Below are 52,130 nucleotides of genomic sequence, written 5' to 3' on the forward strand. Positions count from 1 at the left end.
CATGATGGCCGACGAGGCCCATTCCGTGGAATGGGCCTGCCGGGTGCTGCACGTGGCAGAGTCGGGCTACTACGCCTGGACAGAGCGGCTGCCGTCGGCCCGTACGGTGCGGCACGCCTGGCTGACCGAGGCCATCCTCGGCATTCATGTCACCTTCCGCGGCACCTACAGCTGCCGCTGTGTGCGCGCCGAACTCACCCCGGGAGTAAGCATTCACGTGCATCACGGCGCCGCGCTGATGCTGATTCGGCGGGCCGGACTACTCGGTCTGCCTGGAACCGCACCCGCCGGCCTCGGCCCCAAACCCCCTCGGCGGCCGACCTTATCAACCGCAACTTCACACGCAAGGCGCGGGATCTGCTGAGGGGCACCGGCATCACCGAACACCCCGCGCTGGAGGGCAAGGGGTATTGCGCGGTCGTCCTGGACACGTTCTCCCGTCGGGTGGTCGGCTGCAGGTCCATCGACGCCTTACATCTCCGGGGTGCGGGCTGCTTAGCAGGCTGAGGCTTGGGAGCCTGTCGTCTCCTGAAGTTGGCCCCCTCAGGAACCAGCCTCCGGCGTAGCAGGCGAGTGGCCCGAAGTTCCTTACGCTGACGCGGCGGTGGCCGCGGCCTGCGCCCGCTGATCTCCCATGAGATCGCATTAGGAGCACGTTTCACGCGCACCCCTGCAGGCGTGCTGCGGACCCTGCAGGGGTGCCCTGTACCGGCCCTGCGCGTCACCTTCATGTGAGCTGGCGGTTCTGCAGGCCCCCGTCTTCAGGTTCCCGCCGACTCAATGGAGTTGAGTCAGCTGACCTGCTCGTTTTCCAGTGATGCGCATCGGGCAGCCGTCGACAGAGGCTGACCAGGTTGCACTCGTTTGTGTGCTCCTGACTCTCTTGGGCAGACGGGGCGAACGCGGTCCCCCTAATGTGTCGCCATGAGCCTGATCGATGGCATCACTGCGTCCGCGGACTGGGTTGCCAAGGACATGGAGGCGATGCTCCGGGAGTGCGATGCTGTCATCGCGTCGAAGGATGAGCACTTGGCCCGTCTGGCGGCGGGTATCGAGGCACTCCGGGCCGAGATGGATCAGATCAGCGCCGAACGGGCTCTGACCGTTGCTGACCGCGACAAGGCAGAGCAAGTCCTCGCAGCGTTCCGGGCGGCTGTGAAAAAGGGGACAGGCCTGCGCCAGTCGCGTGGGCACGCCCGGACCTGGCTACGCGTCGTCCCTGACGCCCCCGACCCTGATGACGACGTAGCAGCTGAGGACGTAGTGGCCCGCTCCGCGTCCGCAGCGGCCGAGCGGCGAGAGGCCCTGGCTGACTCACCTGCCACCACCGTGGAACCCGAAGTGGCGGCCATCCGGGTCAGCGGCGAACGGTCGGTCGCAGTGATGGAGATCGTCACAGCCGAACCAGACCGGGGCTGGACACCAAAGGACATCGCGGTGCGGCTTGAGGGCCACGACGCCGGCCAGGAGCAGGCCGCTTATGCTCGCGCGCGGGCCCTACTGGATTCACTGGTCAAGCGGAAGGTGCTGCACAAGCAGCGCGAAGGCGGCAACCAGCGGTGTGTGTTCCGGCTGGCCGCCGCTTGGGAGGCCGCCTAGACGGGCGCATCCCACATGAGCGACCGCCGCCCCATGCCCGGCCAAGGTGTAGAGGCCAGCGCCTAGGCACGAGGCGGCGGTCTCCAGCGCGGCTTGGCCGCCACACCCTGACGCTAGCGGGTTTCTGCTCGCGCGAAGAGGGGTGTCCGGCCAATTTCCCCCTATCGGGAGGTCGGGCAGGCATGCCCTTTTCGCACACTTATCTGAAGCAGTCAGCGTGGGGTAGGTCCACGTTATCCGTCGTCGCTGCACGTCTGAGGTGGAAGCGGCTGGCGACGGACCCCGTTCTCGTCCATTGGCCAGTCCACATGGCGGGGCCAAAGCATCTCGCCCAGCGCCTCCTCAAGGCTGGCCACGGTGAGCAGGTCAGGCCATGCCGAGCCGGTGAGGACGTTCGTGATGACCTGTCGGTTGACGCCCGAGGCGGCAGCCAGCGCGTTGGCGCTCAGCCCCTTGCGTTCCATTGCTTCCGCGAGCGCCCGTGCGACGGCCTGGCCGACCTGCGCGGGGCGATAGCCGTCCATCATCGCGTATGGCCAGTCGCCGGCCATGGCGTACTCCCACGGCTTCTTCCCACGTCTCGTTCCTCCAGGCACGCGACCAGTGTGACGGACGGTGCACCGACATGCGCACCCCGCCCATAGATGCTATTCAAGCAGCAGGAAGGTGGTGTCGTCAGGTCTATGTCCGCGACTAGAACGGTTCGGCATGTGATTACTCAACGAAGTGGAGGTGAGAGGCCGTGACGACGGGGCGTTCCCTGCTGGCGGCCGACGAGAAGCTGATGCCCACGCGCAAGATGCGCGCCGATCAGCAAGTGGCCGTGATCAAGGCTGCGTGCATGTCGACGGTGCCCCTGGGTGCTGTCCAGTTGGCAGAGACCACCGGGTTTCCCGCGAAGAACTGCGGGCTTGTCCCCATGTTCGCGGTCGATACAGGGTTGCTCGTCAAGGCGCACCGGTCGACGATGTATCTCCCGAGCCGTAAGGGCCGTGCAGTGGCCCGCGCCTTCGCCAGGAGCGAGGAAGCGGGACTGGAGGCCTTGCGTAGCGTGTGGCGAGGGCAGTGGTTCGGGCGTGCCATGCGGGAGCGACTGGGTCACGGCCCCGTCACACGCGAGGGTCTGGTCGCCAAACTGCTTCTGACCGCCCGAGCCAACGAGAACCGGATCCGACAGGCACACGTCCTTCTGGATCTTCTGGTGGTCGTGGGCATGGTGGTCCCCTGCGAGAACGGACTTCTGTACTGGTACGACGGCGCCGCTTACGCCCTCGAGGAGCGATCAGCTCCCCAGGCTCTCGACGTAGCCTCCGCCGAGGCGTCGCCAGAAGCGTCTGGGCCCCAAGACACGCCCGTCGGCGATGCCCCAGGCGACGACACCCCCCTGCCCAGCACGTCTCCGCAGAGCGAGCCGGAGCATGCTTCGACAGGGGGTGCCGGACTCGGCATGACCGAGGAGCACGGCTCGGACGGGCGCAGGGCCGCCAAGGTCCCGGACCCGCGACGCGCGTCCACGACCGGCCCGCATCCCGGACCCGCGGTCGCAGACGACGATCTGCTCGCGTTGCTACTCCCGCCCGTACTGCTGGCCGATCTGACCCGTCTGACAGAGCAGGAGGTGATCGCTCTGCACGGCCACTTGCGTGCGGTGGCCTCACTCACCGCGAAACTCCGGGGGCGTCCCGTCTCATAAGACCCCCTAAAGGAACGGTCCGGCAGCGCCCACTATCCCTTGGCCGGGTTGGTGCTGCCGGACCCCCACCGTCACCACGACCGGCGCGGCGAGGCCGCGCAGGAAGGGGCTTCGGCATGCCCTCACACAAGGCGAGGAACAGCGTCCACCGTAGCGCGCCCGCGCCCCACAGCGCGTGTGATTCACCCGCCCGGACCCCGCTTACCCCGGCAGCCCACCGTGACTAGGGCAACGATCAAAGAGGCGCTGCTGGAAGTCAGCCGACTCTGGCTACACAAGGCCGCCGCAGGCGAGATGAGCATCGAGACCGTCGACCTCTACATCCAGGTCACCGAACGCTTCCACCGCTACGCCGACGCCCATCACATCAGCCGTATGGACGACGTCACCCGAGACCTGACGGAATCGTTCATCACCGCCCCCGGACGCGACCGCCGCAACAACATCACCTTGATCCCCGGGAACAGCACCCGCCGTCAGCGCCGCTCCGCGATCGCCTCCCTCTTCGCGCACGCCCGGGCTCTGGGCATGACCAGGGCCGCACCGCTCCTCGACTCCCCGCCGATCAAGCGCGACCCTCGCAGCCCCGGCACCGGACTCACCGGGCGGGACATCGAGAACTTGCAGTTCCACGCTGAGCGCGGCATGCCCGCAACCCGGCACGCCGCCCTCCTCGCACTTCTCCTTGCGGGGCTGAACAGTGCCGAGACCGCAGCCGCCACCACCACCGACCTCGACCTGCCTGCAGCCGAAGTCAGCACCGCTGGCGGCACCCGCACCCACCCCCGCACCTGCTCACTCAACGAGTGGGGCGCCTACGTGCTGGGCTTGCGCGCCGCCCGCCTCGAGCGCGCCGGGCACGGCCCGCACCGGCTTGTCACCAGCACGAAATCCTCACGGTACGGCGCCCAGGCCAGCGTCGGCGCTGGCTTCAACGACATCGCCCGTAACGCCGGACTCGCCACCCGCAAGCGCAAGGTCGAACCCCGCGACATCACCCGCTACGTCGCCCGCCAGGTCCTGCACGAGACCGGCCAGTTGTCCGAGGTCGCCCGCCGCCTGGGCCTGTCCTCCCTCGATGCCGCGGCCGGCCTGGCCGGCCTCGCCTGGCAGAACGGGGAGGCCTCCCCATGAGTCGACGCAAAACCACGCCGCCCAAAAGCCCCATCACAGCCGAGGCAAAACGGAAGAAGGACCAGCCCACTTACATCTACGGTGCCATCCCCGACGATGCCTTCGGCGCCAAGACCGACCGGCCGCCGCCCAAAGGCCCCGAAGCCCCTCCGCTCACCCAGGACGAACGGTTCGAGTACCTGGTGAACAACCCGGACCTCTACACCGCCGCCACCGCACTGCCCGGCCCGAACAAGGTCGGGCGCCCCGCCCACTACCCGCCCGTCGTCTACTTGATCTTCCTCTGCTCAATCTCACTGTTCGGCTCCGCCCGCTCCACCGCCAGCCACCTCCAGCGCCCCCTGTGGTGGGAAGCCGTACGCCGAGCAGTCCGAGCCCACCAAGGGGACGAAGCAGCCGACGCCCTCAGGGCCACCGGCCCCTCCCGTAGTAACTGGAACCACTACTTTCACAAGCGCCTCAAATCCGCCCATGGAGCGGTCCGCGACGCCAGCCGCGACCTGTGGATCCAGCAGGCCCTCGACCACGGAATGATGAAGGAGTCTGACAAGCGCACCAGTCGCATCTACCCCGAGCGCCACCAGGTCCTACATGGCGACGCCACCGTCGCCGCCCCTCCCTCCTCCCACACCGAGCACGAGACCGTAGACCAAGCCACAGGAGAGATCCGAACCCACCGAGTAGACGAAGACGCCGGCGTCACAACCGAAGGTGGCGGCAGGCAGGTCTATGGCAACAAATTCCTCTCCGTGGGCGTCCGCCTTGCCAACAGGGCCCACAGTCGCGTGATCCTGGCGCTGGAATCCATCCGCCACAGATCTCAAGAAGAAGACCCGGAACGGGAAGCCGAAGGCGCCGCCTTCATCGAGCTGGTCAAGCACATCCTCACCCGCGCGCCCGGCCTACGAGCCGCCACCTACGACGCGGCCCTCCGCGGCGTCCACCGCGCCCCCTTGATCGCCGAAGGCCTGCTCGTTTTCACCCCCCAACACACAGGACTCCCACCGCAGTCCCTGGAGCGCTACCAGGATGGTCCCTGCAAACACGATCTCTACGTCGCCGAGGCGCGGGTCTGCGAACGCCACATCACCGTCGACGGGCAGACCCACTACACACCGCTCCCCGTCGAGGAACTCGAATGCCGCCCAGGAAGGCAGACCCGCTACTACCACCGCCTCACGATCCCGTGCCGCTTCAAAGACCACACGCTTCGCATCCGGGTCGATGAAACCGAAGACGACCGCCAGATCGATCCCACCGCAGGCAAGAAACGCTTCAACCGCACCGAACACCTCCGGCAGGTCCCACCCGACACACCCGCAGGCCGCCGTCTCAAAGGGTTCCGTCAGGACAGCGAATCTACACATTCACGATTCGACCAGAGTTACCCACATAAAAGGGTCCCCGCCTACGGAGCCAAAGGAGCCCTCCTCATCTACATCGGCTACGCCTGGCTGAACAACTCCGTCACGCGGGCCATGCACCACCAGGCGGCCCTCGTCACCTGACACTGCCCCTCGCCCGGACCCGCCCGCTCAGCACACACTCAGGTCCCCCAGCCGGTACGACCCAGGCGCCAGTGATCAAACACCGACGCCGATCTCACCCGACCCGCTACACTGTCGGCGGTGGCCCAGACCTCACCGGTCTGCCCACCACAACCCTGTCGGCAGCAGGCCTGAAGCCCACCGCCATTCGTGCCGGGTTTTGGACACGTTTTCCGACAGATCCCCGCCTTCGTAGCTCAGGGGATAGAGCACCGCTCTCCTAAAGCGGGTGTCGCAGGTTCGAATCCTGCCGGGGGCACAGTGTTGATCAGGGCAAAGGCCCCGGAACTCCCAGGTCAGGGAGGGTCCGGGGCCTTTCTCGTGAGCTCGCCGCACGCACTGACTACACCCTCCCTACGGTCTGAATACACCCTCACTCCCAGAGTTGACCTCCTAAAAACCTCCTAAACGATCAAGAGGAAGCTGCAGGTCACCCCAGACGCGAGCAACCCCCGCGCTCCACAGGGGGAACGCGGGGGCTGCCTGTGCCGGGGCGCCGCTGAGAGGGGGGCACCACCATCTCCGGACGCCCGGCACGCTTATGGGGCGCAACCGCTTACATAAGCACGCCCTATGTCTATCAGTGCAGGTCAGCATGCGGAATCACCCGTTCGTGTGAACACGCGTTCGATTCCGACACACTACCTTGAGCCCTGCGGCATATGCCATAGCGTCGCAGGGCTGGCACGGTCGGTAACGACCAGGGTGTGGGGTTTAAGGGCCGTATGCCCCGCCACCGCTTCGATCATGCGCCATAGATCAGATAAAGCCTGGTGACACCGGGCTGACTTATGATCAAGCAGGTCAGAGCGTTTGTCGAGTGCTCAGCGACTTGCCGGACGACGACCCGTGGCCCCAGGAACGTCAGCGGATCGGAACCCGTATCCGGGACGCGCGCATACACCACAACCTCACCCAAGAGGCCGTCGTCCTGGCGATCCCGATGAACCGGGGCTACTACCAGGACATCGAGGCTGGCAAAGCCAACCCAACACTCAACACGCTGCTGAGCATTGCCGACGCGATCGGTGTTCCGCTTGCAGACCTCGTCCGGTGAGGAGGCCCGCCGCCGGCGCACGGGGGGAACGCACGACGGCGGGCCCATGGCCGCCTGGCCCCTTTCCCCGGGAGCGTGGCGGCCGCGGCCTGGCCTGCGCGCAGGGGACGCGCGGCCGGGCCAGTCAGCGGGATATCGGGGCCGTGCGATGCGTGTGCCCACGCAGCCGCACGTTGCAGTCGGACACCCGGGAGAGGTCACCCTCGACACGCGCCTGCGTCCGCTGTCGGGCGAGGCTTGCGCAGATGACACAGCCCTGCTTCGGCTTGGGCTCGCGGGACGGCAGGGGCAGGTTGACGGGATCGCCCATGGTGGTCACCGGCGGGCCCCCGATCGCGCCCGGGTCCACGCTCGCCGAAGGGAGTCAGCCGCGTCGCACTGCTGCGGCGGATAGGCCCCGCAGTTCGGGCAGGTGCCCAGACAGTGGTCGAACAGTCGGCGGTACGCCTCGTCCGCCCGAGCGTGGGCGGTGTGCAGGCTTGCCCTCAACCGGCTCATGGAGATACCCCGTCCTCTACGGTCGCCCAGATCTGCGGGCCCTCGCCGGTGTCGCTACTCCCCCAGGCGTCCGCGCCCTGAAGGGCCTCGATCGCCTTGCGCCAGCGGTCCCAGTCATTCGAGGCCGGGGCGGGTGCGGAGATGCGGATGCCGCGCTGGGATGGGAAGGCGTCCACGGTGGTGCCGAGGGCGTCCTCCAGGGCAGCACGTATTTCTGCAGCTCTGCTGGTAGGCACGACGAAATACCCACTCTCGTGCGAGAGAATGACTCTCGTACGAGAGTAAGGGTCCGAGCACTACTCTGTCACGCAAGTCACATCGGGAGGAGGCGGACAGTGAGCACCGAGCCGCCGCTGTATCTGCGCGTTGCCGAAGAGCTCCAGGCCCGCATCGAGTCCGGCGAACTCGTGCCGGGGACCCGCCTCCCATCCGTCGCCGAGATCTCCCGGCAGTACGGCGGCGTCAGCAACTCCATCGCCAGCAAGGCCTACAAGGTGCTCGTCGACGAAGGACTCGTCGTGTCCCGCCATGGCGCCGGCCACTACGTCCGCAGCCCCGACACCCCCGAGCTGCTCGTCCGCCGTCATCGCCGTCGAAGCGAGGACAGCCCATTCGCCGAGGGCGCCGCCGAGCAGGGAGCCGCCGGAACCTGGCGGCATGAGTCCACCACTGCACAAGCCTCAGACGTCGTGGCCGCCCGCCTCGGCATCACCGCAGGCGCGGCGGTCATGCACACCTCTTACGTCTACCTTGCCGACGAACGGCCCGTGCAACTCGCCGAGTCGTGGGAACCCCTCGATCTCACCGGCCAGTCGCTGATCGCCCTGCCGGAGGTCGGCCCGTACGCCGGCGTCGGTGTCGCCGCACGGATGCGGGTGCTCGGCATCGACGTTGACGACCCAGTGGAGCGGGTCCGCGCCCGTACCGCCACGCGTGCGGAGGCCCAGACGCTCGGCATGACGCCGCCCGGCCCGGTGCTCGCGATCGAGCGGACGTACTACGACCAGGCCACCGGTCGCGCGGTGGAGACCGCGGACATCGTGATGCGGGGCGACCGCTGGGTGAGCGTCTACGGGCAGCGGCCCACCGGCTGAGCCCGGGCATGACGAAAGCGGCCCCGCCCTCCCGAAGGAGAGCGGGGCCGCTGCAGCGGTGCCTCAACTGGTGATGTCGTTCAGAAACGGCTGGACCTCGTCCGGTACCGGCTGAGGCGGTGGTGGAGGTTCCAAGCGCTGCTGTCGCATGTAGTTGACGAGGGCACGGCACCAGCCCGCCAGGTAGCGCAGCGCGAAGTCCTGCGCGCCGATCCGGGCGCGGTCCCGCTCGCTCTCCTGCTCCTGGTCCTCGATCCGCTGGTCCTGTTCCTCTATCCGCTTCTCGAGGCGCTCGATGTGCTGGCCGAGCCGGTCTGTCACAGCGGTGAAGTCGTCCCGCCGCTGGGTGCCACGAGGTTGCCGCCGGCCGACGACCGTGGTGGCCACGCTTCCCACTGCGGTGACGATGGCGACGGCCAGGGCGCTCAGCGCGGTCAGCATTTCAGGTCCCACGCGGTGGCTCCGTTCTGCGCGGGGGCTCGTCCCAGCCGATTGCCACGAGGCACACGGCACCGAACGCGCCGAAGATCAGTGAGCCCACCCATCCCCGGTCGTACTCGTGCAGCGGCCACCAGGACACGAGGTACGCCATGGCCCATGTGGCGGTGATCACCCACACGGCAAGGAAGCCAGGCCAGTCCCGGCGGGGTGGCAGCCACGCGCACACGAGCGCGGTCAAGCCAGCGGCGATCCAGAGACCAGCCCAGGCCTCGAGCGGCATCAACTTCAGCAGCAGGCAGAGGCCGCGGCGGTCGCGGAGCGGTTCGACGAGCTGCCCGTAGCCGTACAGGGTGCTGATGATTCCCTTCATGGTGAGGAGGGCGCCGCGGCGGCCCAGCCGCTCGCTGAGCCGCCGGGCCGCCCGGCGCGGCATCAGACCTCCGTCTTGGGCCGGTTGGGGACGGCGTAGGTGATGCCCCAGGCGCCGAGGACGGCGAGCACGATGGTCACGCCCTCTCCTGTGGAGAGGGTGCCGTCCTGGACGGCGGTGACCGCGGCGGTGGCGCCGGCGGCCAGTCCGGCGACGATGGACTTCGCGATGCTGGAGATCTTCATGGTGGGTCGTTCCTCTCAGACGTGGGGGACCCTCAGGGCCGCCCAGGACTTCGCACCGGGCCAGCCGTCGGCGGCCACACCGGTGTAGCCGAGCTTCCGCTGCCACTTCGCGTAGCTCTTGCGGTCGGCCTCGGTCCACTGCGGGCCCGGGCCGTCCTCGTAGGCGGAGCAGCCGACCGCGACCAGCCGCTTCCCCATCGCGGTGACGATCGCCGACCGCGGGCTCTTCTTGAACCACTCGGCGCCGGGGAACGGCTGATAGACCGGCTTGGTGGCCTCGGGCACCGGGACGGCGAACAGGTTCGGCATGGGGCCCGGGTCGACGTGTGAGTTCCCGGGCACCTGGTTGTGGCCGTAGTGGCCGCCTTCGCTGAGCCACGTGCTGAGCGAGACGGTGTCGCGCGTGAACGACGTCGGCGCGCCGCCCGGCCACGCGTCGGCGATGCCGAGGGAGCGCAGCCAGGCCATGATCTTGTCCAGGCCCTTGCACGGGGTGTCTCGCACTGTCGCGTACCGCTTCCCGCCGACGGTCTCCCCAGCGGTGAACACCGTCTCGATCTGAATGCAGTACCGGCCGGTTCTGTTCGTCTTCACCGCGCCCGCGTTGACCAGGGACAGGGAACGGGAGTCCGCGGGGAAGTACTGGGCAACCTCGCCCGTGAACGGCTCCCACAGCAGGTGCGGGGCGACGCTGGCACCGCCGCCGGTGAACCAGCCGTGCTCGTTCTTGAACGTCCAGTCCTTGGCGTTGGACGTGATGTGCCAGACGGCCCGCGCGGGGCCGCCGTTCATCGCGCCCTCGTTGCCCAGGGCATGCCGGGTCGCGCCAGGCATCCACAGATCGGCCATCACACACGCTCCGGCCAGTGCCAGGTGCCGCGCTTGAGCGACGCCTCGATCCAGCCGCACGCGCAGAAGCGGAACGGCTTGCCATGCTGCTCGGCGCTGGGGCAGTCCGGGGCGCCGGGCGTCTCGCCACCCTCGTCATACGAGCAGCCGCCGGCAGCGAGCGGGTGGAAGAACTGGCCGGTCGGGTTGAGGACGACGAGACCAATCCGGCCGGGGTCTGCGGGATCCACCTCGGAGACGATCGCCGCACGGCAGGCGGGCGGAAACGCCTGGCTACCGTCCTGGCGGACGGGGGTGCCGTGGCTGACGTAATGGACGATCCGCCCCACGGACGGGGTCTGTTGAGGCATGGGCCCTCCTCGGGGCATGAAGAAAGCCCCGGCCATCAGGCTCGGGGCGGCGGGTTCGCCTGAGATCAGGCGGCGGGGTCGGTCCAGCGGTGGGCGCGCAGCTGCGCGTAGCCGGGCTCGACGGTCAGGGTGTCGCCCGCCTTCCAGGCTGTGCTGTGGGCGTCGACGACCAGGGCGAGGACCATGCGCCCGGCGGTCCAGTCCGCCGGCACCCGCCACGAGAAGGAGACGTCCATGGCCAGGTGGTGCACGTCGGGGGTGACGTTCTCGCCGGTGAGCATGTCGTCGATCCGCACCCGGTTGGCCCAGCCGTTCGGATCCGCGTACGCGTAGTACCAGATGTGCGCTCCAACACCGATGTTGTAGCCGCAGTCGTTCGTCACGCCGAACTTGAAAGAGATGTCGAGGACGTCGCCCGCCAGGGTGGCCGGGAGAACGACCCGGATCAGTCGCTTGCCCGTGGTGGTGGGCAGGTCGACCGGGATCTCTTCGGTGTCCAGCTCGTTGCACCAGACGGGCGGCTGGCAGATCTTGCCCGGGGCGGTCTGCGTGATGGCCAAGTGGGCTCTCCTCGCGGGATCAGGCTGATGGGCCGTCGAGCGCGGGCGACGGCTCGACGGGTACGGGCGTGGGGGCTGGCGTCTCCTCGGCCGGCGGTACGGGCGCCGAGGGCACGGGTGCGGGCCGCAGGTCGGTGATGGGCTGCTGACAGCTTCCGCACTGGCCCATGTAGCAGGGCGGATCTGTGTCGCCGTAGGGGTAGTAGACGCCGAGGCACTCCAGTTCGGCGGCGGTGCATCCGTCGGTGTGGCACACGGCGACCAGCGACACAGGCGCCGGGAGGTCGGGGAAGGACTCGCTCACGGCTCTGCTCTCATATGTCGGTGCCGATGATGCCCCAGACGATCGTGACGGCTGTGGTGCTCTGGCGGGTCGCCCACACGGTCAGTCCGGAGCTGGTCAGGTTGGTGTAGCCCGAGCCCGTCACGCCGTTCGTGGCCCCGGTGAAGCCCGGCGCAGGGTTCGCGATGGTGGTGAAGGCGCGCAGCACCGTCCCGGGCACGTTGAGGCCGGACACCGTGACGCTGGTGGGCGTGTTCGCGGCGGACGGGGTGATGGCCACCGAGCCGGTGACGATGTTCGAGGCGGTCAGCGTGCCGAGGACGTCGACCCCGCACAGCGTGCCGTTCTCCCCCTGGAAGTAGGCGCGGGGCAGCCCGGCGGCGAAGACGGATTCCAGGATGAGCAACAGCCGGTGATCGGTGTCCGCGACCGAGCCCGAGGTCAAGGTCAGGTTGGCGTACTGGGCCGTGTCGGTGTCGTAGTACGCCGACGCAGGTACGGCGACCAGCCCATCGGCGACCGGCCGCCACACGATGGTTCCGGCGCCGAGCAGGGTGGCCATGTTGTACGGGTCCTGAAAGCCGCGGGTCCACAGGCCGCCCGCGCCGTCGGCCTGGGGACCGAGCTCGGCCAACACGGTGACGCCGTCCTCGGCGTACACGCGCACGGACTGACTGGACTGGGCGAGCTCCACCCGGCCGCCGTCGGCGGCGGTGCGCACGTTGCCGATCGTCGCCGAGGTCAGCCGGCGCGCGGCCCGCAGCTCACGCACCTCCCGCTCGAGGGCCCGCACCTTCCGGGCCATGGTGGTGGCGTCTGTGGGCAACTGGTCGATCTGGCGCGGCATCAGCCCTCCTCGACGAGAATCGGCTTGACCCGGTCGGCGGCCGGGTCCAGCTCCCACGCCCAGCAGCGGGCGACCGTCTCGACGCCGGACGGATGGCGAGGCGACCTGGTGACGCTGAGGCGGACGCTGTCGCCGAGGAGCCAGTCCCGGCCCAGCCTGGGCGCGCGGGAGGCAACGGCCTGGACGGTCCACACCTGGGCGCCTTCCGCCATCAGAGCGACCGCCTGGGTGGCGTGGGCGTTGAGCTGGTCGGGGTCGGTCACCCCGGAGGCCGGGGTGAACCGGTACTCCCACAGGGGCCAGCCGTTGGCGAGCAGGGCTGTGGCGTCCATCGTGGACGAGGTGAGCCGGGAGGTGCCCTCGCCCTCGCCGCGGGCGATGACTCGATCGGCGCCCTTGCCCTGCTCGTACGACTCGGACAGCACGTACTCGGCGACGCAGCCGGGGAAGTCGAAGACGCCCTCGGGGTTCGTCGACTGGGTGCCGATCGCGGCCCGCACCCGGAACGGGAAGGTGAAGCCCGTGTGGGTGCCGTTCCAGGCGACGTCGATGGTCCACTCGGGCCCCCCTTCCAGGCCCATGACCTCCTGGAGGCAGGACAGGATGCTCTTGTCGTCGCCGTCGTCGGCCTCGTAGTCCATGGTCACGCCGGTGGCCACCGAGTCGATGACCAGGGGCGGCCCGCTGGTCAGAGCCGGGGTCACCAGCGCGGACACGACCGAGGCCTGATCGACGCCCACCAGGACCTGGGTGCCGGGGAACCGGGCGTCCAGGTAGGCCTCCAGGGTCGCGGCGCCGAGCGTCACGGTAGTTGCGCTGCCGCCGTCGCGGGGCAGGACGACGCCCGCCCACAGCGGGGTGTCCGTAGCTGTGTCGACGGCGACCAGGGCGGCGCGGCCCGGTGCGGTCGCCGACTCCCACTCCCTCGGCGCGCCTGCCAGGGGCAGCTCGAACTGGGTGGTCGTGGAGGCGCCGAGCTTGCGGGACAGGGCGCCGGTCGGTTTCAGTGCGGGCAGGTCCTCGATGATGCCGCCGGTCTTCAGGTCGACTCCGTACCAGGCCAGCCGGTAGGCGAGCTCGGTCATGAGGCCGACTCGTAGCTGGCCGCCAGGCGCAGCACGTTGGTGTTCGCGAAGGTGGCTGGGGTGGTCGGACTCATGTTCGCGGCGATGGACGCGTTGGCCGCCGTGGGGAACGTCGCGGTTACGGTGGTCCCACCGGTGCCCACGATGCACTGTCCGATGTAGGTGCTGGAGCCGGTGAGGCGGGCCGTGCCGAGGTCATCGATGCTGGAGCCTGCGGCCGCGACCGGCAGGCTCCACGTGTAGGCGCCGGACCCGAACGTCGTGGTGCTGCCCGGGATCAGGGTGATCTTGAAGATGACCAGCCGCCCGACCTTGATGTATTTGCCGCTGATGCTGCCGTTGCCGAGAACCGGGTTGGTTGTGACGGCCGTCCAGGTCGGCGTGTACGACGTCCACGCGGTCGGCGTTTTGAAGTACGTGTCCCAGGTGCTGCCGTTGTAGCGCAGCAGGTTGGTGCCGTCGTCGTAGTACTGGCCGGTGTACGGGCTGCTGGGCGCGGTCGACGAGGGCAGGATGCCGCCCGGCGCCACCGTGTTCGGGCGCACGGCCGTGGATACCGTGGGCGAGCCGCCGCCGGACGGCGGCACGCTGATGGTGGCCAGCGGCATGTAGATCTGCGTGCCCGCCGGCGTCGGCGCGACCGGCGAGGCCGCCGCGGTTCCCGCCAGGTACACGATGTCGGCCTGGTTGAGTCCGGAGGCGTCGACCGAGTTGTCCCAGATCCTCAGATACACCAGGTCGATGCGGGAGAGCGTGGCGTGCGCGGCGGTCAGCGTGCCCGGCGACACGGAGGACGGGAAGGCGGCCCGGTAGACGCCCTGGCCGCTGTACGCGACCGTCGCGACACCGGCGGAGCAGTTGATGGTCGACCCGGCCAGGGACACGGTCAGGCCCGGGTCGCCCGGGCGGACGCCGGAGCGCGAGCCGAGCGCGGTCCCGTCGCCCATGACGGTGACGGCCTCCAGCCGGCGGGTTTCGAGGCCGGACAGGGTCAGGGTGTCGATGGCCCACACGTCTACCGGCATGGTGCACTCCTCACATCCACGCCGACCGCCACTGGACGGTCAGCGTCGCGCTCGCGTTGTAGGCGGTGGACTGGAATTGATAGATCACGGAGCTGCTCGCGCTGATGGTCGGCCAGCCGTTGGACACGGTCATGAACCGGCGGCGCGAGACGTTGCCGTTGATGAGCACCGTGTGGGCGTCCGTATCGATGACCAGCGTCTCCCCGGAGGCGAGGTCCTGGCCGTAGACGAGCTGGCGCACGGTGCCGTCCGGGTAGAGCCCAGACACGACCGGCGCGACCACAGGCCCGGCGATCGTCAGGACCGGCCGGGAGTCCGCAGTGCCCGCATTCACCGCGACGATCTGCCCGGCCGTCACCGTCGCCGAGAACGTCACAGGAAACGTGATCGGGAAGCTGAGGCCGCCGCTGGAGGTGGGCAGGTTCGTGGTTGCGCTGCTGAGCGTCGCGTCGTACCGGCGAGGGTCCGCGGCGGTCACCATCACCGAGTACGTCGCCGTGGTGTCGGTGACGTGCTGGACGAGGAGCTTCCCGCTGCGGCGGACGGTGGCCTGCTTGGGGACCGTCTCGCCGACCAGGAGCACGGTGTCGGTCAGGCCGGCCGCCACCCGCAGCGTCTCCATCGCCTGGTCCAGGGCGGCCCTCGACGGCGCCACGATGGTGCCGCCGAGGGTGATCGGGCGGGCGCCGAGGTAGACCGTGGACGCCCACGCCCCGTGGTCTGCCTCCCGCTCGGTGAACTCGGCCCGGACGTCGGGCGAGTCCCAGCCCTCCAAACTCTGGAGAAACCAGGCGACGCCGCCCGAGTCGACGGCGCCCAGGATCAGACTGCCCAGGGTGGCCGACAGGCCGTCCAGGGCGGCGCCCGGTGTGTACGGCATCCCTCCCCCTTCCTCAGCCGATGAACTGCATGTGGCGGGCGACGTCGGCGGCCTGCTCGGCCGTCGACTGCTTGGCGCCGTACAGGTTCACGGTGATCTGCCGGGTCACCTCCCGCGCCACAGCCGCGGTGCTCGCTCTGCCGCCCCCGTACCGGCCCGCCGGGACGAGCTGGTAGCCCATGGCTGCCGCCGATTTGGCCAGCAGCGCCCGTGAGCGCGTCGACCGGTTCAGCGGGATCCAGGCCTCGGGCACGCCGGCCTCGCCGCCGAGGACCATGCCCGGGCGGGTGAGGATCCCGCCGAGGGCCATGGCCTGCCCGCCCTGCTGGACCCACTGCCGCACGAAGGTGGCCTTGTTGGCCTCGGGCAGCGAACCGATCTGCTTGGTCATCTTCGGAACCAGGGCGCGGATGGTGGCCACGTCCAGGCCAGCGGCGATGAGGTCGGCGAACCCTCGCCCGGTGCCACCTCGCAGCGTCGAAAGCAGGACCAGGCTGTTGGCGAGGTCCTCGCCGGTCAGCGTGGCCTGCGCCGAGCCGACGGCCTTGTTCGCGGCGGCTGCCGACTTGCTGTCACTGACCGCCTGGTGGGCGAGCGTCATCGCCGAGGCGTCGCCCTGGGCGGCCAGGGCCTGGGCGAGGTCGCCAAAACCCTGGGCGGCCAGCTTCTGGAGGTCGGCCGCGAACTGCTGGGACTCCTTCGTCGAGCCGCTGAGCTGTTTGGTGTAGTCCGCCAGCGTGGCCTTCGCCAGTTCGCCCGTCTGCTCGAGCTTCTTGACGATGTCCTTGAACTGCTTGTCGCTCGCCCCCGCCAGGGCGTTGACGAGGGCGTAGCCTTCCTCGCCCATGCCCTCCAGCATGTTCTTCAGCTCGGCGCCGCCCCGCATGCCGATCTTCTGGAGGTTCTTGCGCCAGCGTGTGGTCTCCGCCAGCGACTCGGCGAGCTGCGTCTGGTAGGCCTTCAGGTCGAAGGCTTTGGGCGCCTTGGCGCCCTTCTTCAGCCCCAACTCGGCATCAGCCGCGTTGACGTCCCGGCGCTCCTTCGCCACCGTGGCGTCGGCGGATCGCTTCGCCTTGCGGGCCTTGTCCACCTTCTCCTCGGCGGAGCGAAGCTGCGCGGCGGTGTGGTGCCCCTTCCTCACCTTGCTGAGGTTCTTCTCGGCGTCCTTCAGCGCGTCGGCGGCCTTCGTCTGCGCCTTCAGCGCCGCGTTGAGGTCGTCCCAGGCCTTCTTGAGGTCCTCGATCTCCTGGTCGTACCGCTTCATCGCGTCCGACGGGCCGCCGAGGACCGGCTGCCCGGTTGGCGTGTACGTGAAGCCGGCCAGGCCGCCGGAGGCGAACCGCTTTGCGTTGATGCGGTCGAACATGGCCAGGCCGTACTTGCGGACGGCGTCGGCCTTGATGACGTACTCGCCGTTGGAGACCAGGGCCGGGATGCTGTCTGAGGTGCCCGTGCCTGGTCCGACGATGGGGCCGCCGGACGGGTACAGCTGCACCATCCCCCCGGTGGCGTAGCGGCGGACCAGGCCGCCGCGGGCGTACTTCGAGACGCCGCCTTCGCCCGTGGTCGGGCGCCCCGCGGTGCTTTTGACGGAGCGTTCCTCACGGATCGTCGTGATGTGGATCGTCTTGTCCGTCAGCCGGCGGATCGCGGCAGCGAGGGCGTTGACGTTGGCTTGCTGGGTGCCGGTCGGGACGGTGATCTCAACCTTCTTGCCCTTGGTGTTCTTGATCTTGAATCCGAGAGCTTCCAGCTGCGCACGGGCCTCGGCCGTCAGCGCGTCAACGGTGATCTTCTTGCCCTTGGTGTGGGCGACCTTGTCCTGCACCGCCTGCAGATCTGCCACGGCGCCCGCAGTTTCGGCGTCCACCTCGGTGGTGACGTTTCCTGGCAGCCGCGCGTATGCGGCAAGGAGCTGCTCAGTGGCGTCCTTGGAGAAGCCCTTCGCGAGCATGTCCTTGCGGAGTAGCTCGATGTCTTTCTCCAGAACCTTCTGTCCAGCCGCTTGCGTGCCTGTCTGCTCGGCGATCGCCTGGGCGTGTTCCTGGGCGGCCTTCGCTGTGTCCAGGAACGATTGCTTCACCTTGCGGCCGCTGTCGGTGGTGACGTCCAGCGAGTGGCCGTTCTCCTTCACGGTCTCGTTGAGGTCGGCCAGGGACTGCTGGAAGTTGATCTCGGCCTCAGCCGCCGAGATGGCGCCACCGTTGAGCAACTTCAGCGCGTCCGACAGCTTCTCGGCCTCGGTGCGCTGATCGTTCAACTCGTCGGCGGTCAGCCCCGCCTGCTTCGCCAGCTCGGCCTGGGATTCCGCGGTCAGCTGCTGCTGGGTGTCCGCGGCCGTCAGGCCCTCGGCGTACTGCGGCAGCAGTGTGCGCAGCTTCTCCGTGGACGTGCCCTGAGCCTCCGCCTCCCGGGCCAGCTTGGCGAAGGCCTGCGCGGCCACGTCGCTCGCGCCGCCCTCGACGAGGCCCTTCAGCGCCTCGTCGATGCCCTTGATCTTCTTGCGGGCCTCGTCCAGACCAGGGTCGTTCGCGCCGATGTGCGTGATGGTGTAGAGGGAGTCGCCGACGCGGTCCAGGACGCTCGGATGGGCGATGCGGGCCACGGCCTCGCCGAAGCCGTCCAGGTCCTTGCCGAACACGCGGGTCAGCTCGCCGGCTGCCTTGCCGGTCTTGGCGAAGTTGAGCAGGGCATTGCCCATCTTCGTCACGTTCGGAGGCGCGTCCGCGAACATGTTGTTGAGCTTCTCCGTGCCCCATCGGACCGCCTCGAGAGCGCCGACGACCAGGGTGAGGCGGCCCAGGCTCATCATCGCGTACCGCACCCTGGCTGCGGTGACGCCCATCGCGGCGAGCGCGGTGGTGGTGGCGTGCAGGCGGGGGATGAGCAGCAGGATGCCGGCGGCGGCCAGGGCTACGGCGCCGCCGAACCCCATGAACAGGGTCACGGCGTGCTGGACGTCTGGAGGCAGGGAGTTGTAGACGTTGACCAGGCGAGTGATCGTCTGGGTCATGTCCCGCAGTGCCCCGTTGGCCGCCGAGCCGGACTCGATCAGGGCGACCTCAATGGCGCCCCGCAGCCGCTCCAGGTCGCCGACCAGGTTGTCGGTCTGGACGGAGGCCATGCGCTGGGCGGCGCCCTGGTCGTCGACGGCGGAGACGTACTTGTTGATGCCGTCGGCGCCGAGCTCGTACAGGATCGTCGCCGAGCGGACGGCGTCCGCTCCGAAGATCGTCGCCATGGCCGCGTTGCGGGCCTCCGGCGTGAGCTTGGAGAAGCTGGTCTTCATGCGGGCCGCGAGCTCGGTGAGCCCGACGAACTTGCCGGACGCGTCGTAGGCGCTGAAGCCGATGGCGTCCATCATGCCCTTGGCCTCTTTGCTCTGCGGGACCAGGCGCTGGAGCATTACCTTCAGCGAGGTACCTGCGTCCGAGCCGATCAGGGCGTGGTCGGCGAACGCGCTGAGGACGCCCACGGTGTCCTCGATGGACAGGCCGGTCTGGTGCGCGAGCAGGCCACCCATCCGCAGGGACATCGCCAGGCCGTGCACGTCCGCAGCGCTCTTGTTCGCGCCAGCCGCGAGGAGGTCGGCGATGTGCGTGACGTCCTTGCCCTTCAGCCCGAACGTGTTCATGGCCTGCGCGGAGACGACGGCCGCCTCGCTGAGGTCGACCTGCCCGGCCGCGGCGAGAGCCAGCGATCCCTTCAGGGCGCCGCCGACGATGTCCGCGGTGGAGATACCGGCACGCGCGAGCTCGGCTTCCGCGCGGGCAGCCTCCGTCGCCGTGAAGCTGGTGGTCTTGCCCGCCTCCAGTGCGGCCGCCCGCAGCTTGCCCATGTCTTTCGCGGAAGCCCCGGTCACCGCTCGGACGTTGGACAACTCCTTGTCGAACTTGGCGGCCGCCGCTGCCGCTACGGCGAACGCTGCGACGAGCGCCGTGCCTGCCTTTGCCCCGATCCCTGCCATCCGGGACGTGTTGTCGGCGGCCCGCCGCATGCTGCGGGTGTACTGGTTGACGTCCGCGACCAGGCGGACGTTGACGGTGCGGGTGGCCACGGCTCACCCCCCGTCGTGCTCGTGCGCTACGTGCGCCGCTCGATGTGGACGTGCAGCCCTGCGGACTCGCCGCCCTTGTCCTGGTAGGCCTTCACGGCCTGCGCCGAGGCTGTGCAGGCGTGGCAGCGAATCAGTTCGGCCCGGTAGCCCTCTTCGTTCGCACGGTCGGTGGCCTCGCCCCACGGCTGCCGGCACTCCGGGCAGGAGTCCGCCTCGACGTCCAGCAGGGCGAGCGCCCACGCCCGGTCCTCCGGCAGCCACAGCGGCTCCCCCGACCCGACGACCCGGCCCAGAAACACCGAGCGGGGGACGCCCCAGGCGCGGGCGGCTTCTACTTCCCGCCGCCAAGGCCCGCCAGGAGTGCGGAGGCGGCCAGCGAGAAAGGGGAAGCGTCCGACGCCGCGTCGTTGTGGACCTCCCACGCGGCATCGAACAGGCGCTTCTGTTCACCCACGTTGACCTTCTCGAACAGCTCCTCGGCCTGCTCGGCAGTCATGACGGGGTCGACGCACGAGGCGACGATCAGCGCCTTGGGGAACGTGCGGTCGTCGAACAGCTCGTTGGGGTTGTCCGACGGGTGCGCGGCCAGCAGATCGTTGTACGCGCGGTCCCCGACGAACCGCAGCACGAACGGCACCTCGGCTGCCTTCGCCGCCGTCTGAGCCTCGCGCAGTTCGCGGGCGATCCGGCGGCCGGGGTGCTCGTCAGCGATGCTCTCCGGCTCCCACTCCTGCGACACCTGCGCCAGCTCTGCCGTGAGCCGCTCCACCTCGGAGGCGAGGTCGCCCCGGACGCACACCTGGACGGTGCGCTGCCGGGGCGTCGCGGCCTTGAGGATCTCCTCGATGTTCGGCATCAGGCCACCGTCGCCGCGGTCGCCGGCGGGGAGGTGACCTTCATCGGGGACACGAACTTCATGACCTCGTTCGCCGCCGGGGCGCTGTTCTGCGGCTCACCGCAGGTGATCGGGTACACCTCGCACTTCTGCGAGGACGCCCACGCCGTCGCGTAGGCGATGCCGCGCCGCACGACCAGGTAGCCGGACACCCCGTACTTCAGCGTCGTGTACGGGAGGTCCTCCGCGCCGGTGGTGCCGCGCTTGAAGGTCAGCTCCGTGTCGAAGCCGATACGGCCCACAGTCTTCGTGTCGAACGTCGATGCGAGCGAGGACGTGTCGACGTCGGCGGTGGACGGGTCGATCTTCAGGCCGTCCGGGGTGACCCGGGTCGTGAAGTCGCTGCCCGCGTTGAGCTCGGTCGTGGTGGGGGCGTTGATGTTGGCGATGGACGACGCCCAGACCACCTTGGTCATTCCGTCGCTGATCAGGTCGGACATGGGCCCTCCTCAGGGCATGAAAAACGCCCCGGCGGCGGGGCGGGCGGGACAGGGGCGAGCGTCAGATGACGAGGCTGGCGACGGTGACGCTGGTCGTCGAGGAGTAGGTGATCGAGGCGCTGGTGCCGTCGACGGCGGAGGCGAACAGGTCGGCGGTGATCGGGCCGATCATCTTGTCGCCGGTCGTCGCGGGCACCGTCACCACGAGGTCGGCAGCCGCCTGGCCCCGGACCTTGGCCGTCGCGGTGATCGTCACGGTCATGGAGCTGCCGTTGGTGTTCTTGACGTGCAGGAAGCTGCGTTCGCCGCACGTCACCGTGGTGGACGCGGCGGCGGCCGAGTAGGTCGGGGTCAGGCCGCTCAGTGCGACGACCTGCTGGGCGAGAAGCGCCATGGGGTCTCTCCTGTCAGGCGGGGATCGAGCAGATCCGGTACTGGACCGGCACGAAGTAGACGGGCGGGGTGACGTCGTCGTCCCGCTGGACGGGCGGGCCGCCGAGGTCCTCGGCCGGCCAGCAGGTGCGGCCCTCGACGGCCAGGGGCGTGGTGAGGGCCTGTCGGACCCGGGCGGCGACCCACAGAGCCCGCTCGACGTCGCTCCCCACGCAGGTGACCTGCATGGTGGAGTCGAAGTCGGTGCGGTTGTCGGCGAGCGACGCCCTCACGGCCATGCCCGGGTCCGGGTACAGGACGGCGAACTTGTCCGGCGGCGTCCACCCGGAGCTGGTGGGAGCGCCGCCGACGTAGACGGTGAGGTTGACGGCCTCCAGCGCGGCCTGGACGGCGTCGAGGTGCGGGAGGACGTCGGGGGGTGTGCTCATGGGCTCACCACCAGGCCAGTCCGCGCGCGGCCAGCAGCTCCATCTGAGCCAGGAACCGCGGCATCTCCGCGGCCAGGGCGCGGCCGCCGTCGTTGTGCGGCGGGTTGTGGACCGAGCCGTACTCCAGGAGGTTGCCGAGGGGGCCCTGCGGGCCCGCCTTGTCCGGGCCGATGGTCGCGGCCCAGATGTCCGGCCCGAACCTGGCGATGTCGAAGCCGACGGACCGCGGGTAATGCTTGGCGTGCTTGCGGCCGGTGGCCTGGGCGTTGTTGCGCCAGTCGCGCTTCACGTTCACCGCGCCGCGCATCACCACGCCGCGGGCGTCGCGCCGGACGCGGGGGATGCTGCGGGCCAGGTGTCGTTCCAGGCGGCGGACGTCGCCCATGTCGAAGCGTGTGCTCATGACCTCGTCTCCGCTCTGATCCGCCAGGCCGTGGCCGTGGAGTTGAACTCGACGCCGGTGACCCACAGGCGCAGTCCGACCATGCGGGTGTCCGGTGAGTCGAGGACGTCGAGGACGGCGCCCGGCAGGGGGCGTTCCGTGACCGTGGTGCTCCAGGGCACGGAGACTTCGAAGTCGTTCAGGGTGATCTGCCGGTCCGCTGCGTCGACTTCCTCGCCGCTGGCTGCGGCGACGGGCTTCACCCGGGCGCCGCCGGTGTAGTAGTCCGCGGTCGGTGGCCCTGGTGTGGTCGTGCCGGTGGTCCGGTCGAAGACGTCCGGGCCGGGCATCCACAGGTGGATCCGGTCGCGCTGGAGTTCCGCGGCCGCCGCCCGGCCGCGGGTGAGGAACTCCTCGAAGCCGGGTGCGGTCACGAGGAGCCCACCACCCACACGCAGCGTGCGCTGAGCTCGCGCTGGAGGGCAGCGAGTTCGCTGGGCAGGAGGTCGCCGGTGGCCTGGAGCGCCTCGGTCGCGTACACCTCGCGGTAGTCGTCGATGGCGCGCTCTCGCAGCCCAGCCGACAGCGCGGCCGGGGTGCTGGCGAGGCGGTCGGCGACCTGGCAGGTGAGTTCCACGATGCCGTCGGGCAGCGTGTCCCATCCGCGCCGGTAGGTGACCTGCACGCGGGTGGGGCACCCGGTGACGTGCAGGTGCTCACCGTCCCACCACCAGCCCGTAAGCGTGGTGAGCGCGCCTGTCTCGTCCACGGACGATACGGCCTGGACCTCGAGGACCGGCGGCGCCGGCAGTTCGACTTTCCCGTCCTCGACGGGCAGCTGCACGGTGACGACGCTGGCCGTGATGGGCTGGCCGGCCGCGCGCCGGATCCGGGCCGACGCGCGGGCGAGCAGGGCGGTGGCGGACCCGGGCGGCAGGCTGTAGCCGTAGCCGGTGGCGTCCGCCTCGGTCGCGAGTGAGGGAAGCGGCATGCGGCCCTCCTCAGGTGGGGCTCGGGGTGCCGTACTTCTCGATGAGGTCGGCCTTGGTCATGCCGTCGGCTTCCTCGGGGTCGGCGCCCTTCACAACCGCCCAGCCCACCCACTCCGGCTTGTTGGCGGTCTTGGCGGGCTCGGTCAGCGGCAGGCCGGGAACCTGCTGCCCGGGTGTTGGCACCTTCCCTGCGTCGGAGGCCTCGTCGGACTCGGTGTACAGGGAGCCGTCCTGGTTGACGCGCTGCAGCATGCCCTTGCGCAGGCGCTCCTCGATGGGCTCGGGCAGCGGCAGGTCCATGGCGTGGATGCCGCCGCCTTCGCCCCGCAGGTAGATCGTCTCGGGCATGTCAGGTGTTCCTCGGGACTCGCAGAGCAGTGATGGTGCCGGGGACGACGGCGGCGGCCACGTCGACGAGCATGCTGCCGTCGTTCTGCAGGAACCGGCCGGACTCGAACGGCCCGATCCAGGAGATGGTGTTGGCCGTGACGTTCACGACCAGGTCGCCCTGCCCGCCGGCGGCGGCCAGCGGCAGGGAACCGGCCTTGACGGTGATGTTGCCGCCGGTCGCGCCGACGGCGACGCGCAGCACGGTCAGTTCGGGTACGGCCTTGGCGATGGTGTGACCGTTGCCGGTGCCCGGGTTGAGGGTGACGGCGGTGAGGGAGGCGTCCGCGACGCCGCTGTTGGCGACGAAGCTGGAGTACGCGACGGTGGTGCGTGCCATGTCTCAGGGCTCCGATCAGGTCTGGGAGGCGATGGCCGTGGCCAGCGCGTCGGGGCGGATGACCTTCGCGCCGTACAGAGCGAGGCCCTTGATGGCGTCCGAGAACGAGGACTCGGGGCGGTACGCCTCGGTCTTGTTGATCTGCTCGGCGAAGGAGATCGCCGTGCTGTTCCCGGCGGTCACGACGTAGTCGTCCCCGGTCGGGTTGGGGGCGTTGTTCGAGGCGTAGATGCTGAACCCGCCAGCGCGGCCGATGAGGCCGTTGCGCAGCGCGCTGCCCTGGTCCGCGGACCGGTCGGCGTTGATGAAGTTCGGGTCCAGCAGGGCCCGGCCCTCCAGCCACGGCGGGACAATCATCCACCGGCCCTGTGCGGGCACGTTGGCGTTGTCGAGTGCCACCTTCAGCGGGACCACGATCTTGGAGTAGAAGTACTCCGGGTTGGCCACCGGCACGGAGATCGTGCCGAGCTGGTTCGCCGCCTGGGCCTGCGTGTAGAGGCTGGCGACGTACTGGTCGACGACGTCGGCCAGGGCGTAGGCCGCCTCGGACATGGCCTGGGGCATGACGTCGCCCTTGGCCTGCCGCTTGTCGACGTCGTCGACCTTGAAGGCGAAGTACTTGGACTGGTCGACGACCAGCGTGCGCTGGGCGTCGGTCAGCTCTTCGGGCGTGATGGTCGTGCTGTTCGGCGTGTAGGTGCCGATCGTCGGGCGGGAGATCGAGGTGATGCGGACGGTGTCGCCCGCGTCCTGGATCTCGCCCTCGTAGTCGCGGTTGACCATACCGGGGCCGGCGTAGACCAGCTCCTTGCGGAGTGCGACCAGGAGCTTGGCGGACCAAATCTCCGGCCGGAAACGCGTGATGGACATCAGTTTCCTCTCGGGTGGCTATCCGCCGAGGTAGTCGCGCAGCTGACCCTTGCGGTGAGCCTCGTCGATCTGCTCGGGCGTCATCTTCTTCACGTCCTGCTCGGTGAGCTGGACCGGGCCGCCGCGCCCCTTGCGGGCTCCGCCGTCCCCCGTGCCCTGGAACCTGGGCTCGGCCGCCTTTGCGGCGGCCGCCAGGTATGGGCGTTCCTTCAGGAGGTCCTCGATCGCTTCGGCGATCTCGTCCTCGTCGACCTTGCCGTCTTCGTCGACCTCGAACTGGCTGATGTCGAGGAAGGCGAGGGCGTCGCGCGGGTTGGTGAGCTTGCCGGCCGCCGCCGCGCGGATCTCGGACCGAACGATCCGCTCGTTGGCCCTGGCGGTTGCCGCCCGGTCGGCCTCAGTGCGGATCCGTTCCGAGTCGTCGGCGTTCCCGCCGGCGCCCTTGAGCTGGTCGCGCTCGGACTCGGCGGCCTTGCGCCGCTCGCGCTCCTTGCGCCACCGCTCCTTCATGCGGTCGAGGGCCTGCTTGCCAGCGTCGCCGAGCTGGTCGGCGCCGTCCTCGTCGGCGTCGTCGCCCTCGTCGTCACCCTGGCCGCCGTCACCACCGTCGGCATCGCCGTCCTGGTCGTCGTCGGCGTCGTCCCCTCCGTCGCCGCCGTCCTGGTCCTCGTCGTCGCCGTCGGCGTAGAAGACCGGCGACCAGAGGCCGGCCGGGTAAGGGTGTGCCCAGCCAGCCGCGTGGTTGCGGACATGGCGGGGCAGGGTGGAGAGGTCCATGCGAGTGCTCCCGTTGCGGAAGTCGGGACCCGGCGTTGCGCCGGGTCAGGTCAGGTAGCCGAAGCGGCGCAGCAGACGGATGGCGTCCTCACGGTCCTCGGCAAGCCGGTAGATCTCCTCCGGCAGCAGGCGTGGCGTTCGGAGCTGAAAAGCGGGCAGGCCGCGCCGGGCGTCGATACGGTCCCGGGCGAACCGAGTTCCGGTGCGGGCCTCGGCCCTGGCACGCTCCTGCCGGTAGAACGCGCCTCGGCGGGTGGTGCCCTCCCGGGTCGCGGCGACCCGGCGCCCGTAGGCGTCCGTCGTGTACATCCCCCGGCGGGCGTTGACCACCGAGGACATGTCCGCGCCGTCGCGGATCGCCCGGGCTCCGTCTGCCGTGAAAATGCGGTCCTGCTCGGCCCGAGACAGGCTGTTGAAGTACGCCCGGGGGTCGATGAACGCGGACGAGCCCGAGCCCGGCCGCGTGGTCGGCGTGAAGCCGTCCGCGCCAACCCGGCCGCGGCTCTGGTGGCGGGCAATCAGCGTCGTCGGCAGATGGATGCAGTCACAGCGCGGATGCCGCTGGAAGCCGCTGTTCCAGCCGAACTCCTTGCCCGCCAGGATCACGCACCGGCTGCACGCGGGCGGCTGCACCACCCGTACGTATCCCTGGATCGTCCGGCGCCCAACGATGCCGGCGCCGACAGCTCCCCGGCCGGCGTCGGCAACCTCGGAGCGCACGATGGTGCCCAGCAGCCCCCGTCCGACGCCGAGGGCCTGCCGGGGTGTCGCCCCGTCGCCGATGGCCCGATACGTGGCGATGAGCGGTCGCAGCATCAGGGTGTCGAGGCTGCGGCCGTCCGCCGCGACCCCGGCGAACGCGGCCGCGTTGACGGTCGCCGCCTCGCCCTCGGCGCCCTCGGAGGCCGCGACCGAGCTGATATAGTCATTGGCCCCGCTGGCCGCGGCGAGCTGCCCGGCGGTGAGGACCTTGACCAGGCGCGGGCCCAGGCTGTTCCAGGACGCGCGCAGGCTGTTCGCGTCCAGCATCCCCCACTCACGCAGCGCCCCGGCCATGGTGGCCGCTGCGATGCGCCGCTGCTGTGCCAGGTGCCGGGCGGCCAGCGTCAAAGGCTCGGTCACGGCACGCCGCCGTCAGCCGGATCCGGCCCGGGCGGCGCTGGCTCCTCGCTGGGCTGGCCGGCGCCGCCCATGATGACGGACACCGGGTCGAGCTCGGCCTCTCGAGCACGCATGTCCATCAGCGTGGTCACCTCGGTCGGTGTCAGGCCGAACCGCAGGGCGAGCCATTCGAAGGGGAAGCCGATCTGCTTCAGCTTCAGCAGGCTGTCGGTGAGCTGGGCGAGGTTGCGGGACTGCGGGTCGCGCCACAGCACCGTTCCCCCGGCCAGAGCCTTGGCCTTGTCGTCCTCGCCGCGGGCCAGACAGATCAGTTGGAAGACCTCGCGCAGGGCCTGCCCGAACCACAAGGTCTTCTCCTCGACGCGCTTCACCAGGCCGGTCTCGGCGGCGATCAGGGCGTCGCCGCTGAGGTTGGCCATGCGCCCGATCAGGTAGTGCTGGGGGGTGCGCGTCTGGGCGGCAATGTGGCCTACGCACACCTCGATGACCTCGGTGTAGGCGGTGAGCTGGGCGGCTGGCCAGGAGTCGACCTTGGCGTCGGGGTTCTCCAGCCACAGGATGCGGTCGGTGACGAACTTCTTCAGGTCGATCGGCTTCTCGCCGACCTTCTGCCCGTTCGCGTCCAGGACCGGGATCTTCGGGATCTCCGCCCCTGTGACGATGCGCTGAGCAAGCGAGGCATAGTCGGCGCCGGTGAAGAGCATCGCCCAGAGCAGGTTGATGGCGTCCTGCATGGCAATGACGCCGGAGACGTCCGAAACAGGCTCGGATGCCAGGAGCGGCCGATTGGGCAGCTCCACCATCGGCACCACACCCATGGGGTTCCGCTGAGGGTTCGGCTCGTTGTCTGTCTCGCGAGGCGTCCAGGAGTCCATGACCGCGTCGGCCTCGGCCATCTGCGGCGACTTCTTCTCCCCCGAGGACAGGGGCCGCTCGAACTTCCACACTTCGTCCGCGAGGTACAGGGTGGCGTACTCGCTGAAGCCGTCCTGCCACATCTTCATCGCGGCCCGCCGCCGGCGCCGTGACCCCGGCTCGTACTGCACGATGGACGAAGAGGCGTCCTCGAACGTGACGCACGGCGTGCTCTCGTCGCTCGGGTCACCCCACACCAGCACGAAGGAGCGGCCCGCGTTGCCCGCCCCGAGGAACCCCAACTGCGAGTCGGCGTCCAGGCCGTTGCGCTGCCACACGCCCCACAGCTCGGCGTCCGCCTTCATCTCACCGGACGCCTGGATCCCGGTGACGGTGAGCCGCTCCACCGGTGAGTCGGCGACGGGCTGCACCCAGTTGTCCGAGAAGCCCTTGTAACGGTCGGCGCAGTACTTCCGGAACTCGTCCGAGGCGAACTTCAGCGGGTGCTGCCCGCGGTAGTACCGGTCGTGCCGCAGCACCGTCCCCGACCGCGACGTCAGTTCTGTCGCCAGGACATCCACCAGGCGCCGGGCCTGCTCCTCCGTAGCCACGCTCGCCCCCTCTCAGGCCGTGTAGGCGTAGTAGGTAGGCGGCGGCTCGGCCTGCCCCGAAGCGATGGCGTCCTGGGCCGCCTCATGGGCCAGGACCGAACAGACGGCCAGGTCGATTTTCTGGAGCACCGTGGCCTTCCTCAGCACGTAGCGGTTCGACGGACGCGCAGCCTTGCGGGCATTACGCACGTGGATGGACGTGGTCTCGCACCCGTCGTGCCAGAACGCGGAGTCCTTCTTCGTGACGTCCGTGAGCAGCTGCTCGCACGCGGCGTGCATCTGCACCACCCGGTTCGTGTGCCACTCCGTCACGCGCTTCTCGCCGAAGCTGGCCTGCCAGGCTGCGACCTCGCTGGTCCAGTACGGGGGGTCGACGTATGCACGAACGACGTCGTACCGCTCGAACATCTCCCGGAACGCGGTGTCGACCTCCAGGCGCGGAACCTGCCCTTCCCACTCGGCCGGGTTCCAGACGCACGGCAGCCGGTCCGGACCGTACCGCGGGGTGAACTGGTAGCCGTCGAGCGTCTCCGCCCGCAGCCCGGTCCAGTCGTCCACGTCCGAGCCGTCGAAGCCGAGCACGATCCGGGCACCGTCCGGAATCGTCCGGCGACCGAGCCGGGCATCCCACCGGTCCTGCTGGAGCCAGGCACCCATGCCTGCGGTGATCCGGTTGCCGTAGAAGCGCTCGGCCTCCGCCGGCTCCTTCTCCAGCAGCTCGGCGGCCTCGCCCTCGATGGAGTCCAGGTCGACGTGATGGCTGCCCTGGTACACCACGGCGTGGATCTTCCGCCGCTCGGGCTTCTTGGCGTAGTCCAGATCCTTGGGCGGCAGCCGGTGGAACCGGTACACGTCCTTGACCTTGGTCTCCGCCGTCTTCTGCGCCACCGAGTTCTCGGTGGGGTCCCAGGCGTTCGTCTGCTCCAGCGAGCGCCCCGACATGCCGGCCAGACCGCGGCGCTGCGTCGTGGCCACCTTCGTCATGCCGTTGCCCTCGGTCCAGATGCCGGTCTCGTCCTGCGACGCGAAGGTGATCGGGTTACCCAGGCGGCTCTGGGCGCTGGAGGTAACGACGTCGATCCGGCCGTCGTTCGGGAGCCGGATGAACTGCTCGCCCACCCGCATCACTTCGGCCAGCGGCCCGTTACGGATCATCTCCTGAAGCGGCCGGTACGTGTTGTCGGTCTGGTCCTCGGACGTCGCCGTGATCTGGATCAGCGGCTTGTTCCACGGCCGGCCCATCGGCTCGCCCGGCTCGTACTCGTACACCCAGCCGCAGCCGCACCGGTGGTCCGAGCACCGGTACCGCTCGCCGCCACTCGCCCAGCCCCCGAAGAGCACCGGGCCGACGGCCTCGGCCGCGACGATGGACGCAGCCCACGGCCCCTTGCCGGACTTCTGCGGTGCCACGGCCTGCGCCCGCCGGTAGTGGAAGGCGGTTGCGAGCTGGCCCAGCTCGGCGGTCGGCTTGACGCGGTAGAGGTTGGCCGTGATGCGCAGCTGCCAGTCGTACATCTCGAACGGCAGCGGGCTGTCGTCCAGGCCGCCGACGGACTGGAGGCGGCAGTGCCGGGTGATCCAGTCCGGGACGACGAACAGGGCCGGGAAGTCGAGCGACCAGGTGCCGTCGTCAGCCGCTACCACCGGACACCGCCCTCAGCCTGGCCCGCGCCGAGGTCGGCGCGATCGTCGGCGTCGGGCCCGAAGGCGTCTCGTCGTCCTCGCTGGGACGCTCGATGCGCCACCGGTTCGCCCGCATCCCCGGGCTGGTCAAGCCGAGGCTGTCGGCCATCTGCCGCACCAGCGTGGACAGATTCACCGCGGACTCCGGCATCTCGGCCTCGGCGAGTCGCCGGATGTACAGCGCCACCTCCAGCTCCTGTCCGTACCGCTCCCACATCAGGGCCTGCGGCGTCCGCCAGAGACGGGTCCACAGCTCCGACTCACGGTTGCTGAGGCCGAGTAGCGGCCAGTCGGGCGAGACGCCCTGGCGGCCCTCGGCGGGCAGGATCGTCCACTCGCCGGCATCCCGCTCGCGCCGCAGCGCCTCGGGGTTGGGGGCCGGGCCGGACCGGGAGCGTGCTCCACCCTTCGCCATGTTGATCACTCCAGTTGGCCGCCTTGCGCGGCATCGGCGCCGTCACCTTGCGTGACAGCGGAGCAAGATCACCGGAAGCTCTGAACCCGGCAGACCTGGCAGGCACCTCCCCGGCGGTCCCCCAAAAGATCATGATCATGGGTCCACCCCCACCGGTTGATCATGGAAATGTGACCCTCTGTGACGATCTCCCCTGATCAGCCTGACGCCCTGTCACCGGTTCCACCCACCAGGCTGCTCGCTCGCCGTGTGCCGGCTGTGGCACGGACCGCACAGCCCTCGCCCGTGGCGCGGTTCGTTGGGGTCGAGGCCGGCGGCGACCAGGGCTCGCCGGTCAAGGGGGTGGTGGTCGGCGTGGCGGGAGGGCTCGCCGCAAGGTCGGCCGTGTCCGTGGTCCTCGGCCTCGCACACGCACGTCGGATCACGCTGAAGGATCGGCTTGCGGAAGCGGCTCTCGTGCTCGGCGTCGTAGCCGCGCTGTCGCGCGCTGCCTCGGCGCTGCTCTGCTGCTCGCCGGTGCTGCTCGCACTTGCCCTGCTGGGTGTACTCGGGGCAGCCAGGGGTGGAGCAGACGCGCCAGCGTGCGGACTTGACCATGGCTCCTCCACTACCGTGTGCGCCCTACGACTGAAGGGGGTTGCCGTGGCTGGTGGGGGACGCTCGGACTGGGCGCTCGGGGTGTTCGCGGCGGGGCTGGTCCTCGTGTTTGCGGCCGTCATCAAGGGCTGGCTGATCCTGCTGCTGCCCGCGGCCTGCCTGATGGTGGGGGCGGTGGCGGGTACGACCAGGGCACGGCGTACGGGGCAGGTGCCAGACGTGACGGTGCGACCCGGGGGTGAAGGCCGGCCGTGGCGCCGGAAGCACGACTAACCGAGGTACGCGACGAAGCCCCGGTGTTCAGGTCACCGGGGCTTCGCTGTGGTCTGTGGTGCCCGTCGTGCGGGCATGGCTGTACACGGAGATCGTGACACCGTGCTGACCTGCGGGTCAAGCGGACTTGGCTGTCGTACGGCTTGCGGCGTAGGCGGCGACGTCTTCGGTGGCGTACCAGGGCTGGCGGGGAGTGCCTCCGGCGCGGGCCAGCTTGCCGCGGCGGACGAGCTGGCGGACGGTGGCGAGGTCGACACCGAGGACGCGGGCGGCCTGGTGGGCGGTCAGGTAGCCGGGGCGAAGGATCTGCGACTCCATGACCCCATGATGCGCGTGCGCCCCACCGCAGGGGGTGCGGTGGGGCGCAGCAAGGTCAGGTGTTCTTGGGCTTCGGGGTACCGGGGACGGGCTTCTTGTCGGGCTTGAACCAGCCGCCTCGGGACGGCTGGTAGACGGTCTCGTGTCCCTTGAGCCTGGGGTCATCCTTCTTGATCGGTTTGGGGAATCCGAGTGCCATGATGGTGGTCCTGTCTCGTGAGATCGGGATGGGACCGGGGCGGCCGGTTAGCTGCCAGGCGGGCGGCCGCTCCGGGGTCTACTGGCGGGTCAGGCCGTGGTGGCGGTGGGCGTCGGCGAGGTCGTAGATGACCAGTCCGCCGTCGGTGCGCTCTACACGGATCCCCTCTTGGGATTGCTCGGCTTCGCCGTTGTTGCTGTTGCCGTTGTCTGCTGACCTGCAACAACAACCATCGCTATGGGCGTCGGCAGGGGAAGGGGAGGGGGCGGGCGGGATGGCTTCCTTACGTACGGCCGGCCCATTGCCGTCTCGTGTGCGCGACGCCTTCCATGGGATGCCCTCGGCCTCCAGGAGCGCCTTGACGGCCTTCGTGTCGGGGAGGCCAAGGTCTTTCTGCAGGACGGTGAGGAGGACGCCCTTGTCGTCGCCGACGAGGCGGCGGAGTGCTCCGACGACGTCGGGCTGCGCGGCGTCCTCGACGGCCAGGTCCTCGTCGCCGTCCGTCCTTCTCACCCGCCAGGCCCGTGCCTTCTGCACGCCTACGGTGCCGATGCTTCCGACCACGACGTAGGCCACCTCGGGGAAGGCGACGATGGTGCGCCAGGCGCCGACCGCAGCAATCACGGACAGCACGACGGCCGGGCCGCGGCTGGCTGGCTCGTTGCCCTCCCCCGCTGTCTCCTCGGCGGCCTCACCGGGTGCCTCGTGGGGCTTACGCGCCTTCACAGCAGCCCCACCACGTAGTCGCCGGCCCAGGACACGGTAGGCGCGACGGCCCAGCCCACGACTCCGGCGATGCTGGACGCGAGGCCGAGGCTGATTCCGGCGAGGATCTGGCGGACGAAGTCCCAGCGGAAGCCCCGGCGGCTGCATACGGCGAGGATGACGACGCTGATGACGATGACGGCGGCGTGGCCGCCAGGGGTGAGGGCGAGATGGCTGGCGCGGGTCACGGTCGGGGTGGTTGAGCCGAAGCCGTAGACGAGGGCGATGTCGCCGACGGTGTTGGTGCCCCACAGGGACCAGTCGGCGGCCCCGCCGATGATTCCGCCGACGGACAGGATGAGGAGGGCGCCGTAGGACAGGCACAGGATCTGCGGGGCCAGGGCGGTGAGGGCCTTGGGGGCGAGCCGCTTCTTGTGACTGGTCCACCAGCGGGTGAAGTCCCAGGCGAAGAGGGAGAGTCCGGTGGTGACGCCGCCGAGGGAGACGAGGCCGTAGGTGGGGATGTCGAGGGGCGGCAGTGCCATTGCCGGTTCCTTAGCGGAGGACGGCCACGCCGAGCGCGGCGAGGGTGAGGATGAAGGCGACGGTCCCGGTGATGCGGGGGACGTCGTGGAGCGCCACGGCGCACAGCCCGTAGAGGGCGACCAGGGCGGAGCCTGCGAAGAACACCGCGAGGGCCATCAGTTGTAGCCGTCTCGCATCTGGTCGTTGCCGGGCGTTGCGGCCGGTGGCGCCTCGGTCTTCTTCGCGGCCCTGGAGAGGGCGGTGCGGATGTGGTTCTCGGGGACGATCAGCCGTCGGGTGCGCTCGAGGTGCCCGGCGATGTCGCGGGCTGAGGCGTCTTCGCCGAGGGCGGTTGCGGCTTCCTCGACGGCGCCCTGCACGTTGAGCGCGGGCAGTTCTCTGACCTGGGGTGCAACAGCCGCATCAGGGCGGTCGACGGTGTACTGGGCGGGCTCGTTGCCGAGGACCAGTGCGACCGCGGCGGCGTCGACGTGGACGTTGTAGGTGCCGAGGATGGTGGCCAGTTCACCGGGGGCCGCATCCGGCCGGGCCTCGGCTGCGAGGCGGATGGCATCGGCCGGGTCCATGGTGGCGAACCGGGTCCGCAGGACGTCGGTCGCGGAGGCCGAGCGCGGGGCGGGCGCAACAGGCTTGTGGGGTGTTGCGGGCAGGGCGAGCATCTGGCCGAGGGCGTGGCCGGCGCCTGCGGTGAGCTTGTCACGGGAGACCTCGATGAGGTCCTGGCCGAGCTGCGGGTCGCCGACGCCGACGCGGCCGATCAGCTTCCACGCTTTGCGGGTGGCGTCCTCGCGGGTCTCCTCGTCGGGGTGCCCAGAGGCGAGGGCCTGCTGGTAGGCAAGCTTCTGGACGGTGGCGGCGTTGCGGCGGTCGGCTTCGGCGTCGCGGCCGGTGCGGTAGATGACGACGCGGCGGGCGATGAGGCCGAGTCCTTCGGCGGCGCCGGACATGGCGAGGGGGGTGATGGCGTAGACGACGCGCTCGCGGGGGCTGTCGGCGATGGCCAGGCCGGTGCCGCTGGCGGCGATGGGGGCGAGCCAGAGTCCGATGCGCACCCAGGCGGGGGCGGACTGGTTGAGCATGGTGAGGCCGAGCATGGTGAGCGCGAGGATGAGGGTGAGGCCTTCGCCCGCGGCGACGACGCCGGCGGCGGTGGCCTGGCGGTGGAACTCGGCGACGACGTTGCTGTAGGTGCCGGTGGCGCCGATGCCGCCGACGACGGCCATGGCGGTGGTGGCGGCGCCGAGGACAATGCCCTGCCCGTTGGTGAGTTCGCGGGTGGTCATCGCGCGGCCACCGCCTCGGCGGCGTAGGCGAGCAGGTCGGCGTCGTCGCGGTGGTCCTGGGCGCGGCGGTCGGCGCTGCTGGCGAAGTCCTCGGCGCAGAGGCGGTGCAGCTCGGTGAGGGACGGGGAACTTGCGGGCGCGCTGGGGCCCGCGAAATGATCGGTCATGCCGACTCCTGCTCTGATCAGGTAGTTCGGTAGAGGGTCGGGCGGTGCGCGCGCCTCCCGGGTGTTCCAGCACCTGGGAGAGCTGCCGTCCGGCCCTCGTCTATTCGGTTGTGTGTTTCTTGATCGCCCTTGCTACGGCGGTCCAGCTGAGGCCGATGTCTTGGGCCACGGCGTAGACGCTGCCGAGTTCGGCGGCCCCGTCTTTGAGGGCTGCCGCGCGTCGTTTGAGGGCTGCTTCCGTCTGGGCGGCGAGCTGTTCCAGCAGCGCGTCTTCCTGACGGAGTCTGTCCCTCCAGGGGATCGCTTCCATCCCTTCGAGGATATCGCACAGGGGGTTACATGCAACACCCTGTGCGATATCCGTTGGGGGTGTCACGCCGTCAACTTCGGCTGGTAGTGCCGCAGAAGCAGCAGATCCGTCTCCGTGCGGTACTCGGTGCGGCACCACCGGCAGCGCACCGGGCCGCCGGGCAGGCGGGCGAGGACGGCGCCACACACGGTGCCCTTGGCGTCGGTGACGGCGATGCACAGGCCGAGCCTCTGCGGGCGCGGGACGGGGTCGCCGACGATCGTGCGGGCCTGCTTCTCCAGCTCCCGCACCTCGCGGGCGAGGTCACCGGCAGCCGGGTACTCGGCGGCGATCCAGTCGAGCTCCATGCCGAGCCAGCGGCAGTCCGCGGCGAGCCCGGCCGGGGCCGGCGCCGAGTGGTGCGGCCAGCGGACGCGCTGGACGTCGATCCGCCACGACCGGATCACCTCGGCGGCCCGCACGGTGTTCACCGTGTCGAGGACGTCCTCGTCGAGGGGCGAGCGGGGGCCGGCCGCGCTCTTGGTGGCGACGATCTCTCCCCATCCGCGCTGGCGGGGAACGAGGCACTCGGCGACCTCGGCGTACAGGGTGGGCAGGTCGGCGAGGCGCCCGGCGAGCGCGCGGGTGTCGCGCTCGCACAGGTACGCCTCACCGGCCTGGTCCTCGCACAGGGTGCAGTTCACGCGCTGTCCTTCTGGATGGTGGACTGGTCGGAGCCGTCGAGGGCGCGCCGTAGAGCTCGGGCGTACGACTTGTCCGGGGCGAGGGCCCGGTCCCACCGGGCAGCGAGGTCCTCGGCGCGTCCGATGGCGGCCTGCGCCTGCTCCAGCTCGGGAATGAGGATCCGCACGTGCTTCAGGTTTCCGGCCGCGACGGCGCGCGCGGTCTCGGCCTCGCGCATCTCCATCTCCACGTGCTCGCGCAGGGTGCGGGCTTCGTCGTCGGTGAGGGTGCGGCCGCGCTGGATTCGGGTAACGAGGACGAGGAGGGATTCGCGGCGGCCCCAGCGCAGGAGCTGCTCGGCTTCGGCGGGCGGCGCTGTGCGGTACGCGAGTTGCGCCTCGAGGCAGCGCGTATCGGAGCCGGGGCTGTGGATCCACCCCGCTTCCCCGAGGCCGGTCCACCACTCGATGGGGGCGTCACAGACACACTGCGGGCCGTCAGTCGAGGCGCCAAGGACCTGCTCGGGGGTGAGCGGGGCGCGGCGGGCGGCGAGCGTGTCGGCGTCCTCCCGCATCCGTCGCTCGTCTTCGCGGGCCCTGAGACGGCTGGCGCGTTCGGCTTGTACGGCTGCGGCGTGGCGTTCGTTGGCGTCGAGGTAGTCCCGCAGGTCGGCGGTGATGAGGAGGGCGGTGACGGCGAGGAAGGCGACGGCGTACCAGGGGGCACCGGCGCGGGCGCTGTTGGTGGCGCAGTAGACGGTGAAGGCGCCGGCGCAGAAGTACAGGAAGCGCCGAGCGCGGTCGATGAGGGTCACAGGTAGCTCCCGGCGAGGCGGATGGTGGTCATGCGGCGGTGGGCGATGTAGCGGCCCTGGCCCCACAGGTCGTGGTGGTCGCGCGGCCGGGATCTGCGAGCGCGCGGCACGAGGGTGCAGTGGCAGGGCGAGCCGGGCTGGGCGGTGGTGGGGAGCCAGTGGCCGCGGGCACAGCGCGGGCGGGTGACCATCACAGCCCCGCGATCACGCGGGCTGCGGCCGAGTCGGAGGCGTGCCCGTTCTCGGCCGCCCAGTCGGCGACGTCGAGCGGCCAGCGCTTGTCGAAGTAGCCGATGACGACGGTGGCGCCGTCCTGGCGGACGGTGTGGACGGTGTCGCCGGGCCGGGTGCCTTCCTCGACGACGGCAGCGGCGTCCTTGGGGCTGAGGCAGGTGAGCCGGGTCTCGTGCATGTCTTCCTCCGTGGTGTGATGGGTGGGGAGGCCGCCCCGCAACTCGACTGCGGGGCGGCTGTCCTGTTGCTCACTGCTCGTCGGCCTCGTTCGCCAGCTCCAGCAGCACATCGGCGTGGCACGGCTGGCCGGGCGGGCACCAGCACATGAGGTCCCGGCCCCTCAGCTCCTGGCGCGCCCTCTCGGCCAGGTCCTGGCGCTCGGCCAGCGACTGGCGGTACATGGCGACCGCCTGCTCGGGAGTGGCGTCCTGGACGAGGTGCCAGGTGATCGTCTTGTCCGGGTGGACGAAGGCGTGCCGCTGCCCGGAGGTCTTACCGAGGCGGCCCTCGCGCTCCCACTCGGCACCGTCGAGTGCGGGCATGCGGACCTGCGTGCACGGGTTGCCCCAGACGCTGCCGCGGCCGACGTACACGGCGCCGGCCGGGGCGCGCCAGCCCTTGATACGGCGGCGCTGGATCCGGCGGGGCTGGTCAAGGCTGATCTGCCGGGCGGTCATGGATTCCTCCGTGGTGTGGTCGGGCGGGATGGTCAGCGGTCGCAGATGACGCAGCGGTGGAAGGCGTCGCTGGCCTCGTGGCAGGCGTCGATACAGCGGCGGCAGAACGGCGTACTGGCGTACCTGGCGCTGCCGTCCCATCGGGGGTCGGCGGGGTTGAACGGCCTCTTGCACTTGCCGCAGGTTTCGGCGGGCTGCTCGGTGGTGGTCGTCTCGGCAAGTTCGGGATCAGCCGAGAGGAACTCACGAAGTGCCTTATCGCCGCGGCCGGTCTCGGCGTCCCGCTTGGCGAGCTGCGCGAGGAGGAACTTCCGCTGCTCCTTGAGACGGTGGATCTCGGCGAGGAGGGCGGGAACGTCCTCGCGGGCGTGGGCGATGAACTGGGCGTCCGGATGGCCGATGCCGGAGACGTCCTTGCGGTAGATGTCCTTCGACCAGGCGGCCACCTCGTACTCGACGAGCTCCTCGGCCTTGTGCATGATCCCGTCGATCGCAAACCGGGGCTGCGCGCCGTTCATGCCGTAGCGGACGAAGTCCATGACGGTCATCCCGCCGTTGGTCGGGGACTGGAGACGGAAATGTCGGGCTTCGGTGTTGCCGCGCCAGTGCCAGGGGCCGGGGTAGGCGGCGTTGGCGCGGGCTTCGATGGCGTCGAGGTCGGCGGCGGTGAGGCGGGATTCGGACACGGTGTCCTCCGTGGTGTGATGGGTGGGTGGCCGCCCCGCACTTCGACTGCGGGGCGGTCGTGCGTGCTTCATCCGGCCTGCGGCAGCGAGGCCCGCCAGGCGTCCAGTACGCGCTTCGGGATCTGGCCAACCCGCGGACACTCGACGCCCTGCTCGGCAGCCCAGGCGCGCACCGTGCGGGTGTCGTAGTCGCGCGCGGGCGGCTTCCGCTTCGGCTTGGTCGGCGCCAGCTCGGCCTCGCGGGCCCGCAGCTCGGCGAGCCGCTTCTCCAGCTGCTCGGCCTCAGCAGTGACGGCGGCCAGCTCCTGGTCGGCGACGTGCCTGCGGCGGAGGCCGGTAAGGGCGATGCGGGCGCGGGCGGCCTGGTCGCGGACGTCGGCGTCCGGGTGCTCGTCGCCCCACTTGAGGAGGTGGCCGACGGGAATCGCCTCGGTGGGGGCCAGGGCGGGTTTGTGGTCGGCGGGTGGCAGTTGCGGAATGGGCTGGGCCATGGGGCTGGTTCCTTCCTGGGTGTTGTCGGGGAGGTGGAGTCGGTTCTGTCGGGCTGCTTCGGGGCCGCCCTGCTCGTCGATCTCGTCGAGGAGGCGGCGGAGGGCGGCGATGGTCATGCGGCCGCCGTGGGGTGTGGGCACCGACCGGGGCAGGCGCGAGCGGTCAGGTCGCGAACCGGGTCGCGGCCGGTGGCGCGTTCGTGGTGGCCGCAGGAGCACAGCCAGTCGGCGATGGGGGTCTGGTCGCGGTCGAGGCCGCGGACGGTGAGGCCGGCCGGGATGCCGGTGACGGCCGCGGCCTGCTCGGTCATGCCGCTTCACCGTCCTCGGCGGGCAGGGTCGGCTGGATGTCGAGGGCCTGGCCGAGGAGGGCAAGGAACTGGGCGCCGGTCATGGTGACGTAGCCGTCGGCGGCGGAGGCGCGGCCGACGCGCTTGTGCCAGACGACGCCGAGCCAGGCGCCGTCGTTGGCGCGTTCCAGGTCGGCCTCGTCGATCCACTCGGCAAGCTTCCGGGTGGCGGTGTTCTTGGCCTCGATGACGACGCCGGGGACCCCGGCGATGTCGCCGCGGTCCTTCGACGATCCAGCCAGGCGGCGTTCGGCGAAGGGCCAGCCGGCGGTCTGGAGGGCGGTGACGATGGCGCGCTCCCAGGCGCTGCCCTTGGCCTTCTGGGGGTTGGTCATCCGAGGCTCTCCTGGACGTAGTGCGGCTGGCAGTGGTGGTCGGCGATGACGGTGTGGGTGCAGGCGCCGGCGGCGATGTGCCAGCGGTCGCGCCAGCGGATGCGGGCTGGGATGTTGGCGCCGCCGGTGAGGCACCAGGTGAGGCGTCCGGCGAGGCGGGCGAGGATCTCGGCGGTGGGGTCGAGGGGCGTGGGGTTGGCGCGGACGTCGACGGCGCACACGCGGTCCGGGGTGCGGGCGGTGAGGGTCGGGGCTCCGCATCGGGGGCAGGGCTGTTCGCGGACCTGTTCGGCGGACGCCTGGGCGTGGTCGGCGGCGGTCGGCTTGGGCCAGCGGGGGGCGGTCATCGGGGCCACCGGGTGGGCAGTGCCGTTGCCAGTGCCGTTGCAGTGCCGTTGGTGACGGGTGTGACGGCACTGACGTCTGTGCAGGTGGAGACGGGTTTCCGGGCGATCAGTGCCGTTAGTGCCGTTGAAGTCGCACAAAGTCGGCGCCCCATGTGCGCGCGCGTGTGCGTGTGAGCGCAATAGGGGAATTCAACGGCACTAACGGCACTGCATGCCTGTGACCTGCGAGAACGGGCGGTTTTCAACGGCACTGCCAACGGCACTGCAACGGCACTGAACGGCACTGCAACGGCACTGCCCACGGCGGTCACCAGCTTTCGCGCTCGTCGACGTCGCCCTCGGCGAGCAGGCCGAGCCCGGGGTAGAAGTACTTGTTGTTGCTGGTCTTGCGGACGATGCCGCGGGCTGCGAGTTCCCTGCCGAAGGTGCGGGCGTCCATGGAGGGCTCGCCCTCGGCGTGGCACCACTCCTCGTAGGCGGAGCGCACGAGCTTCGTCGCGGTGCGCACGTGGGCGGCGGGGCCGCGCACGCAGCGCTCCTCGAGGAAGCGGCCGATGTGGTCTTCTTCGGCGGCGTAGGCGTTGGTGGCGGCCTTGACGGAGGCGGGCTCGCGCAGGCCTCCACCGGCGAAGTGCGCGATGGCTCCGGCGATGATCCAGGCGAGGATGCCGGGGCCTTCCTCGTCGAGGAGGATCCGGGCGAGGTTCTCGACCTTCTTGTCCTCGGGCACGATGTGCTCGAAGGGGACGAGGCGCAGGCGCCGCCAGAAGGAGTTGCCGCCCGCTTTGACGCGGGGCTGGTGGTTGCCCATCAGCCACAGGTGGTGGGTGGGTTCGAAGGTGAAGAAGCCCTGGTGCATGTAGCGGGCGGTGAGGGTGTCGCCGCCGGTGAGTTCCTTCAGCTTGGCTTCGTCGAAGCGGGCGGAGGGGTCGATCTCGGAGGCGACGACCAGGCGCAGGCCTTGGAGGCGGGCGATCTCCTCGCTGTGTTCCTGCTTGCCTGCCATGAGGAATCCGGCGGGGGCGGGTCCGGCGTAGTCGCCGAGGAGGTGGCGCAGGACGTCCATGAGGACGGACTTGCCGTTCTGGCCGGCGCCGTGGAGGAAGGGGAAGACGTGGGTTCCGGTGTCGGCGCTGGCGGAGTATCCGGCGAGGCGCTGGACGAAGCCGATCATGTGGAGGTCGCCGCCGAAGGTGTCGGTGAGGAAGGCGTTCCAGCGGGGTGTGGGGTGGTGGGGGTCGGGGGCGACGGGGGTGGAGCGGGTGTGCATGCCGTCGGGGGTGCAGGGGGTGATGGCGCCGGTGGTGAGGTCGACGATGCCGCCGGGGGTGCAGAGGTGGCGGGGGGCGGAGTCGAGGGTGCCGACGCGGGCGACCAGGCGGTGGTCGGACTGGGCGAGGCCGACCATGGCGCCGATGCGGTTGCGGCTCAGGCTGCTGTTCTTGTGCTTGCGGGCGGCCTTGAGGAGGTCGTCGTTGTCGGCGAAGCGTCGGGTGTCGAGGGCGCGGACGAGGGCGCGGCCGAGCTCGACGGCGTGGCCTGCTTCGTCCCAGGCCCAGCGGTGGCCGGACCAGGTGAGCCACATGCCGCGCTCGGGCACGTAGCGGAGCTGCTCGGCGACGTGGCCTGCGTAGAGGAGGGCGTTGCCGTCGTCGGTGAACGTCTCGGGCCACTGGCTGGCGGCGGCGGGGGCGGCCTCGTCGACCTGGAGGGCGGCGGTGCCGTCGGTGGCCGGCGCGGGCTGCGGGGGAACGACGGCGAGGTGCCGGGTGGGCTGGCGGGGGCTGCCGTAGCCCTGGCGGCGGAGTTCACCGGCGGCGGCGGAGTGGTTGCCGCCGTGGTTGAGGACGGCGTAGGCGCCGGGCTTGGTGTAGGGGCGCTCGGGCTCGAACTCGGTGGAGGTGGAGAAGACGTACAGGCGGTCGCGGTCGGCGGCGTGACCGGTGGTCGCGGAGATCATGCCCTGGTCTTTGCCGGGCCGCCGCCAGTAGGAGGTCTGGCCGGAGGAGCGGACGAGGGTCCAGCCGTGCGGCTTGAGGATGTCGGCCCACGGGGTGCGGCGCTCGAAGTCGTCCAGCGGGGAGAGGGCGCCGGGTTCCTCGAGGGCCTGGCCGCCGCCGAGGAGGAAGGCGTTCGCAGCGTCGGTTGCCGGGGCGGGCTGCTCGGCGACGGCGGGCATCTGGTCGAGCATGCGGGCGACGGCGAAGAGTGCGTCGCGCTCGTCGGCGGTGATGACGGGAACGGTGTTGGGGCCGCCGTTGACGATGCGCCAGGCGCCGCCGCTGGGGTGGACGGGCCCGTGTGAGGGGGCGACGACGACGAAGCCGCCTTCGCCGCGGGTCTCGATGAGCGGCTTGACCTTGTCGCGCGGCTTGGCCTCCCGCTCGGCAGCGTTGGCCGGGCGGCGGGCGAGCTTGGTGTTCGGCAGGACGGGGCCGCCAGTGACGCGGTAGATGAGGTGGGCGCCGCCGGACGGGGTGGATTCGAGGTAGCCCTCGCGCAGCCGTTGCCACAGGTCGCCGATGCTGGAGTCGTTGCAGATCTCGCCGAACTCGCGGGCGACGCCCTCGGTGACGGCGCGGCCTTCGAACTCCAGCATCTCCAGGTGGCCGGAGACTTCGCCGAGGACCAGGCCGATGCCGGGGTGCCCGCCAACGAACCACGCGTGCAGCTGCTCGGCGCTGGCGCGCTCCTTCATGTACGGCTTCCAGCCTCCGAGGGGGGCCTTGGTGCCGTCGGCGGCCGCGCGCACGACGCTCGCGCCCGCGCGGTGCCATGCGAGGGCGGTGGTGAGCGTGTCCGGCGTGGTGCTCAAGGTGTGTGCTCCTTGCTGTGGTTGCCCGCCGCCGTCCCCGTGGGGGAAGCGGGGCGGCGGCGGGCGGAGAAGGCGGCCCGTGGAGAGGCCGGGCCGCCCTGGACGAGGAGGGTCAGGCGGCAGGGGCGAGCTGCTCGTAGAGGGCCTGGCAGGCGTCGCACGCACAGGTGCGGACGACGGGGCTGCCGCTCTCGGTCTCCAGGCCGTCGCCCGGGGCGATGACGCGCTTGATGCGCAGGCCCCTGCGGTCGAAGGTGGGCATCACCTCGGACTCGCTCTGGGACTTGCAGCTCTTGCCGCAGGACGCACCCGCCTTCGCGGTGCAGATCTGCTTGCCCGTGTCGCTCTTGGTGTGGTTGAGGTCGTTGTGCCCGCAGGCGCAGCGGTGTCCGATGAAGGCCATGGTCGTTTCCTCGCTGGTCAGTTGGTGGTGGCGGCCGGGATGCCGGCGATGCGCTGGAGGCGGGCGGTGCCGTCCGGGCGGTTGGCGGCGATGTCCATCGCGGCGACCAGCTCGGGGTAGGCGGTGGCGAGGCGCGCGGTGTTGACGACGTCGGCGGCGTCGATGGCCTCCATGAGGAGGACGGTGAACCGGCCGGGCCGGAAGCCGCCGGGGCGTCCGTAGTGGTGGAGGACGTGGCGGGCGGTCTCGGCGTCGATGGTGACCTTGGACATGACGTGTTCTCTCTGCTGGTGGGGTGGCTAGAGGGCGTTGGCGATGAACTGGCCGAGGCCCTCGACGAGGGCGATCCGCATCCGCTCGGGCATGCCGGGCTCGAACGCGAAGTGGATCCGGGCGATGGGCTTGTCAGCGGCGCCGACGGTGAGGGAGTGGCCGCCGGGCTCCAGCCCGTCCGCGCCGAGGCCGATGGCCCACTCGGACACGTTGGCGGCGCTGTTGATCAGGTCGTGGATCTTCCGCCGTGCCTCGTCGTAGTGCTCGTTCGGCAGGCCGTCCCAGCCCATGCCGCCGAGGCCGTCGTCGGTGGACGGGATGCGGCGGCCCTCCATCTGCTCGCCGACGCCCATGAAGTCGGGGTCGTCGGTGAGGGCGGTGTGCTGGCGGGCGGCCTCGGCGCGGAGGTCCTCGTCGGTGTACGGGCGGTCGGTCACTGCCCGGTCCTCTCTGGTGGGTTGGTCCGTCCCGCCGCCGCGCGGCGAGGCTGCGGCGGCGGGACGGCGTGGGCGGGGCCGGGATCAGAACGGGGGTTCGCCGCCGGCCTGCGGGCCGGGCTGCGGCGGCACCTGGTGCAGGAGCGCGGCCGTGTTCGGGTTCTGCTGGGCGGCCGCGTACTGCTGCGGGTCGAGGCCGGCGGGCGCCTGGGCGCTGATCTCGCCGGTGACCGGGTTCACCCCGGGCGGCACCTGCCCGTACGCCTGCGCGGGCGGCGCGGCCGGTGCCGTCGCAGCGGGCTGGTTCTGGAGCTGCGCGGCCGCCGCGGGCGTGTAGTGCGCCTCGTACTGCTTCGGCGCGCTGTAGCCGCGCTGCTTCTGCTCGCCGTCGTGGGTGTAGCGGACGCGGAGGATGCCGCCGACCTCGAGGCCCTTCGCGCTCGCGGCGCGGACGGCGTCGGCCACGGCGTTCTTCATCTGGCCCTTGACGAAGATGCGCCGCTTGCCGTCGTCCTCGTCGATGGCGGGGTCGCGCTGGTCGGTCTGGACGGTGACGACGAGCTGCATCATCGGGTTGCCGTCGTTCCAGAACTTCTTTTCGCCGCTCTGGATGTCGCGCTGCTGTTCGACCTGCGGGGGCTCGGTGATGTGGCCGCCGACGACGGTTCCGGGGGTGGGGAACTTGGCGGTGGGGGCGCCGCCGCCACCCATGAGGAAGCTGTTCGCGTCCATGCTGATGCTCCTTGCTTATGCGATGAGGGATTCGAAGCCGTGCCGGGATTCGGCAGGCTGTGCGGTGCCGGGGCAGCCGACGGTGAGGTCGGTGGCGCCGGGCTTGAACCACGGGCAGAACCGGCACTTGGCCTGCTCGCTCGCGGGGACTTGGGACCACCAGGCGTGGTCGTAGGGGGCGTTGGCGTCGCCGGAGGCGGTGAGCCGGGCCTTGATGTGGTCGAGGCGGGCGAGCGCGTCGAGGGCGATCTGCCGCTGGTACGGCTCGGTCCAGACGTGGACGCGCAGCTCGTGGTAGCGGCCGACGAAGCAGATCGCCACGCGCTTCGGGGTCTCGCCGTCGTTCTCCTGGCCGAGGCCGTACAGGTGCGCCTGGGTGCGGTACTGCGGCCCGGGGCCCTTGCGCCGGTACTCGTCGAGCGACGTGTGGCCAACGAGCTTCCAGTCCCACACGGTGCCGGTCGCCCGGTCGTACAGGTCGGAGGACCCGGCGACGACGGCGCCCTCGACGAGCGAGGGCCGGACGGTAACGCGCTCCTCGATGCGGTAGCGCGGCCGGCCGTCGGGCAGCGGGGCCTGCTTCCGCTCGAAGGCTTCTTCCATCCAGGAGTGGAAGCCGGTGCCGATGATGCTGGCGGCCGGGTCCTGCTCGGTCACGGCGGCGGGCCAGTCGAGCAGCTTGTAGGTGAGGCGTCGCTCGCACGGGTCACCGACCTCGGACGGGCCGAGCCGCTTCTGCAGCGAGCGGGGACTGTTGACGGCGGTGTCGACGATGAAGTCGGCGATGCGCTCGGCGAGCTTCTCGCCGACCTCGTCGGAGCCACTGGTGCGCGTCATCAGGCCGCGCCCTCGGTCTTGCCCCAGGCCTCGCACGCGGCGTTCAGCTCGTCGGCGCGCTCCCAGGAGTCGCCGATGATCCCGCCGTCCCAGGCCGCCCGGCCGCCGTTGAAGAAGTGGCCGGCGCCGATGCTGCGGTCGATCACCTTGCGGGCGGCCTCGACGACGGCGGCCGGGCTGGCGTAGCCGTAGACAGGCAGCTCGGTCGGAAAGTCGTTGGAGCTGTCGCCCTTCAGTTCGGCGAACTGCCAGATGGGGCCGCGGTCAGGCTCGCCGTACTCGGCCTCGATGCCGGTGTGCCACTCCCAGATCAGGATCAGCCCGTGCGGCCAGGCCGCGTCGCCCTCGTCGCCGGAGGCAATGGAGCCGGACGGGTCGAGGGTGATGACGGCGTTGAGGTAGCAGTACGTACCGCGGGTCTCGCAGTCGTCGGTCCAGCAGTGGTCGGTGAGCTCCAGGCCCGCGGAGGCGAGGGCGTCGCCAATGGCGGCGATGTACGGGTCGTGCGGGAGGGTGCGGGTGCTCATGAGTTGCTGTCCTTGCTGGTCGGTTGGTAGGCGCGGCGGCCGTCGGGCAGGCGGCAGGGGTGCAGGAGTCCGCGGGCGGCGAAGGCCCGCAGGTCCTTGCGGACGGTGTTGCGGCCGCTCGTCGACCACGGCGAGCCCTCCAGGAGCTGGGCGGCGCGCTGGGTGCTGACGGGTCCCGGCTCGCGCTGCACAGCGGCGAGGAGGTACGCGCGGCGGGTGATCGGCTCGGGCATCAGGCGGCCCTCTCTGCACGGCTGCGCGTGTGCGCTGGCGGGAGCGGTAGGCCTGGGTCGTGTCGGTGTTCGCCGCCTTGCAGGCCGCGCACCGGCAGCCGTAGTTGCGGTAGGTGCCGACCTTGCCGTGGCCCGCTCGGTCCGCCCGGGCCGGGTTCTTGGCCCGCTTCTCGCGCTGCTTGGCGCAGTACTGGCGCTGTGCTTCGCGGCAGGCGTCGCAGCGGCAGCCCTTGTTGTAGGTGCGGCGGTCGCCGTGGCCGTAGTCCACCGTGGGGCGGCCCTTGCGCGGCTTGGTGAGGCCGAGGATGTCGAGGAGGAGGTCCTGGCCGTCCTTGTCTTCTACCGTCGTGCGGATGACGCGGGTGGCGGCGGCGAGTTCGGCGGCAGTGTTCTTGGAGCCAGCGGTGGTGAAGCGGTCGCTTCCGCGGCTTCGGCCGGCGCTCACTCGTCGGCCCCCTCGTCGTACACGGCGGCGACCTCCAGCGCGGTCACGACGTAGCCCGTCGGGTTCTCGCCGTCGGCGGACTCAGCGACCAGCTCGGCGATGCCGTCCTCCTCGTCCTCGATCCAGTCGAGGAGGGAGTCCGGCCACTCGTGGCGGAGCTCGGTTTCGCAGTGCTTCCGGGCCTCAGCCGCCGTGGTGTACAGGCCCATCACGATCGAGTCGTGCTGAGCCCGGAACACGGCCAGCGGCGCTGCGGCGTCCCCGGCCGGGACGGGCAGGGCGCCCAGCTCGGTGACGGCGGCCGCAAGTTCGGTGCTCTGGATGCCGTGCTCGGCGAGTTCGGCGAGGGTGGCCATGACGTACGGCGGGCAGCACTTCGGGGCGCCCTTCACCGCGTACAGGGCGGTGCCGGTCTGGGTGGTGGCGCGCAGCTCCCACTCGGAGCCGTCGAAGGTGCGGAGCGTGGCGAGGGGGCTCATGCCGTCACCTCGGCCTGCTCGCGGGGCATGCTGTGCTGCTCGGGCGTCAGCGGGTTGGCGAACGCGGTGACGTGGAGGGGGACGCCCGTGCGTTCCAGTTCAGCGCTGACCCACAGGTTGGAGACGGTGACGTGCAGCTGGACGTCGGCGGTGTCGATGCCGAGGGCCTCGCGCCACGGCTCGAACTCGTGGATGTGCAGCTGGATGTCCAGCCGGGCCGGGAGGCCGTAGTGCGGCGTCTCGACCGTGAAGTACGCGGCCGGCAGACCGGGGTGCTGGTCGAGGAGCGCGGTGAGCGCGGCGATCGCATTGGCCTGAGCGGCCAGCGCGGTCGGTGGGGCGGTAGTCTCGGTGGTCACGGTGACCTCTGCTTTCTCTGTGGTGGGGGCGCCGGTCGGGGGCTGCTCGGGCCGGGAAGTCGGAGCGGCCCTTCGGCGCGTTCGGGGCCGGTCAGGCGCTGAGCGGCTGGACGGCGCCGAGCTGGTTGTTGAGGCGCAGGTCTTCAGCGGTGAAGGTGATGCGGCCGCCGTCGCGGTGGTGGTGGAGCTCGCGGCGGTAGCACTTCTCGCGGACGATGCGGGCGCTGCGGTAGGGCAGCAGCTGCAGCGCGGCGACCTCGTCCGGCGTCCAGCGGCGGAATTCGGCCTCGGCCGAACTGGCGCTGACGTGGGGGGAGTTGCGCGTCTTCGGGGCCTTTGCGGGGGCCCTGCGCGTCCTCGTGGCCTTGGCGGTCACGGCGTGGTCTCCTCTGTGACGATCAGGAGGGCCTCGTCTACGTCGAGGGCCTCGGCGACCCGGCGGACCTGCTCAGAGCCGACGTCCTGCACCTGCTCACGTTCCAGGCGGGACAGGTATCCGCGGTTCAGGCCGGTCTGAGCTTCGAGCTCACGAAGGCTCAGCTTTCTGCCTTGGCGGATGCCTCTGATCATTGGTCCGTTGGGCTTCACGCCTACATTCTTGGCACAGCCTGCCTACAAAATGCAAGCAGTCTGCCTACATTCTTGGCACGTGATGTGGGCAGCGAGGGGCGCGCGGTGGTGTCCGCGCGGCGCGTGATGCAACCAACCGTGCGCAAAGTGCCTAATAAAGCCCAGGTCAATGCGCCGAATCTGAGCTATGGGCATGCAACCCGGTGTGCCACAATGTCGATTCATGGATGAGGGAACCAAGAGGCTGGGCGCTCAACTGCAGGCGTCGCGCGAGGCGCGCCGGCCTCGGCTCACCCAGCCGGAGGCCGCTGACCTGCTCGGCGCGAGCCGGACGACGGTCCAGAACATCGAGGCCGGGAAGTTCACCAAGGTCAACCGGACGGTCCGCGACTACGCCGCGCTGCTCGGCTGGCCCGACGGCCGCGCCGAAGAGATCTACGCGGGTGGCACCCCGGCCGCCGGGTCCGAGGCCGACGAGGAGCCCCCGCCCTCCGTGCCGTCGTCGGGCCTGCCGCTTCCGCCGGCCGTCGAGTACGAGCTGCGCACGGGCGAGACACTCGAATCCGCCGTGATCAACCTCGGCCCCGACGAGGACGACGGGCACGTGATCGTGGTCCTCCAGGGCCGTAAGGGCGCGACTCCCGAGGAGATCGCGCGTATCGCCGCGCGGTACCGCAAGGCCCGCCGCTACCTCCAGGGCCTGGCCGCCGACGTACCTCCGGAGGCTGACGAGGTTGCAGACTCCTGACTGATCCGTACGAGGTACGTGCATTACAGCCGTCCGTGTGGTTGCATGCACAGACCGTCACCGAGAGGGGGGCACCGCTCGGCGGAACGGAGCATCGGTCATGCTCACGATCGAGGTGGAGAGGCATGCCCAGGGCGAGGACTACTTCAAGCCCTGGATCGAGGACTACGAAGACGGAAGTGGCTGCCGGTTCCACTTCCACTACGACGACATCAGTGATCTGGGCGCCATCGCGTTCGCCGAGTTGTTCACGCTCCAGGCGATCCGCTGGCGCCCTCGTCCGCCCGGTGCCGCACCCGGCCCGCGCATCCCCATCACCATGGAGAGGCGGGCCATCATGGAAGGCGACGACCTGGTCGCGGTCGACGACCATGCGGAGTACATCGCTTACACGGTGCGCGCTGATCTGATCAGCGCGCGCGGCGCCGGCCACATCACCCGGAGGCAGTCCGAGAGGTCTCCGTGGTGGGAACGCACGCCCGCGGTCCGCAGCATCACCGGCGAGTGTGCGTAGGCCGGGCGACAGGAACAGGGGGCTGTATGGCCTGGGCAGAGAAGGTCTACAAGGTCAGGAACGGCGTCAAGACGAAGCAGTTCACCTGGCGCTGCAAGTACAAGCTGCCGGACGGCAGGGAGGGATCCGAGAGCGGCTTCCCGACGAAGGCGCTGGCCGTCGCGTGGGGCGAGGAGCAGGAGCGGCTGATCCGGGAGGGGACCTGGATTGACCCCGGGAAGCGCACCACGACGTTCGGCGAGTTCGCGCGGACGTTCATGAAGTCGAGGGAGAAGCGCGGTCGTACGGACGGCACGCGCTGGGACCGGCTCGACAACCACATCCTGCCGAGGTGGGAAGGCACACCGCTCGGCAAGATCACGTGGTTCGACGTTGACACGTGGCAACAGACCATGCCCGTCGAGGACGTCACCCGCGGGCACTGCGTCAGCCTGATGTCCACCATCATGACCGCGGCCGTGGACGCCGAGTACGTGAAGGTGAATCCGCTGTTCGGCCGGCGCCGCACCAGGGCGACGTCCGGCGATGCGGCCCGGCCGAAGCCTCCGAAGATCCAACGGGATGGCGGCGTACGGCCGGAGGACGCCGTGCTCGTCGCCGAGCGCCTGGGCCCGGCCGTCGGCGTGCACGTTCTCACCACGGCCTTCGGGGGGCTGCGGTGGGGCGAGGGCCTCGGACTGCACCGCGACAACTCACTGCTGCTGCGGCGGCAGCAGTGGGGCGCCGGTGAGTTCGTCTGCCCGGTCCTGCGGATCACCGAGGAGTTCGCCGAGTACCAGCTGAGGGACAAGGACGGCCGCAAGCTGGGCTGGCAGCTGCGACTGGAGCCCACGAAGAACGACGGCTCGACGAGGGACGTGGACGTCCCGCCATTCCTGGCGGCGCTGCTGCGCGCGCACCTGGCGGACTGGCCGCACGAGCGCATCTTCGCCACCCCGTCCGGGAAGCCGTGGCGGCGTGGCAACTGGTCGCGCGCGTTCAGGCCGGCCTGCGACGGGCGCGACGAGCGGCCCAAGCGGCAGGGCGTGGCGTACCGGGCGGCGTGGGAGCCGATCCTTCCCGGCCTCGACATGCGGGCGCTGCGGGCGCTGCACGACACGCTCCAGGCGGAGATCGGGGTGAAGGAGCCGCTCGCGTTCGAGGCGGCCGGCCACCGGCGGCCGGGCATCAAGCGGCACTACCAGAAGCCGACTCCGGCGATGCGCGCCGAGCGCCTCGACGGGCTGGAGGAGGTGTTCTGGTCGGCGATGCGCAACGTCGGGCTGCGGACGCTGTGGGGACGGGTGGACCTCCGCAAGCACGGCCCGTAGAGTTGACCTCCTAAATACCTCCTAAATGATCTACACGCGTGCAACCGCAGGGCGTGTGATCAGCCCCTATCCGTGATCGGAGAATCCCTCTCCTAAAGCGGGTGTCGCAGGTTCGAATCCTGCCGGGGGCACGGCAAAGTGTCAGGTAATTGGACATACCACCCCTCCGCGAGTGTCGCGGAGGGGTGGTTTTGTCCTAGGTGGGAACCTGATGGGAACGGCACGATGAGTGACTAGGCGTAACTTTACGTCGACCGCACCATGCTTCTTTGTACGGTTTTATCGCAACCTGTAGAGCGTTACTGGCACTGACGGACTGCCATCTGGGTGATGTTGAGCGGCGCCGGAAACGCTTCCATGCGCACGAAGCGCCCGCCGCGCTCCCTGGCGCACCGGCCCTGAGGGTTGCAGGGCGCGCCAAGGTCCCTTCAGCGGGTGCCGTCGAACACTCCCGTGATGTGCCGCTCGGCCAACTCCCGCCACAGGGCGACGGCGCCCCCGCGGCTTCAGCCCATGCCTACCGGGTGCTGGTGTCGAGATTGCTCCGTCGGGTGGCGATCATCAGGAGGGCTGCCGCGGCGGCGAAACCAGCCGTGACGAACGCTGCGACGGCCTGGTTGTCCATTTCGGTGGGACCGCCGGGCAGGGAGGAGAAGAGGGCCAGCAGGAGGCCGATGCCCACGGCGGTGCCGCAGCGCTGGGCCGTGGTGACCAGTGCACTGGCCACTCCTGCATCCCGGCCCTCGGTCTCGACGAACGAGGCATTGGTGTTGGGCCCCACGGACAGGCCGACGCCGAGCCCGGCCACCAGCAGCGGCACGAGCATGAGCCAGAAGCTGAGGGAAGCTGCGGACACGGTGAGCACGAGTACTCCGACGGACGCAAGACCGATGGCGATCAGAGTGAGGCCGACGGTGACGATGCTGGTGCCGAAACGCCTACTCAGACGCTGGGTGTTGATCGCGCTCACCACACTGCCGAGGACGAAGGGCATGATCAGCAGCCCGGCCTCGAGGGCGTCGTGGCCGAGGGCGTCCTGCCACAGCAGAGCGAGCATCAGGAACGAGGCGGTGAAGCCCGCGAATCCGAGGAACGTCGTTACGATGCCGATCGGCAGGGCGCGCTGCTGGAACAGGCGCCGGGGGACGATGGCGAACCTCTCGGCGCGCTCCCGGCGCCGCTCGATCACGACGAAGAGGGCGAACAGGGCCAGTCCCAGGGCGAGCAGGGCGATGTTCGACGTGCTGATTCCGAGGGAGAACGGCAGCATCGTGGCGATGACGGCGGCGATGAAGATCAGGAGGCCGGCCGGATCGCTGCCGCGGGAGCCGCGCGGCTGGGAGGCGGGCAGGACGAAGGCGCCCAGGATGGCCGCCAGGATGGCGAAGGGGACGTTGACCAGGAAGACCAGGCGCCAGCCGATGTCTCCGCCGCCCTGGATGAGCAGGCCGCCCAGCAGCGGGCCGGCCGCGCTGGAGCCTCCGAAGACGGCGCCCAGGATGCCGAACGGCCGTGCGCGCTCCGGCCCAGAGGAGCTGTATCAGCGCGGTCACCGGTGTCATGGCCAGGCCGCCGCCGACGCCGGCCAGGGCCTGGCCCAGGACGAGCTGGGTGATGTTCGGGGCCAGCCCGCACCAGGTGCCCGCCGCGGCGAACATCGCCACGCCGGCGACGAAGACCTTCCTGTGCCCGCACTCATCGCCCAGCCGTCCCGCGGGCAGGAGGACGAGCGCGAAGACGAGGGTGTAGACCGTCAGGATGAGGGACTGGCCGGTGCTGCCCGCGTCCAGGCTGGTCCGGATCGACGGCAGCGCCACGTTGATGCTCGTGAGGCTGAGGAGGGTGAGTGCCGCGGGGGTCCGCAGCACGGTCAGGGGGAGCCACCAGCTCCCGCGCATGCCCAACCCCCGCTACACTCCCCACCGCCAGGCCGTTGGCTAACAGAAATACAGAGGTTCGGCTGGAGTGCTAACCCAGGCGAGCTTTCATCGCACTTTCGTGATCTCCATCCCAGTACTTTACGTGCCGCCACCGCTTTCGATCGTATCCGCCGTGCCCTTGCCACGGAGACACCAGAGACCACAGGGCATTCCATCCGATGCAAACTTGGAGACGGAGGGATTCCTCGACTTCCCCCTTCCTAGCCGCAGCACCGGCGAGTGGCAGTGCATGCTCAAGGGTTTCAACGAACAGCAATAGCGCGCTCTTCACAGCTCGCGCTACCTGCCGCTCGTCACTGCCTCGTTCCG

The 52,130-nt window shown here is 70.2% G+C and carries 72 protein-coding genes, 1 tRNA gene and 1 pseudogene; 12 read left to right on the plus strand and 62 right to left on the minus strand.

The window, feature by feature from the left end; all coding sequences use genetic code 11:
• Position 1 precedes the first annotated feature (1 nt).
• The gene (locus tag ACIRF9_RS32225) at positions 2 to 364 is read left to right on the plus strand and encodes a hypothetical protein (protein WP_403829257.1); all 363 of its coding nucleotides are present in this window, start codon (positions 2 to 4) and stop codon (positions 362 to 364) included.
• Positions 365 to 924: 560 nt separating this feature from the next.
• Entirely contained in the window at positions 925 to 1,599 is a 675-nt protein-coding gene (locus ACIRF9_RS32230; RefSeq protein WP_055632430.1) for a hypothetical protein, read from the plus strand.
• Positions 1,600 to 1,832: 233 nt separating this feature from the next.
• Here ACIRF9_RS32230 and ACIRF9_RS32235 read toward each other — a convergent pair whose 3' ends face one another.
• Positions 1,833 to 2,150 carry a helix-turn-helix domain-containing protein gene (locus ACIRF9_RS32235; protein ID WP_055632431.1) on the minus strand — a complete coding sequence of 106 codons (318 nt, stop codon included), beginning with the start codon at positions 2,148 to 2,150 and terminating at the stop codon, positions 1,833 to 1,835.
• Between the two features lie 191 nt (positions 2,151 to 2,341).
• Here ACIRF9_RS32235 and ACIRF9_RS32240 point away from each other — a divergent pair, with 191 nt between their 5' ends.
• The 5 genes from ACIRF9_RS32240 (at position 2,342) to ACIRF9_RS32260 (ending at position 7,030) form a co-directional block, all read left to right on the plus strand.
• Complete coding sequence (locus tag ACIRF9_RS32240; RefSeq protein WP_403829261.1) at positions 2,342 to 3,292, plus strand: hypothetical protein; 951 nt, start codon at positions 2,342 to 2,344, stop codon at positions 3,290 to 3,292.
• 294 nt (positions 3,293 to 3,586) lie between these two features.
• Positions 3,587 to 4,426, plus strand: coding sequence for a hypothetical protein (locus tag ACIRF9_RS32245; RefSeq protein ID WP_403829264.1), 840 nt, complete (start codon positions 3,587 to 3,589; stop codon positions 4,424 to 4,426).
• Entirely contained in the window at positions 4,423 to 5,934 is a 1,512-nt protein-coding gene (locus ACIRF9_RS32250; protein ID WP_403829266.1) for a hypothetical protein, read from the plus strand. The genes ACIRF9_RS32245 and ACIRF9_RS32250 overlap by 4 nt, the downstream gene beginning before the upstream one ends.
• A gap of 225 nt (positions 5,935 to 6,159) precedes the next feature.
• Positions 6,160 to 6,232: transfer RNA gene (locus ACIRF9_RS32255), tRNA-Arg, on the plus strand.
• 561 nt (positions 6,233 to 6,793) lie between these two features.
• Positions 6,794 to 7,030, plus strand: coding sequence for a helix-turn-helix domain-containing protein (locus tag ACIRF9_RS32260; protein ID WP_403829268.1), 237 nt, complete (start codon positions 6,794 to 6,796; stop codon positions 7,028 to 7,030).
• A 494-nt stretch (positions 7,031 to 7,524) separates the two neighbouring features.
• Here ACIRF9_RS32260 and ACIRF9_RS32265 read toward each other — a convergent pair whose 3' ends face one another.
• Positions 7,525 to 7,764, minus strand: a complete 240-nt coding sequence (locus tag ACIRF9_RS32265; RefSeq protein WP_403829270.1) for a hypothetical protein — start codon at positions 7,762 to 7,764, stop codon at positions 7,525 to 7,527.
• 99 nt (positions 7,765 to 7,863) lie between these two features.
• Here ACIRF9_RS32265 and ACIRF9_RS32270 point away from each other — a divergent pair, with 99 nt between their 5' ends.
• On the plus strand, positions 7,864 to 8,622 hold the full coding sequence (locus ACIRF9_RS32270) for a GntR family transcriptional regulator (RefSeq protein WP_403829272.1): 759 nt from the start codon (positions 7,864 to 7,866) through the stop codon (positions 8,620 to 8,622).
• 63 nt (positions 8,623 to 8,685) lie between these two features.
• On the opposite strand, the gene ACIRF9_RS32275 is transcribed toward ACIRF9_RS32270, so the two are convergent.
• The 29 genes from ACIRF9_RS32275 to ACIRF9_RS32415 form a co-directional block, all read right to left on the minus strand.
• The gene (locus ACIRF9_RS32275; RefSeq protein WP_403829275.1) at positions 8,686 to 9,075 is read right to left on the minus strand and encodes a hypothetical protein; all 390 of its coding nucleotides are present in this window, start codon (positions 9,073 to 9,075) and stop codon (positions 8,686 to 8,688) included.
• Entirely contained in the window at positions 9,065 to 9,496 is a 432-nt protein-coding gene (locus tag ACIRF9_RS32280) for a hypothetical protein (protein ID WP_403829277.1), read from the minus strand. The genes ACIRF9_RS32275 and ACIRF9_RS32280 overlap by 11 nt, the downstream gene beginning before the upstream one ends.
• Positions 9,496 to 9,678, minus strand: coding sequence for a hypothetical protein (locus ACIRF9_RS32285; RefSeq protein WP_403829279.1), 183 nt, complete (start codon positions 9,676 to 9,678; stop codon positions 9,496 to 9,498). Before ACIRF9_RS32285 ends, ACIRF9_RS32280 begins: the two co-directional genes overlap by 1 nt.
• A 15-nt stretch (positions 9,679 to 9,693) precedes the next feature.
• Positions 9,694 to 10,527, minus strand: coding sequence for a peptidoglycan-binding protein (locus ACIRF9_RS32290; protein WP_403829282.1), 834 nt, complete (start codon positions 10,525 to 10,527; stop codon positions 9,694 to 9,696).
• Positions 10,527 to 10,877: a hypothetical protein gene (locus ACIRF9_RS32295; protein WP_403829285.1), complete on the minus strand. Its 351-nt coding sequence runs from the start codon at positions 10,875 to 10,877 to the stop codon at positions 10,527 to 10,529. Before ACIRF9_RS32295 ends, ACIRF9_RS32290 begins: the two co-directional genes overlap by 1 nt.
• A 65-nt stretch (positions 10,878 to 10,942) precedes the next feature.
• Positions 10,943 to 11,437: a hypothetical protein gene (locus ACIRF9_RS32300; RefSeq protein WP_403829287.1), complete on the minus strand. Its 495-nt coding sequence runs from the start codon at positions 11,435 to 11,437 to the stop codon at positions 10,943 to 10,945.
• A 19-nt stretch (positions 11,438 to 11,456) separates the two neighbouring features.
• Complete coding sequence (locus ACIRF9_RS32305; RefSeq protein ID WP_403829290.1) at positions 11,457 to 11,741, minus strand: hypothetical protein; 285 nt, start codon at positions 11,739 to 11,741, stop codon at positions 11,457 to 11,459.
• 10 nt (positions 11,742 to 11,751) lie between these two features.
• The gene (locus ACIRF9_RS32310; protein ID WP_403829293.1) at positions 11,752 to 12,567 is read right to left on the minus strand and encodes a hypothetical protein; all 816 of its coding nucleotides are present in this window, start codon (positions 12,565 to 12,567) and stop codon (positions 11,752 to 11,754) included.
• Positions 12,567 to 13,652, minus strand: a complete 1,086-nt coding sequence (locus ACIRF9_RS32315) for a hypothetical protein (RefSeq protein ID WP_403829295.1) — start codon at positions 13,650 to 13,652, stop codon at positions 12,567 to 12,569. Before ACIRF9_RS32315 ends, ACIRF9_RS32310 begins: the two co-directional genes overlap by 1 nt.
• Positions 13,649 to 14,677: a hypothetical protein gene (locus tag ACIRF9_RS32320; protein ID WP_403829297.1), complete on the minus strand. Its 1,029-nt coding sequence runs from the start codon at positions 14,675 to 14,677 to the stop codon at positions 13,649 to 13,651. Before ACIRF9_RS32320 ends, ACIRF9_RS32315 begins: the two co-directional genes overlap by 4 nt.
• Positions 14,678 to 14,687: 10 nt before the next feature.
• Positions 14,688 to 15,557 (minus strand): hypothetical protein, encoded by an 870-nt coding sequence (locus tag ACIRF9_RS32325; protein WP_403829299.1) that lies wholly within the window; start codon positions 15,555 to 15,557, stop codon positions 14,688 to 14,690.
• A 13-nt stretch (positions 15,558 to 15,570) separates the two neighbouring features.
• Complete coding sequence (locus tag ACIRF9_RS32330; RefSeq protein WP_403829301.1) at positions 15,571 to 19,614, minus strand: phage tail tape measure protein; 4,044 nt, start codon at positions 19,612 to 19,614, stop codon at positions 15,571 to 15,573.
• Between the two features lie 26 nt (positions 19,615 to 19,640).
• Positions 19,641 to 19,913, minus strand: coding sequence for a hypothetical protein (locus tag ACIRF9_RS32335; protein WP_403829303.1), 273 nt, complete (start codon positions 19,911 to 19,913; stop codon positions 19,641 to 19,643).
• Between the two features lie 32 nt (positions 19,914 to 19,945).
• Positions 19,946 to 20,470 (minus strand): hypothetical protein, encoded by a 525-nt coding sequence (locus tag ACIRF9_RS32340; RefSeq protein WP_403829305.1) that lies wholly within the window; start codon positions 20,468 to 20,470, stop codon positions 19,946 to 19,948.
• The gene (locus tag ACIRF9_RS32345) at positions 20,470 to 20,949 is read right to left on the minus strand and encodes a hypothetical protein (protein ID WP_403829308.1); all 480 of its coding nucleotides are present in this window, start codon (positions 20,947 to 20,949) and stop codon (positions 20,470 to 20,472) included. Before ACIRF9_RS32345 ends, ACIRF9_RS32340 begins: the two co-directional genes overlap by 1 nt.
• 61 nt (positions 20,950 to 21,010) lie before the next feature.
• Positions 21,011 to 21,343, minus strand: coding sequence for a hypothetical protein (locus tag ACIRF9_RS32350; RefSeq protein ID WP_403829311.1), 333 nt, complete (start codon positions 21,341 to 21,343; stop codon positions 21,011 to 21,013).
• A gap of 13 nt (positions 21,344 to 21,356) precedes the next feature.
• Complete coding sequence (locus ACIRF9_RS32355; RefSeq protein ID WP_403829313.1) at positions 21,357 to 21,770, minus strand: hypothetical protein; 414 nt, start codon at positions 21,768 to 21,770, stop codon at positions 21,357 to 21,359.
• Positions 21,771 to 21,774: 4 nt separating this feature from the next.
• A complete protein-coding gene (locus ACIRF9_RS32360) occupies positions 21,775 to 22,173 on the minus strand; it encodes a hypothetical protein (protein ID WP_403829315.1) in 399 nt (132 codons plus the stop codon).
• Positions 22,170 to 22,586 carry a DUF6093 family protein gene (locus ACIRF9_RS32365; RefSeq protein WP_403829318.1) on the minus strand — a complete coding sequence of 139 codons (417 nt, stop codon included), beginning with the start codon at positions 22,584 to 22,586 and terminating at the stop codon, positions 22,170 to 22,172. Before ACIRF9_RS32365 ends, ACIRF9_RS32360 begins: the two co-directional genes overlap by 4 nt.
• Positions 22,583 to 23,143 carry a hypothetical protein gene (locus ACIRF9_RS32370; RefSeq protein WP_403829321.1) on the minus strand — a complete coding sequence of 187 codons (561 nt, stop codon included), beginning with the start codon at positions 23,141 to 23,143 and terminating at the stop codon, positions 22,583 to 22,585. The genes ACIRF9_RS32365 and ACIRF9_RS32370 overlap by 4 nt, the downstream gene beginning before the upstream one ends.
• Before the next feature lie 10 nt (positions 23,144 to 23,153).
• Positions 23,154 to 23,492 carry a hypothetical protein gene (locus ACIRF9_RS32375; RefSeq protein ID WP_403829323.1) on the minus strand — a complete coding sequence of 113 codons (339 nt, stop codon included), beginning with the start codon at positions 23,490 to 23,492 and terminating at the stop codon, positions 23,154 to 23,156.
• A gap of 1 nt (position 23,493) precedes the next feature.
• A complete protein-coding gene (locus tag ACIRF9_RS32380) occupies positions 23,494 to 23,871 on the minus strand; it encodes a hypothetical protein (protein ID WP_403829326.1) in 378 nt (125 codons plus the stop codon).
• A gap of 15 nt (positions 23,872 to 23,886) precedes the next feature.
• The gene (locus ACIRF9_RS32385) at positions 23,887 to 24,741 is read right to left on the minus strand and encodes a P22 coat protein - protein 5 domain protein (RefSeq protein WP_403829329.1); all 855 of its coding nucleotides are present in this window, start codon (positions 24,739 to 24,741) and stop codon (positions 23,887 to 23,889) included.
• 18 nt (positions 24,742 to 24,759) lie between these two features.
• Entirely contained in the window at positions 24,760 to 25,518 is a 759-nt protein-coding gene (locus tag ACIRF9_RS32390; protein WP_403829332.1) for a hypothetical protein, read from the minus strand.
• Between the two features lie 45 nt (positions 25,519 to 25,563).
• Positions 25,564 to 26,640 carry a hypothetical protein gene (locus ACIRF9_RS32395; protein ID WP_403829334.1) on the minus strand — a complete coding sequence of 359 codons (1,077 nt, stop codon included), beginning with the start codon at positions 26,638 to 26,640 and terminating at the stop codon, positions 25,564 to 25,566.
• Positions 26,637 to 28,106: a phage portal protein gene (locus ACIRF9_RS32400; protein ID WP_403829336.1), complete on the minus strand. Its 1,470-nt coding sequence runs from the start codon at positions 28,104 to 28,106 to the stop codon at positions 26,637 to 26,639. Before ACIRF9_RS32400 ends, ACIRF9_RS32395 begins: the two co-directional genes overlap by 4 nt.
• Before the next feature lie 12 nt (positions 28,107 to 28,118).
• Complete coding sequence (locus ACIRF9_RS32405) at positions 28,119 to 29,750, minus strand: hypothetical protein (protein WP_403829339.1); 1,632 nt, start codon at positions 29,748 to 29,750, stop codon at positions 28,119 to 28,121.
• Positions 29,737 to 30,204 (minus strand): hypothetical protein, encoded by a 468-nt coding sequence (locus ACIRF9_RS32410; RefSeq protein WP_403829341.1) that lies wholly within the window; start codon positions 30,202 to 30,204, stop codon positions 29,737 to 29,739. The genes ACIRF9_RS32405 and ACIRF9_RS32410 overlap by 14 nt, the downstream gene beginning before the upstream one ends.
• A gap of 213 nt (positions 30,205 to 30,417) precedes the next feature.
• Positions 30,418 to 30,801, minus strand: coding sequence for a holin (locus ACIRF9_RS32415; protein ID WP_403829343.1), 384 nt, complete (start codon positions 30,799 to 30,801; stop codon positions 30,418 to 30,420).
• A 45-nt stretch (positions 30,802 to 30,846) separates the two neighbouring features.
• Here ACIRF9_RS32415 and ACIRF9_RS32420 point away from each other — a divergent pair, with 45 nt between their 5' ends.
• The gene (locus ACIRF9_RS32420) at positions 30,847 to 31,074 is read left to right on the plus strand and encodes a hypothetical protein (protein ID WP_403829345.1); all 228 of its coding nucleotides are present in this window, start codon (positions 30,847 to 30,849) and stop codon (positions 31,072 to 31,074) included.
• A 117-nt stretch (positions 31,075 to 31,191) separates the two neighbouring features.
• On the opposite strand, the gene ACIRF9_RS32425 is transcribed toward ACIRF9_RS32420, so the two are convergent.
• The 30 genes from ACIRF9_RS32425 to ACIRF9_RS32570 all read right to left on the minus strand — a co-directional run bounded on the left by ACIRF9_RS32425 (position 31,192) and on the right by ACIRF9_RS32570 (position 47,327).
• Positions 31,192 to 31,392, minus strand: coding sequence for a helix-turn-helix domain-containing protein (locus ACIRF9_RS32425; RefSeq protein ID WP_403829347.1), 201 nt, complete (start codon positions 31,390 to 31,392; stop codon positions 31,192 to 31,194).
• Between the two features lie 55 nt (positions 31,393 to 31,447).
• The gene (locus tag ACIRF9_RS32430) at positions 31,448 to 31,591 is read right to left on the minus strand and encodes a hypothetical protein (protein ID WP_403829350.1); all 144 of its coding nucleotides are present in this window, start codon (positions 31,589 to 31,591) and stop codon (positions 31,448 to 31,450) included.
• Between the two features lie 78 nt (positions 31,592 to 31,669).
• Entirely contained in the window at positions 31,670 to 32,317 is a 648-nt protein-coding gene (locus ACIRF9_RS32435; RefSeq protein WP_403829352.1) for a hypothetical protein, read from the minus strand.
• Positions 32,314 to 32,841 (minus strand): hypothetical protein, encoded by a 528-nt coding sequence (locus tag ACIRF9_RS32440; RefSeq protein WP_403829355.1) that lies wholly within the window; start codon positions 32,839 to 32,841, stop codon positions 32,314 to 32,316. The genes ACIRF9_RS32435 and ACIRF9_RS32440 overlap by 4 nt, the downstream gene beginning before the upstream one ends.
• A 10-nt stretch (positions 32,842 to 32,851) precedes the next feature.
• A complete protein-coding gene (locus ACIRF9_RS32445) occupies positions 32,852 to 32,998 on the minus strand; it encodes a hypothetical protein (RefSeq protein WP_403829358.1) in 147 nt (48 codons plus the stop codon).
• A complete protein-coding gene (locus ACIRF9_RS32450) occupies positions 32,998 to 34,125 on the minus strand; it encodes a hypothetical protein (protein ID WP_403829360.1) in 1,128 nt (375 codons plus the stop codon). The genes ACIRF9_RS32445 and ACIRF9_RS32450 overlap by 1 nt, the downstream gene beginning before the upstream one ends.
• On the minus strand, positions 34,122 to 34,292 hold the full coding sequence (locus ACIRF9_RS32455) for a hypothetical protein (RefSeq protein WP_403829363.1): 171 nt from the start codon (positions 34,290 to 34,292) through the stop codon (positions 34,122 to 34,124). Before ACIRF9_RS32455 ends, ACIRF9_RS32450 begins: the two co-directional genes overlap by 4 nt.
• Positions 34,293 to 34,392: 100 nt before the next feature.
• Positions 34,393 to 34,602, minus strand: coding sequence for a hypothetical protein (locus ACIRF9_RS32460; protein WP_403829366.1), 210 nt, complete (start codon positions 34,600 to 34,602; stop codon positions 34,393 to 34,395).
• A gap of 62 nt (positions 34,603 to 34,664) precedes the next feature.
• Positions 34,665 to 35,285 (minus strand): hypothetical protein, encoded by a 621-nt coding sequence (locus ACIRF9_RS32465; RefSeq protein ID WP_403829368.1) that lies wholly within the window; start codon positions 35,283 to 35,285, stop codon positions 34,665 to 34,667.
• On the minus strand, positions 35,282 to 36,079 hold the full coding sequence (locus ACIRF9_RS32470) for a hypothetical protein (protein WP_403829371.1): 798 nt from the start codon (positions 36,077 to 36,079) through the stop codon (positions 35,282 to 35,284). Before ACIRF9_RS32470 ends, ACIRF9_RS32465 begins: the two co-directional genes overlap by 4 nt.
• Positions 36,076 to 36,270 (minus strand): hypothetical protein, encoded by a 195-nt coding sequence (locus ACIRF9_RS32475; RefSeq protein ID WP_403829373.1) that lies wholly within the window; start codon positions 36,268 to 36,270, stop codon positions 36,076 to 36,078. The genes ACIRF9_RS32470 and ACIRF9_RS32475 overlap by 4 nt, the downstream gene beginning before the upstream one ends.
• Positions 36,270 to 36,491 (minus strand): hypothetical protein, encoded by a 222-nt coding sequence (locus tag ACIRF9_RS32480; RefSeq protein ID WP_403829375.1) that lies wholly within the window; start codon positions 36,489 to 36,491, stop codon positions 36,270 to 36,272. The genes ACIRF9_RS32475 and ACIRF9_RS32480 overlap by 1 nt, the downstream gene beginning before the upstream one ends.
• A gap of 70 nt (positions 36,492 to 36,561) precedes the next feature.
• Positions 36,562 to 36,990 carry a DUF4326 domain-containing protein gene (locus tag ACIRF9_RS32485; protein ID WP_403829377.1) on the minus strand — a complete coding sequence of 143 codons (429 nt, stop codon included), beginning with the start codon at positions 36,988 to 36,990 and terminating at the stop codon, positions 36,562 to 36,564.
• A 32-nt stretch (positions 36,991 to 37,022) separates the two neighbouring features.
• The gene (locus tag ACIRF9_RS32490) at positions 37,023 to 37,676 is read right to left on the minus strand and encodes a hypothetical protein (RefSeq protein WP_403829380.1); all 654 of its coding nucleotides are present in this window, start codon (positions 37,674 to 37,676) and stop codon (positions 37,023 to 37,025) included.
• 68 nt (positions 37,677 to 37,744) lie between these two features.
• Positions 37,745 to 38,284 (minus strand): hypothetical protein, encoded by a 540-nt coding sequence (locus tag ACIRF9_RS32495; protein ID WP_403829382.1) that lies wholly within the window; start codon positions 38,282 to 38,284, stop codon positions 37,745 to 37,747.
• On the minus strand, positions 38,281 to 38,478 hold the full coding sequence (locus tag ACIRF9_RS32500; RefSeq protein ID WP_403829385.1) for a hypothetical protein: 198 nt from the start codon (positions 38,476 to 38,478) through the stop codon (positions 38,281 to 38,283). The genes ACIRF9_RS32495 and ACIRF9_RS32500 overlap by 4 nt, the downstream gene beginning before the upstream one ends.
• Complete coding sequence (locus ACIRF9_RS32505) at positions 38,475 to 38,852, minus strand: hypothetical protein (RefSeq protein WP_403829387.1); 378 nt, start codon at positions 38,850 to 38,852, stop codon at positions 38,475 to 38,477. Before ACIRF9_RS32505 ends, ACIRF9_RS32500 begins: the two co-directional genes overlap by 4 nt.
• Positions 38,849 to 39,199: a hypothetical protein gene (locus tag ACIRF9_RS32510; RefSeq protein ID WP_403829389.1), complete on the minus strand. Its 351-nt coding sequence runs from the start codon at positions 39,197 to 39,199 to the stop codon at positions 38,849 to 38,851. Before ACIRF9_RS32510 ends, ACIRF9_RS32505 begins: the two co-directional genes overlap by 4 nt.
• Positions 39,200 to 39,506: 307 nt before the next feature.
• Positions 39,507 to 42,014, minus strand: coding sequence for a phage/plasmid primase, P4 family (locus ACIRF9_RS32515; RefSeq protein ID WP_403829391.1), 2,508 nt, complete (start codon positions 42,012 to 42,014; stop codon positions 39,507 to 39,509).
• Between the two features lie 112 nt (positions 42,015 to 42,126).
• On the minus strand, positions 42,127 to 42,417 hold the full coding sequence (locus tag ACIRF9_RS32520) for a hypothetical protein (protein ID WP_403829393.1): 291 nt from the start codon (positions 42,415 to 42,417) through the stop codon (positions 42,127 to 42,129).
• Positions 42,418 to 42,434: 17 nt separating this feature from the next.
• On the minus strand, positions 42,435 to 42,689 hold the full coding sequence (locus tag ACIRF9_RS32525; protein WP_403829396.1) for a hypothetical protein: 255 nt from the start codon (positions 42,687 to 42,689) through the stop codon (positions 42,435 to 42,437).
• 27 nt (positions 42,690 to 42,716) lie between these two features.
• Entirely contained in the window at positions 42,717 to 43,127 is a 411-nt protein-coding gene (locus ACIRF9_RS32530) for a hypothetical protein (protein ID WP_403829399.1), read from the minus strand.
• 84 nt (positions 43,128 to 43,211) lie between these two features.
• Positions 43,212 to 43,859, minus strand: coding sequence for a hypothetical protein (locus tag ACIRF9_RS32535; RefSeq protein WP_403829401.1), 648 nt, complete (start codon positions 43,857 to 43,859; stop codon positions 43,212 to 43,214).
• A gap of 15 nt (positions 43,860 to 43,874) precedes the next feature.
• Positions 43,875 to 44,696, minus strand: a complete 822-nt coding sequence (locus tag ACIRF9_RS32540; protein ID WP_403829403.1) for a hypothetical protein — start codon at positions 44,694 to 44,696, stop codon at positions 43,875 to 43,877.
• Positions 44,696 to 45,223, minus strand: a complete 528-nt coding sequence (locus tag ACIRF9_RS32545; protein WP_403829405.1) for a hypothetical protein — start codon at positions 45,221 to 45,223, stop codon at positions 44,696 to 44,698. Before ACIRF9_RS32545 ends, ACIRF9_RS32540 begins: the two co-directional genes overlap by 1 nt.
• Positions 45,220 to 45,456: a hypothetical protein gene (locus ACIRF9_RS32550; protein WP_403829407.1), complete on the minus strand. Its 237-nt coding sequence runs from the start codon at positions 45,454 to 45,456 to the stop codon at positions 45,220 to 45,222. Before ACIRF9_RS32550 ends, ACIRF9_RS32545 begins: the two co-directional genes overlap by 4 nt.
• A 441-nt stretch (positions 45,457 to 45,897) precedes the next feature.
• Positions 45,898 to 46,380 (minus strand): hypothetical protein, encoded by a 483-nt coding sequence (locus ACIRF9_RS32555; RefSeq protein WP_403829409.1) that lies wholly within the window; start codon positions 46,378 to 46,380, stop codon positions 45,898 to 45,900.
• On the minus strand, positions 46,377 to 46,739 hold the full coding sequence (locus ACIRF9_RS32560; protein ID WP_403829411.1) for a hypothetical protein: 363 nt from the start codon (positions 46,737 to 46,739) through the stop codon (positions 46,377 to 46,379). Before ACIRF9_RS32560 ends, ACIRF9_RS32555 begins: the two co-directional genes overlap by 4 nt.
• 91 nt (positions 46,740 to 46,830) lie before the next feature.
• Positions 46,831 to 47,115: a hypothetical protein gene (locus tag ACIRF9_RS32565; RefSeq protein ID WP_403829414.1), complete on the minus strand. Its 285-nt coding sequence runs from the start codon at positions 47,113 to 47,115 to the stop codon at positions 46,831 to 46,833.
• Positions 47,112 to 47,327 (minus strand): helix-turn-helix domain-containing protein, encoded by a 216-nt coding sequence (locus tag ACIRF9_RS32570; RefSeq protein ID WP_403829417.1) that lies wholly within the window; start codon positions 47,325 to 47,327, stop codon positions 47,112 to 47,114. Before ACIRF9_RS32570 ends, ACIRF9_RS32565 begins: the two co-directional genes overlap by 4 nt.
• 205 nt (positions 47,328 to 47,532) lie before the next feature.
• Here ACIRF9_RS32570 and ACIRF9_RS32575 point away from each other — a divergent pair, with 205 nt between their 5' ends.
• The 3 genes from ACIRF9_RS32575 to ACIRF9_RS32585 all read left to right on the plus strand — a co-directional run bounded on the left by ACIRF9_RS32575 (position 47,533) and on the right by ACIRF9_RS32585 (position 49,881).
• Positions 47,533 to 48,057, plus strand: a complete 525-nt coding sequence (locus tag ACIRF9_RS32575) for a helix-turn-helix transcriptional regulator (protein WP_403829419.1) — start codon at positions 47,533 to 47,535, stop codon at positions 48,055 to 48,057.
• Between the two features lie 100 nt (positions 48,058 to 48,157).
• Complete coding sequence (locus ACIRF9_RS32580; RefSeq protein ID WP_403829421.1) at positions 48,158 to 48,571, plus strand: hypothetical protein; 414 nt, start codon at positions 48,158 to 48,160, stop codon at positions 48,569 to 48,571.
• Between the two features lie 26 nt (positions 48,572 to 48,597).
• Positions 48,598 to 49,881 (plus strand): hypothetical protein, encoded by a 1,284-nt coding sequence (locus ACIRF9_RS32585; RefSeq protein ID WP_403829423.1) that lies wholly within the window; start codon positions 48,598 to 48,600, stop codon positions 49,879 to 49,881.
• A 517-nt stretch (positions 49,882 to 50,398) separates the two neighbouring features.
• On the opposite strand, the pseudogene ACIRF9_RS32590 reads toward ACIRF9_RS32585, so the two are convergent.
• Positions 50,399 to 51,779 (minus strand): annotated as a pseudogene (locus tag ACIRF9_RS32590) (MFS transporter).
• Positions 51,780 to 52,130 lie beyond the last annotated feature (351 nt).

It is taken from the genome of Streptomyces sp. NPDC096132, assembly GCF_044763345.1.
Lineage (GTDB): Bacteria > Actinomycetota > Actinomycetes > Streptomycetales > Streptomycetaceae > Streptomyces.

Coding starts and splice junctions, on each gene's coding strand:
- ACIRF9_RS32225 (WP_403829257.1), top strand. CDS start 2: ATGATGGCCGACGAGGCCCATTCCGTGGAATGGGCCTGCCGGGTGCTG.
- ACIRF9_RS32230 (WP_055632430.1), top strand. CDS start 925: ATGAGCCTGATCGATGGCATCACTGCGTCCGCGGACTGGGTTGCCAAG.
- ACIRF9_RS32235 (WP_055632431.1), bottom strand. CDS start 2,150: ATGGCCGGCGACTGGCCATACGCGATGATGGACGGCTATCGCCCCGCG.
- ACIRF9_RS32245 (WP_403829264.1), top strand. CDS start 3,587: ATGAGCATCGAGACCGTCGACCTCTACATCCAGGTCACCGAACGCTTC.
- ACIRF9_RS32250 (WP_403829266.1), top strand. CDS start 4,423: ATGAGTCGACGCAAAACCACGCCGCCCAAAAGCCCCATCACAGCCGAG.
- ACIRF9_RS32280 (WP_403829277.1), bottom strand. CDS start 9,496: ATGCCGCGCCGGGCGGCCCGGCGGCTCAGCGAGCGGCTGGGCCGCCGC.
- ACIRF9_RS32285 (WP_403829279.1), bottom strand. CDS start 9,678: ATGAAGATCTCCAGCATCGCGAAGTCCATCGTCGCCGGACTGGCCGCC.
- ACIRF9_RS32290 (WP_403829282.1), bottom strand. CDS start 10,527: ATGGCCGATCTGTGGATGCCTGGCGCGACCCGGCATGCCCTGGGCAAC.
- ACIRF9_RS32295 (WP_403829285.1), bottom strand. CDS start 10,877: ATGCCTCAACAGACCCCGTCCGTGGGGCGGATCGTCCATTACGTCAGC.
- ACIRF9_RS32310 (WP_403829293.1), bottom strand. CDS start 12,567: ATGCCGCGCCAGATCGACCAGTTGCCCACAGACGCCACCACCATGGCC.
- ACIRF9_RS32315 (WP_403829295.1), bottom strand. CDS start 13,652: ATGACCGAGCTCGCCTACCGGCTGGCCTGGTACGGAGTCGACCTGAAG.
- ACIRF9_RS32320 (WP_403829297.1), bottom strand. CDS start 14,677: ATGCCGGTAGACGTGTGGGCCATCGACACCCTGACCCTGTCCGGCCTC.
- ACIRF9_RS32325 (WP_403829299.1), bottom strand. CDS start 15,557: ATGCCGTACACACCGGGCGCCGCCCTGGACGGCCTGTCGGCCACCCTG.
- ACIRF9_RS32340 (WP_403829305.1), bottom strand. CDS start 20,470: ATGCCGAACATCGAGGAGATCCTCAAGGCCGCGACGCCCCGGCAGCGC.
- ACIRF9_RS32345 (WP_403829308.1), bottom strand. CDS start 20,949: ATGTCCGACCTGATCAGCGACGGAATGACCAAGGTGGTCTGGGCGTCG.
- ACIRF9_RS32350 (WP_403829311.1), bottom strand. CDS start 21,343: ATGGCGCTTCTCGCCCAGCAGGTCGTCGCACTGAGCGGCCTGACCCCG.
- ACIRF9_RS32355 (WP_403829313.1), bottom strand. CDS start 21,770: ATGAGCACACCCCCCGACGTCCTCCCGCACCTCGACGCCGTCCAGGCC.
- ACIRF9_RS32360 (WP_403829315.1), bottom strand. CDS start 22,173: ATGAGCACACGCTTCGACATGGGCGACGTCCGCCGCCTGGAACGACAC.
- ACIRF9_RS32370 (WP_403829321.1), bottom strand. CDS start 23,143: ATGCCGCTTCCCTCACTCGCGACCGAGGCGGACGCCACCGGCTACGGC.
- ACIRF9_RS32375 (WP_403829323.1), bottom strand. CDS start 23,492: ATGCCCGAGACGATCTACCTGCGGGGCGAAGGCGGCGGCATCCACGCC.
- ACIRF9_RS32380 (WP_403829326.1), bottom strand. CDS start 23,871: ATGGCACGCACCACCGTCGCGTACTCCAGCTTCGTCGCCAACAGCGGC.
- ACIRF9_RS32385 (WP_403829329.1), bottom strand. CDS start 24,741: ATGTCCATCACGCGTTTCCGGCCGGAGATTTGGTCCGCCAAGCTCCTG.
- ACIRF9_RS32390 (WP_403829332.1), bottom strand. CDS start 25,518: ATGGACCTCTCCACCCTGCCCCGCCATGTCCGCAACCACGCGGCTGGC.
- ACIRF9_RS32410 (WP_403829341.1), bottom strand. CDS start 30,204: ATGGCGAAGGGTGGAGCACGCTCCCGGTCCGGCCCGGCCCCCAACCCC.
- ACIRF9_RS32415 (WP_403829343.1), bottom strand. CDS start 30,801: ATGGTCAAGTCCGCACGCTGGCGCGTCTGCTCCACCCCTGGCTGCCCC.
- ACIRF9_RS32425 (WP_403829347.1), bottom strand. CDS start 31,392: ATGGAGTCGCAGATCCTTCGCCCCGGCTACCTGACCGCCCACCAGGCC.
- ACIRF9_RS32430 (WP_403829350.1), bottom strand. CDS start 31,591: ATGGCACTCGGATTCCCCAAACCGATCAAGAAGGATGACCCCAGGCTC.
- ACIRF9_RS32440 (WP_403829355.1), bottom strand. CDS start 32,841: ATGGCACTGCCGCCCCTCGACATCCCCACCTACGGCCTCGTCTCCCTC.
- ACIRF9_RS32445 (WP_403829358.1), bottom strand. CDS start 32,998: ATGGCCCTCGCGGTGTTCTTCGCAGGCTCCGCCCTGGTCGCCCTCTAC.
- ACIRF9_RS32450 (WP_403829360.1), bottom strand. CDS start 34,125: ATGACCACCCGCGAACTCACCAACGGGCAGGGCATTGTCCTCGGCGCC.
- ACIRF9_RS32455 (WP_403829363.1), bottom strand. CDS start 34,292: ATGACCGATCATTTCGCGGGCCCCAGCGCGCCCGCAAGTTCCCCGTCC.
- ACIRF9_RS32460 (WP_403829366.1), bottom strand. CDS start 34,602: ATGGAAGCGATCCCCTGGAGGGACAGACTCCGTCAGGAAGACGCGCTG.
- ACIRF9_RS32475 (WP_403829373.1), bottom strand. CDS start 36,270: ATGGTCACCCGCCCGCGCTGTGCCCGCGGCCACTGGCTCCCCACCACC.
- ACIRF9_RS32480 (WP_403829375.1), bottom strand. CDS start 36,491: ATGCACGAGACCCGGCTCACCTGCCTCAGCCCCAAGGACGCCGCTGCC.
- ACIRF9_RS32485 (WP_403829377.1), bottom strand. CDS start 36,990: ATGACCGCCCGGCAGATCAGCCTTGACCAGCCCCGCCGGATCCAGCGC.
- ACIRF9_RS32495 (WP_403829382.1), bottom strand. CDS start 38,284: ATGACCATCGCCGCCCTCCGCCGCCTCCTCGACGAGATCGACGAGCAG.
- ACIRF9_RS32500 (WP_403829385.1), bottom strand. CDS start 38,478: ATGACCGAGCAGGCCGCGGCCGTCACCGGCATCCCGGCCGGCCTCACC.
- ACIRF9_RS32505 (WP_403829387.1), bottom strand. CDS start 38,852: ATGACCAACCCCCAGAAGGCCAAGGGCAGCGCCTGGGAGCGCGCCATC.
- ACIRF9_RS32510 (WP_403829389.1), bottom strand. CDS start 39,199: ATGACCGCCCCCCGCTGGCCCAAGCCGACCGCCGCCGACCACGCCCAG.
- ACIRF9_RS32520 (WP_403829393.1), bottom strand. CDS start 42,417: ATGGCCTTCATCGGACACCGCTGCGCCTGCGGGCACAACGACCTCAAC.
- ACIRF9_RS32525 (WP_403829396.1), bottom strand. CDS start 42,689: ATGTCCAAGGTCACCATCGACGCCGAGACCGCCCGCCACGTCCTCCAC.
- ACIRF9_RS32535 (WP_403829401.1), bottom strand. CDS start 43,859: ATGGACGCGAACAGCTTCCTCATGGGTGGCGGCGGCGCCCCCACCGCC.
- ACIRF9_RS32540 (WP_403829403.1), bottom strand. CDS start 44,696: ATGACGCGCACCAGTGGCTCCGACGAGGTCGGCGAGAAGCTCGCCGAG.
- ACIRF9_RS32545 (WP_403829405.1), bottom strand. CDS start 45,223: ATGAGCACCCGCACCCTCCCGCACGACCCGTACATCGCCGCCATTGGC.
- ACIRF9_RS32550 (WP_403829407.1), bottom strand. CDS start 45,456: ATGCCCGAGCCGATCACCCGCCGCGCGTACCTCCTCGCCGCTGTGCAG.
- ACIRF9_RS32555 (WP_403829409.1), bottom strand. CDS start 46,380: ATGAGCCCCCTCGCCACGCTCCGCACCTTCGACGGCTCCGAGTGGGAG.
- ACIRF9_RS32575 (WP_403829419.1), top strand. CDS start 47,533: ATGGATGAGGGAACCAAGAGGCTGGGCGCTCAACTGCAGGCGTCGCGC.
- ACIRF9_RS32580 (WP_403829421.1), top strand. CDS start 48,158: ATGCTCACGATCGAGGTGGAGAGGCATGCCCAGGGCGAGGACTACTTC.
- ACIRF9_RS32585 (WP_403829423.1), top strand. CDS start 48,598: ATGGCCTGGGCAGAGAAGGTCTACAAGGTCAGGAACGGCGTCAAGACG.